The sequence below is a fragment of the Flavobacterium chungangense LMG 26729 genome (assembly GCF_000735715.2).
GTDB classification, from domain to species: Bacteria; Bacteroidota; Bacteroidia; order Flavobacteriales; family Flavobacteriaceae; genus Flavobacterium; species Flavobacterium chungangense.
In genome coordinates this window covers 57,672-115,342 of the sequence record NZ_JASY01000009.1, presented here as the reverse complement: position 1 = coordinate 115,342, position 57,671 = coordinate 57,672, and the positions used below count along the sequence as shown (strand labels likewise).

Below are 57,671 nucleotides of genomic sequence, written 5' to 3'. Positions count from 1 at the left end.
TCTGCCAAAGTGACTTCAAGCCACGGATTTCCATTATAGATGGATTGATATAAATTTGAAATTCTCTTGCTTTCTGACATAATAAATGGTTTTTTGCAATTCATAGCTAAGATACAAATTAGTATTTTACAACTCATCCCTAAAATTCTACAATTGGGTTATTATATATTTTTTAACAAGAATGATTGAAATACATTTGCTTCATCAAAATCAATCTTATGAAAACCAAATTACTTTTTACAATCAGTTTTTTATGTATTACGATTTTCACTTTTGCTCAAACGACTATTTCCGGAAAAGTAGTTGACCAAAAAGGAAAACCAGTGACAGGTGCCAACATTTATATCGACGGAACTTATGATGGAGCCACCAGTTCTGAAACAGGAGATTTTTCTTTTGAAACCACTTCTACAGGAAATCAATTTATAATCATAAGCTTTTTATTGTATGAAACATTCAAAAAAGAAATAGATGTTACTAATTTTAAAAATCAAACGGTTAAACTAAGAGAAAATGTAAATGCACTAGATGCAGTTGTCATCACTGCCGGAACTTTAGAATCCGGGGATAAAGCAAGAGTTTCTGTTTTAAAACCTTTAGATATTGTAACCACTGCTGGTTCTGCGGGAAATATTATTGCTGCGTTACAGACTTTGCCGGGAACACAAACGGTTGGTGAAGATGGACGTTTGTTTGTACGTGGAGGAGAAGCCAGCGAAACGCAGACTTTTGTTGACGGAATTCGAGTGGCTCAGCCGTACGGGGCAACAACCAATAATTTGCCAACCCGAGGAAGGTTTTCTCCTTTTTTATTCAGTGGAATTGCATTTTCAACTGGAGGTTATTCGGCCGAGTATGGCGAAGCTTTATCAAGTGTTTTATTGCTGAATACTCAGGATGAACCTGATATGAACAAAACCGAAATTGCTTTAATGACTGTTGGTTTAGGGTTAGGAAACACACAGAAATGGAAAAAAAGCTCGTTGAGTGTGAATACGGCTTACATTAATCTGGCACCTTATCAGGCAGTGATTCCACAGAATGTAGATTGGAATAGTCCTTATCAGTCCTTATCCGGAGAAACCGTTTACCGATATCATTTTACAAACGGAATTTTCAAATTATATGCTGCTTTCGATGCTTCTAAATTTGATCTGAATCAGAAAAACATCAATTTCGAAGACAAAATCAGAACCGATTTAAACAATAATAATTTCTATCTTAATGCGTCTTACAAAGGAACTTTTGGCACTGGCTGGCAATTAACATCAGGAATTAGTTATGGATACAGTGTAAACAAAATTAAATATGATGTAAATGATGTTGATAATGATGAGAATGCAGCTCAATTGAAACTAAAATTAAGAAAAAGTGTTTCAGATTATTTTAAATTATCCTTTGGAGCTGATTATTTCATTACCAAATTCAATGAAAATTTTGATAATAATGCCAATATCCAAACTTCAAATGGTTACGATTCAAATATTGCCGCTTTTTATACAGAAGGAGACATTTTATTTTCCAAAAATTTAGCTGCAAAAGTAGGTTTCAGACTTTCGAATAACAGTTTGCTTAATGAAACCAATATTGCACCGAGAGCATCTATTGCTTATAAAGTTTCAAAGAGCAGTCAGTTTTCTTTTGCTTACGGAGATTTTACACAAACACCGGTTGTCGATTACATCAAATATTCAAAATACCACCAATTTGAAAGTGAAAAGGCAAGACATTATATCTTAAACTATCAATTTACAAAACCCGGACAGACTTTTAGAGCCGAAGGGTATTACAAAGATTACAGTAATTTAGTTCAATATGATACGAGAGATATCGCTTATAATTCGGTTTTCAATAATAACGGATCAGGTTATGCTAAAGGATTGGATTTATTTTGGAGAGACAGCAATTTATACAAAAACTTAGAATATTGGATTTCTTATTCATACATCGATTCAGAAAGGCAGTATAAAAATTTTCCAACAATGGCCACTCCGGGTTTTATAGGGAATCATAGTTTGTCAATTGTAACGAAATATTTTATTACCGACTGGAAATCGCAAATTGGTTTTACAAACAGTTATAGTTCCGGACGTCCCTATAATGACCCAAACCAAACGCAGTTCATGAACGGAAAAACAAAATCATATAACAGTTTGAGTTTTAACTGGGCGTATTTATTAACAACACAAAAAATCCTGTATTTCTCTGTTTCAAATATATTAGGAAGCCAAAACGTTTTTGGTTACGATTACGCAAAGCTACCGGATGCAAATGGAGTTTACCAAAGACAGGCTGTTGTGCCAACTGCAGACCGCTTTTTCTTCTTAGGCTTCTTCTGGACCATTAGTAAGAATAAGAATGACAATCAGTTGAAGAATTTATAGGGATTAGGTTCTAAATATTTATTTTTAGATACTAAAAAAACAATTCAGTAGCCAAATTCGACAACTCAGTATCATTTAATTTTATAAGACTAAAAACCAGCATACTTTTGACGTATAAATTAATAATCAGAGTTTTAATCATCAATAAAAAACGTAGAGATTTAGATCTCAGAACATAAACACTAAAAATAACTTTAAAACAAAGAAATCATGACCAAAATTATTACAGCCTTTACATTATTTATCTGTAGTTTATTATCTGCACAAACACAATTTGAACAAGGAATGGGTAAAGCTTTCGGGCTTTGGAAAGAAGGGAAAAATGCTGAAGCTTCGGCAATGTTTGAAAGAATTGCAGCAGCAGACAAAACCAGCTATTTACCTAATTATTATGTTGCCTTAATTAATACAACAGCAGTTTTTACTGAAAAAGACAAAACAAAAATTGATTTGTTATTGACAAAAGCGCAAGATGCTTTAGATAAGGAAATAATAAAAGATCAAAACAATGCCGAGTTATATGTTTTGCAGGCTTTGATTTATACAGGATATGTTGTAGCTGATCCAATGACAAACGGAATGAAATATTCTGGTAAAGTAATGGAAGCTTACGCAAAAGCAAAAGCAATAGATCCAAATAATCCGAGAGCCGTTTTTGGAGAAGCAGATTATCAATTAGGCGGCGCAAAATGGACAGGTGTTGATACAAAACCACTGTGTGTACAAGTTGATAAAGCTATCGAACTTTTTGGTACTTTTAAACCTGAAACTCAATTTTCACCAAAATGGGGATTGGAAAGAGCTTTGGAGGCACAAAAAAACTGTAAAAAATAAAAAACTAATTTAAGCTGATTATAATGAAACACAATGGAAATACATATGCAGATCTAAAAAGCGGAACTATTGTTTCGTTTAAGATTTCTATGATTTTTACAGTAATATTTTCAGCTTGTTTAGGAGATGATTTAAACATTCAAAACGTTATTATAACTTTTTTCATAAGCTGCCTTTATTCTTTTGGAGTAGGTTTCGGAAATGGATTTCTTAACGTTCTTCTTGATAAAAAGTGGGATTGGCTGGAGCAGACCAATCTAAGGGTTTACTACGGAATTATGGTTACAATTTTGTATACTGTTCCAGTCGTTTTAGGAATAAATTATTACATTTTTGTTTACCTTCAAAATCTGCCTGTAGACAAATTCTTTAGTGAGAGAATGATCTGGATACATCTTTTTTACATCATTTTATCTTTAGCGGTTTCGACTTTCATGCAGGCCAGAAGTTTTATGGTAAAATGGAAACAGGCATCAAAATTTGAAATAACACAGCAAAAGATTATTGCCGGAACAGCAAATGCTAAATTCGAAAGTTTAAAAAATCAAATCGATCCGCATTTTCTTTTCAATAGCCTAAATGTATTAAGCTCTTTGATTGAAGAAAATCCGGATAATGCGCAGCGATTCACAACCTCTTTATCAAAAATTTATCGTTATGTTTTAGAGCAAAAAGATAAAGAACTGGTTTTGGTTGAAGATGAATTATCGTTCGCAAAAACCTACATGAATTTGCTAAAAATGCGCTTCGAAAATAGTTTGTTTTACGAGTTGCCGGCAACAGCGATTAATCCGGATGCAAAAGTGGTCCCGTTATCTTTGCAGCTTTTATTAGAAAATACTGTAAAGCATAATGTAGTAAGTGAACAAAAGCCATTGCATATTCGAATTTTCATTGATGGAAATTGTTTAGCTGTACAAAATGATTTTCAGAAGAAAGAAGTTTTGCAGGACAGGCAAGGCGTCGGATTGCAAAATATCGTAAATCGATATGCAATTATAACCAACAGAAAGGTATTAATTGAACAAAATGAACAAACATTCACCGTTAAGATTCCGATTTTAACGAAACAAATAGCAGTTATGGAAACAAATGCAGATTATAGCAATGAAAATAAAGCATATTTCAGAGCTAAAAAAAGAGTAGAAGAACTGAAAGGATTTTACGCAAATGTAATTTCGTATTGTTGCGTGGTACCCTTTTTAGTTTTTATAAATTTGAGGTTTTCTCCCGGATTTCAATGGTTTTGGTTCTCAGCGATAGGATGGGGATTTGGAGTTGTGATGCATGCTTTTAAAGTTTTTGGTTACAGCTCAGATTGGGAAGAAAGAAAAATCAGAGAAATTCTGGAAAAAGAAAATAAGAAACAAACCTGGAAATAGTATGGAATCAAATAATCCTGAAGCAGAACGTTATTATCAGGCTCAAAAAAAAGTAAAAGAAATTAGAGAGTTTTATCAACATTTAACTGTGTTCTTACTTTGTAATCCAATTGTAATTGCTGTAAACCTTATGACTTCGCCGGGTTATTTATATTTTTGGTATTCTTTGTTAGGCTGGGGAGTTGCAATTATTTTACATGGACTAAAGGCCTTTGATCGTTTCCCTTTTTTTGGTAAAGAGTGGGAAAAAAGAAAAATGGATGAAATTCTGGAAAAAGAGAATAATAAACAAAAATGGGATTAATCATGGAAATAAAGTATAGCGAAGAAGATAAGTATGATCAGGCTAAAAAGAAAGTCGAGGCTATAAAAGGGTTTTACAGTAATTTAACTTCTTATATAGGTGTTAATATAGTTTTGATTTTTGTCAATCTATACACTTCGCCAAATCATTTATGGTTTTATTGGCCACTAATTTGGTGGGGAATAGGAGTTGTATTTCACGGTTTAAAGGTTTTCGAAGTATTTCCGGTTTTAGGAAAAGGCTGGGAAGAAAAAAAGATCCGGGAAATCATGGATAAAGAAAAAGAGAAACAAAATAAATGGCAATAACTTTTAAATCAGAATAAGATGGGACGTTTTAGAAAACGCATATACGAGGAATATTCACAAGAGTTTAGCAATGACGAGCATTTTGAAATTGCATACAAAAAAGTAAAAAGAATAAAAGGTTTTTACTCGCATTTAAAGATTTATATAATCGTTAATGCAGTTATCATTATTTCCAATTTGAGCAGGGATTTTTCCGGGATAAGATTAAATGAAGGTGCTTTTTTTGAATGGCATACGTATTCAACAGCTGTTTTTTGGGGTATCGGTTTAGCCGCTCATGCATTATCTGTCTTTGGTCGCAATATTTTCTTTGGTGATGATTGGGAAAAAAGAAAGATTCAGGAATATATGAGTAAACAGTCCGCTAATAACAATAAATGGGAATAATTTTTTTTCAAATTTCAGACTTATAAATGACCACATTAATTATAGAAGACGAAAAACCTGCTGCAAGATTATTACAGCGAAAACTCGAAAAATTAGCTATTTCAGTAGAAACCATGCTGCATTCTGTAGAAGAATCTATTGACTGGTTTGCCAACAACGAACATCCGGATCTGATATTTTTGGATATTCAGCTGTCTGATGGTTTATCGTTTGAAATTTTTGAAAAAATAGATATCAAAAGCGCTATCATTTTTACAACAGCTTATGATGAATATGCTTTAAAAGCCTTTAAATTAAATAGTATCGATTATCTTTTAAAACCAATTGATGAAGATGATTTAGAAGTGGCGGTTGAAAAATATAAAACCAGAATTCCTAAACAAGATTCAGGCAATAAGAACCTGCAGCTTGATTTTGAGCAAATTAGAAAAATGCTGACCAATCCTTTTGAGAAGACTTATAAAAATAGATTTACAGTCAAAATAGGACAGCATTTAAAAGTCATTACTACAGAAGAAATTGAATGTATCTTTAGTGAGAATAAAGGAACTTACATTCACACTTTCGACAACAGAAACTATTTAATCGATTCTACTTTAGAGATTCTTGAACAGGAATTAGACATGAAGAATTTTTTTCGTGTAAGCAGAAAATTTATAGTGCCATTAAAAGCCATTAAAGAAATTCAGGTTTATACCAATTCACGGTTAAAAGTGATTTTACCAAGTTATAAAGATGATGAGGTAATTGTAAGCCGTGAAAAAGTTCAGGATTTTAAGAGTTGGTTAGGGTAAAACTTTACGGAAATATTCATTATTAGAAAAAGATAAATAAAAAAGAGCCGTAAATCGGCTCTTTTTGTGTTTTGTATAAATGCATCTTATTTGCTCACTCGATGCAAAGTATAAGTCATAGCACTCAAAAGAAAAAAGGCCATAACCTGGTGAATCAATCCTAAAGCTAAAGGAACGCTGTACAATAAAGTGAAAACTCCAAGGAGAAACTGAATAAATACAAAAAGGACCAGAATATTAATTCCGTTTGACTGAGTTCTGGTAAGTGCATATTTTTTGCTTTTGAAGAAAAGAAAAAGAATAATCGCAACAACTGCATACGCAAAAGTTCTGTGTACAAACTGAACCCCGCTTTTCCCTTCAATTAAATTCTTCACCAAAGAAGACTGCTCAATAAAAACCGATTCATGAATAAATTCTCCATCGCTCATTAACGGCCAGTGATTGTGAATTAACCCGGCATTCAATCCGGCTACAAATCCGCCGTAAATAATCTGGATTAATAAAGCTGCCAAAGCATATCTGGCGATAGTACGAAGCGGAATTATTCTGTTGATATTTCTTTCCGGATAAATCAAATCCAGTGCAACCCAAAGTGTATAAGCGAAAGTGATAAAAGCAAAAGTCAGGTGAAGTGAAAGTCTAAAATGACTTACATCCGGATTATCAATTAATCCGCTTCTTACCATAAACCATCCTAAGAATCCTTGGAAACCTCCCATTGCCAAAAGAACAATACATTTTTTGATAGTAGGAGTATCTAATTTCTTTTTGATTAAAAAGTAAACGAAAGGCACAAAGAAAACCAATCCGATAATGCGACCGATAAAACGGTGAAACCATTCCCAGAAATAAATGAATTTATAATCGGCTAATTGAAAATCGTTGTGAATATTGATTTTTTGGTACTCCGGAAATTTCTTGTATTGTTCAAAAGCTTCGTTCCATTTTGCTTCTGTCAAAGGCGGAAAAGTGTCCGTTACCAAATGCCAGTCGGTCATGGATAAACCTGAATTGGTTAAACGGGTGATACCGCCCACGACAACCATTAAAAATAATAAAACACAACCCGATAGTAACCAAATGATTACTGATTTATTCTCTTTTTTCATTCTGATCCGATTAATTCGATTTCGTTTTTGTTTTTTATTTTGGAAATTCTTTTTAAATATAATTTAGCAAAACATATGTTTACTAAGATGCTTGGGAGAAATATGATGCTTCCAACAATAATTCTTGTTGTTAAATTTTGAAGATCTAATTCTATATCAGTAAGATGATTAAACGCAGGACTTGTCATTACTAAAGCAATTAGAAAAATTATAGAACAAGGAGTAACAATAGATGCTAAAAAATAAAGTAAATTGTACTTGTAATGTTTTTTTTTACTGTTTTTTAGTCCTTTGAAAAAAATATAGTTTGGATAGATAATAACTACAGCAAGTAAAATTCTATAAATTACTTTGTAAATATCCATTATTTTTTAAGTGTTAAATTCAACTTTTCAGCTCTTTTAATCACAAAATCATAAGCCGCCTGGTATTCATTTGGAATATCACCTTCTAAAATAGCTTCTTTCACCGCTTCTTTTAACACCCCGATTTCACGAGAAGGCTTCAAATCAAACATTTCCATAATTTCTTCCCCGGTAATTGGCGGCTGGAAATTACGAACATGATCGCGTTCTTCTACTTCAACAATTTTCTTGCGGACAAGTTCAAAGTTCTTATGGTATTTTTTGAACTTTGCCGGATTCTTGGTTGTTATATCTGCTTCACATAAAGTCATTAGATTTTCTACATCTTCACCGGCATCAAAAACCAAACGGCGAACAGCGCTGTCAGTTACAATATCTTCCGCCAATACAATTGGACGCGAGCTCATAATGACCATTTTTTGCACAAATTTCATTTTATGATTCAATGGCATGTGCAAACGTTCAAAAATTTTCTTAGCCATTTTACCGCCAAGAAATTCATGCCCATGAAAAGTCCAGCCTTGTTTTTTATTGAAACGTTTTGTTGGTGCTTTTCCAATATCGTGTAATAAAGCAGACCAGCGAAGCCAAACATCATCTGTATTTGGACAGATATTGTCTACTACTTCAAGTGTGTGATAAAAGTTATTTTTATGTGTGTGTCCTTCAATTTCTTCAACCTGATTCAGTGCTGTTAATTCAGGTAAAATCAAATCTAAAAGCCCTGTTTCGTATAAAAGTAAAAATCCGGTTGAAGGTTTTGGAGTAGAAAGAATTTTGTTTAATTCATCTACAATTCTTTCGCCTGAGATAATTTTGATGCGATCTGCATTTTTCGTTATGGCTTCTAATGAATTTCTTTCTATAACAAAATTCAATTGTGTTGCAAAACGAATGGCACGAAGCATACGCAAAGGATCATCAGAATACGTAATATCCGGATCATCTAATGGTGTTTTGATTATTCCAAGTTTTAAATCCAATAAACCGTTAAAAGGGTCTAAAAGATCTCCAAAATTATTTTCGTTTAATGATAAAGCCAAAGCATTTATAGTAAAATCCCGACGGTTTTGATCATCCTGCAAAGTTCCGTTCTCCACAATCGGATTTCGGCTGTCACGATTATAGGATTCTTTTCGGGCACCAACAAATTCAATGTCCGTATCTTCAAAACGAAGCATTGCTGTTCCGTACGTTTTAAAAACCTGAACCTTTGGTTTGTTCGGAAGTAAATCAGAAACTTTAAGTGCTAATTCGATTCCGCTTCCAACTGCAACAACGTCGATATCTTTTTTTGAACCCCGGTTTAAAAGCAAATCACGAACAAATCCGCCGATTACGTATGAATCGACATTTAATTCTCGGGATGCTTTCGAAATGATTTCGAAGATTTTGTTTTGTAAAGCTGTTTTATAGTTTGTTTGTATAGTCACGAATTCGCTGATTTTTGAGTAAGTGCAATTTGAATTTCTGTCGAAATAAAATGCATGCAAATTTACAACATAGAAAATGCCTTTTATAATCTATGGTTGACTTTTTTGAATAATTTCACAATTTTTCAATTGAATTTTATTAAAATAATATGGTGAAGCTGAATTACACGAATTCATTGGAAGTTATACTCAAAGATTTTAAAAATAAATTCGTGAATTCGTGGCGAAAAAAACTACTCCACAATAAAACAAATCAATTATGATCTGTTTTTAGAAATGCAATTTGTATTTTTGAATCATACAAAAACGTACAAATGAAAATTGTTATATCTCCGGCGAAATCTTTGAATTTCGAAAAAGAATTACCAACATCTCAATATACTGAACCTTCATTTTTAAAAGAAGCAAAAATAGTTCACAAAGTTGTAAAGCAAAAAAAACCTGCTGAGCTATCAGAATTAATGTCAATCTCAGACAAATTAGCCGACTTGAACTGGAAAAGAAATCAGGATTGGAAAACACCTTTTACACCAGAAAATGCACGCCCGGCAGTTTATACATTCGATGGTGATGTGTATACTGGTTTAGACGCATATACAATTCCGTTACAGAAATTAGATGCGTTGCAGGATAAATTAAGAATCTTATCAGGACTTTACGGGCTTTTAAAACCATTGGATTTAATGCAGGCATACCGTTTGGAAATGGGAACTAAAATACCAGTTGCTGAATCTAAAAACCTGCACGAGTTTTGGAAACCAACGGTTACTAAAGCGTTAAACAAAGAATTAAAAAAGGACGAATTATTCGTGAATTTGGCGAGTAACGAATATTTCTCAGCTGTAGATGTGAAAGCTTTAAAAGTTCCTGTAATCACTCCGGATTTTAAAGATTATAAGGATGGGAAACTAAAAATGATTAGTTTCTTCGCAAAGAAGGCGAGAGGCATGATGGTGCGCTATATTATTGACACAAATGCTGAAACTATTGAGGATTTGAAAGGCTTTAATTATGAAGGATATCAGTTTGATGCGAATCTTTCAAAAGGAAATCATTTGGTTTTTACAAGATGATTTTTAAAGTTGCTAAGATTTTGAGAAGCTAAGTTTTAAGTTTTTTTCTTCAAAACATTTTTCTTCTTATAAGCACATTTTACAAAAAACTAAAAAATCCGTGTCACAGGAAACTGACACGGATTTTTCGTATTATAAATAATTACTAAATATTAATGCATCGCATCTGCGGGATTAATCTTGTTCTTTCCTCTTTTGATAAAAAAGATAATTGGAATGCAGCATAAAAACATAATTCCTAAATACATGAAAATATCCATATATGATAAAACGGTACTTTGTTTAAGTACAGAAAGATCAATAGCCTGATATGCTTTTTTCATCGCTTCATCTGCTGTAAATCCTTTAGCTATGAAAGATTTTTGCATTCCGGCAAGACGCTGCTGAACATCGTATTTTGCGGGATTTAAGTTTGTCAGTAAATTAACTCTGTGTTCCTGGCTTAATCTTGTAATAAATGTTGTAATGATGGCAATACCAAATGAACCTCCTAACTGACGCATCATTCCGGTAAAGGCGGCTCCTTCTCCAATTTGTTTTCCCTTTAATGTTGAAAGTGAAAGTGTGGTAATAGGCACAAACAATAATCCTAAACCAATCCCTCTTAAAATTAACGGCCAGAATAAATGTTCTGCTCCGGTATCAGGCGTCATTCGATTGTGCATTAAAAGCGTGAAGAAAAAGAAGACTAAAAATCCAACTCCAACCATATATCCCTGGGGCACGCCTTTCTGAATCATATTTCCAACAAATGGCATCATAATCGCCGTTGTGATCGAACCTGGAATTAAAAGTAATCCGGCATCCATCGCAGTCCACCCTAAGATCGACTGTGTGTAAATTGGTATAATTAATGTCGATCCATACAAACCAAAGCCAAGAATAAAACACATTACGGTTCCAATTCTTAAATTTCCATCTTTTAAAACACTTAAGTTTACAATTGGATGTTTATACGTCAGCTCTCTCCAAATAAACAATATTAAACCAAGAACTGTTACAACACTTAAAGTTATAATAAGAGAATCGTTAAACCAATCATCCTGTTGACCGTGCTCTAATACGAATTGTAATGACCCGATAAAAGACGTTAATAATATAATTCCCCACCAGTCTACCTGATTGGCTTTTAGCTTTTCTCCATATTTTGGACTTCTCACAAAGCTTATCGCCAGAATAGTAGCAATAATTCCCAGTGGAATATTAATGTAAAAAATGTAAGGCCAGGAATAGGTATCTACTAAATATCCACCTAATGGCGGACCTAAAGTGGGTCCAACAATTACACCCATTCCGTAAATGGCCTGTGCCATACCTCGTTTTGCAACCGGATAACTTTCGGTAATAATCGTTTGGGCTGTTACCAGTAATGCTCCTCCGCCCATACCCTGTACGAATCTAAAAGCTACAAGCTCCCATATATTGGTAGCGTTACCGCATAAAAAAGAACAGACGGTAAATATTATGATAGAGGCCACAAAATAATTACGACGTCCAAATTGCTGCGATAGCCAGCTCGTCATCGGAATTACAATAACATTCGCAATTGCGTATGCTGTAATTACCCACGCCACATCGGTCAGGGTAGCACCAAGGCTCCCTCGCATGTGCGTTAGTGCTACGTTTACAATTGTGGTATCTACAATTTCCAGCAGTGCACAAAGTACTGCGGTTATCGTAATGATCACACGTCTATAACCATATTCTACTAAATCATCATCTGATTGTACTGCTGCTGCCATTTATATTATTTCAAATGTACGTCTACATCAACATTCATTCCTGGTCTCAAAAGTTTTACTTTCTCAGGATCGTTTGAAGGATCTAAACTAATTTTTACCGGTAATCTTTGGATTGTCTTTACGAAATTTCCTGTAGCATTGTCTGGGGGCAATAAAGAAAAACGGGATCCTGTTGCCGGAGAGAAAGAAGTTAAAGTACCTTTAAACTCATAATTAGGATAAGCATCTACTTTTAAGCTTACTTTTTGTCCCACGACCATTTTATTTAATTGTGTTTCTTTAAAGTTAGCTACAACCCAGGCTTCATTATTATTGATAATATAAAATAAAGATTGTCCCGGCTGTACTAATTGTCCCGGCTGAATATCAACTTTAGACACCTGTCCGTCAATCGCAGCGGTAATTACTGTATAAGATAAATTCAAATGTGCTACATCCAGCATTGTTTTTGCTTTCTTAATGTTAGCAGCTGCAACTTCTGTTTGTTTATCAGAAACTTTAGATTTTGACTGGATTACTGATTTTTGAAAAGAGCTTGCTCTTTGTTGCTGCTCTAAAACGCGCACTTGATTTTCAGCTTCATCTTTTGCCGTTTGTGCCTGTTCAAATTGCTGTTTTGTAATGGTATGTGTTTTATATAGATTGTTGTAACGGTTAAAATCGTTTGTAGCTTGTCTTAATTTGATTTTGGCACTTTCGATAGAACTGCCAGCCGATTTCATTTGAGCATCAGAAACATTAATACTTGCATATGCGCTTCCAATATCAGCTTTTGCAGCTTCGTATTGACCTTCAGCTCCCAATAAAGCAGCTTGTGCTTCATCGATTTTTAGCTGATAATCTCTTTTGTCAATGGTAAACAAAGTATCTCCTTTTTTTACAAAATCATTATCCTTTACATAAACCTTGCTGATATATCCGGATACTCGAGGAATAATCGGATTCATTTTTTTCTCAATCTGCGCATCGTCTGTTTCTTCATGAGACTGAGAGTGTATGTATTTTGAAATCCCGTAAGTTCCCCCTACTAAAATCAAAACGGTTAGTATGATGATGAATTTTTTATTTGTCTTTTTCTTTTCCATGAGAGCTAGCGATTATATTTTAGAAAGATTGAATGATTGTGATAATTGTCCTGATACTGAAAGCAGTTCGTAATATTTTTGAATAATACTTGCTTTTGATAAAGCAGTATTTATTTTAGCGCTTAAATATTCAACGTCAGCTTCCACAAGGTCGTTAGTGTCTGATAAACCGTTGTCGAATTTATCTTTTACCAGTCTGTAATTTTCAGATGCCTGCTGCAATGCTTCATCATAAACCACACTTTGATTAATGGCTAAGTCATAATCTTCAATAGATTTTTGAACTTCAACTTTGATACGATCCGTTAAAAGTGCTTCAGAATTTTTTACTTCAAGCGCTTTACTTTCAGCCTCTCTTACGTGAGCATTGTTTTTTATAATTCCGGATAAATCATACGTCAAACCAACGCCAAAATTCATCGCATATTTTACAGTAATGAAATCTTTCAGATCAAAAGCTGTATAACCTCCTAATAAAGCTAAAGATGGGTAATAACCAGCTTTTGCTACTCTAATGTTTGATTCACTTGCTTTAGATTGTAAACGAACAGCTTCTAAATCCTTTCTGTTTTCCAATGCCAATGCATCAGATGTTGGGGCATTACTTGTTTTTAAATTAAAGAAATCCTGCTCATTAACCTCAATTTTAACAGAAGGCTCTAATTTAAGTAATGTCGTTAAATAGAAATTGATATTATTGATATTGTTATTCGTTTCTTCAATAGATAATTGCGTTTTAGAAACCATTAATTGTGCTTTCAATAAATCATTTCTCGGAATGATTCCGTTTTTCTCTAATTCCGTAAAATCAGTAACACGCTGTTTCGCCTGTTTCTGATTTTCGTTTAAAAGATCTAACGTTTTTTGCGCTTTATATAATGCAGTATAATAGGTAATAACGCGAAGTGCAACATCTTCTTTCGTTTTGACCGCATTTGCAGTTTCAGCTTCGTATAAACTTTCGTAAGTATCTATACTGCTCTGGATTTTAAATCCGGAGAAGATTGGCAGACTAAGATTCGCCATCCCTAACATAGCGCGATCCGGTGAAGCCATTGACTCAGAACTTGCTTCGTCATTATGCATGTCGATTGAAGCTTTTCCTAAGCGTTGGTATTGTCCCGAAATTTTCAGGTCCGGGTATTGGTTATTTTTAACCGACTGTAATTCGTATTTTTTTGTGTTTACCTTAGTGTTGGCAAGTGTAACTTCGTTACTCTTTTCCCAGGCCAGTTTAACGGCTTCATCTAAGGTTAAACTTGTTTTTTCTTGTGCTTCTGTTGAAGATATTCCGATAAAGAAAACTCCAAAGAGCATTAATTGACTAATTTTCATAAACAAGTAGTGCTTTTATAGTTTGTTGAATGTGCTTTTTAAGAGTGGTTTTTATGTAATTATCATACAATTCTTCGGTGTTTAAATTCAGTAATTCTACGAAGAAAGGTTTATTCATATGAAAATGAAAAAAAGTTCCGATTATTGTAGGTGTGATAAGCGGAATGATAACATCTTTTCTAAAAACGCCTTTTGCCTGACCTTGGGAAATAATACTTTCTACAGATTTTAAGTTACCCTTTTTTAGCTCTGTAAAGGCGGTCATGCTCTTTTCTCTTTCTTTTGAATTGAGCTCAAAATGCAAAACTCTGAAAATACCTTTATTGCAATTAATTCTGGTAATGTAAATTTCAATTAACTTATTGACTTTCTCGAGTGGCTCGATATTTTCCTGCAATAAATTTTCAAGTTTTAATTTTAAATCAGATGTTTTGTAGATAATCAGTGATTCCAATAGTAAGTCTTTTGAACCAAAATAATACGATATCATCGCAACATTAATTTTTGCAATCTTTGAGATATCCCGTATTGAGGTGCCTTCAAATCCCTTCTCAGAAAACAGCTTTTCAGCTACTTCCAGAATCTGAATTTTTTTATCATTAAATTCGATGTTTGACATGATAGTGTTTCTAATCGAGTACAAAATTAAACACTTGTTTAATTTAAACACTTGTTTAGTTTTTGTTTAACGTAATATTAACATAAAACGGTTTCGCATTTTTGGTATAAAAAAAGCTTAAACAGTTATCATTTCAGCTTTCTTAATTTTTTTTGTCATTCCAGCGAAAGAGAACTCATAAACTTTATTATAATGTAGTTTAATTTATCGAATCTCTTCAATAAACGCAGCAATTCTACACTTTTCATTTTCAGATAAAATGGTATATTTATTTATTTTATTGCTCTAAAATCCACTTTCCATCTTCTAATTTATAAACATATAAAGGACTTGCCAAACAGGTGAACATTGGTTTATAAAATAACGCTGCTTTTTTATTTTTTTCATCTATAATAGGTTTAGAAAAATATAGAAAAATGCCATCTGAACATTTTTTCGAGAGAATAACTTCTTTGTCTTTATTATTGTTAAAAACCAAATTTCGTTTGATGATTTTGATGTTTTTTTGTTTCAAAGAAATGGTATCTAATATGAATTTTTCGGAAACATTTTCTAAACTATCCAGTTGTTTTATATCCTTTAGATGAAGTTTTTTTAAAATAAACGACTTAATACTAACTTCAATATCTGGATTTTCATGAGTTCTTATTTTAATCATTGACTCTTGAGGCATTTCCAAAATGCATCCGCATGAATCATCTTTAGCAATTTGTTGAATCAATTCATTAGCTTTGGCATTATACGTTGATTGTGAAAAGGATTCGTCTTTTTGACATCCTGTAAAAAGTAAAAAAAGACAAGAAATTAAAAGAGATATATTAAGTTTCTTCATATAATTTTTTAAAATAAATTTCTTTATAAATATATAATAATCTATCGATGTAATTTGGTCAATAAAAAAACGGCATCTATAAATTTAGATGCCGTTTGAATTTTTGTAAGCAAAAAGAAAATCCTATCGAATTCCTCCAACAAATTCAGCAATTTTTCCACTTCCGCTTTCAGATAAATGTTTGATAAAAGCACTACCGATAATTGCTCCTTTTGCATATTTCGTAGCCTGATTGAAGGTTTCTTTGTTTGAAATTCCGAAACCTACGATTTGAGGATTTTTCAGGTTGAGGTTTGAAATTCTCTCAAAATAGGTTTCCTGAGTGTTTCCAAAACCTGCCTGAGAACCCGTAACACTTGCCGAACTTACCATATAAATGAATCCGTTTGAAACGCTGTCGATAAAACGGATACGCTCGTCTGAAGTTTGTGGTGTAATTAAAAATACATTGATTAAACCGTATTTTTCAAAAATAGCTTTGTATTGATCTGCGTAAACATCAACCGGAAGATCCGGAATAATTAAGCCGTCGATACCAATTTCGGCACATTTTTTACAAAAAGCTTCAACTCCATATTGTAACATCGGATTGAAATACCCCATAATAATCAACGGGATTTTTACGCTTTCGCGGATGTTACCCAGCTGGTCAAAAAGAATCTGAGTAGTCATTCCGTTATGAAGTGCCGTTGTTGAGCTCGCCTGAATTGTTGGTCCGTCTGCCAAAGGATCGCTGAAAGGAAGACCAATTTCGATTAAGTCTACACCATTTTTTTCTAAATCCTGAATGATTTGAACGGTATCATTTAAACTTGGATATCCCGCAGAAAAATAAATAGAAAGGATCTTTTTATCTTCTTGTAATTTTTGAGTTATTCTGTTCATTGTTTTATTTTTTGTTCCTGCAAGGTTTTGAAAACCTTGCAGGTATTGTCGTTTATTAATGTAAATCTATAAGGTTTTGAAAACCTTACAGGATAAAGATTAATCTGCTTTGATTAATTTTCAATATAAATCCATGCAACAGTTCCTGACTTCAGTGTTATTTCAACCCTTTTGTAGGCATTGGATTCGAATTGGTCCGCTTTTGCCAAATCAGCACTGGAAATATTGTAAACGATACCGTCTACAACATCCGATGGATTTTCGCTTGGCGTTGCCACAAAATAGTCTTCTATTCCAAATTCTTCTTCTATTTGAAGGTCTTTTAGTTTGTAACCCGTTAACTGGTCCGGTGTTCCGGTTAATAGTTTATTGAAAACCTGCATCTGAATTTCTTTCGACTGTAATGTTCCGTAAGAGAATATCTGTTCCATAAATCTTTATTTTCTCGTTATTTGTTTGCGTTAGGCATGGGAAGCGGTATCTCCCGATTTAGAAAAACAAGGCTTTTTAGCCGTAGTTTTTGTTAATCTGGAATTTAGCGGACAGCCCTCCCGATAACTATCGGGATTGGGAACGCCCAAATTACGATTTTTATTACAATTTAAAATAATCAATGTAATTATCCAAATCTTTATCGCCACGACCAGAAAGGCTGATTACGACAACATCTGTTGGTTTGAATTTCTTTTGATCTAAAACGGCAAAAGCGTGAGCACTTTCGATTGCCGGAATAATTCCTTCTAATTTCGTTAGCTGTAAACCTGCATTCATGGCATCATCATCAGTTACTGAGAAGAATTCTCCACGACCTGTCTGTGCCAAATGCGCGTGCATAGGGCCAACTCCCGGATAATCTAATCCTGCTGAAATTGAATACGGCTCTGTAATTTGTCCGTCTGCAGTCTGCATTAAAAGGGTTTTGCAACCGTGAATAACGCCTACTTTTCCCAGTTTGCTTGTTGCGGCACTGTGACCGCTGTCAACACCTTTTCCGGCAGCTTCAACAGCAATGATTCCAACCTCCAGTTGGTGTAAAAAGTGATAATACGTTCCTGCAGCATTACTTCCTCCGCCAATGCAAGCGACTACATAATCAGGATTTTCACGTCCTTCTTTTTCTTTTAACTGCCATTTGATTTCCTCAGAAATAATACTTTGAAAACGGGTTACCATATCCGGATAAGGATGAGGTCCAATCGCTGATCCGATAATATAATGGGTGTCAACCGGATTGTTGATCCAGTCACGGATAGCTTCGTTTGTAGCATCTTTTAAGGTTCTTGAACCAGAAAGTGCCGGCCGAACTTCTGCACCCAGCATTTTCATACGGGCTACGTTTGGTGCCTGACGTGCAATGTCTATTTCGCCCATATAAACGATACATTCCATTCCCATTAAAGCACAAACTGTCGCTGTTGCAACTCCATGCTGACCGGCACCGGTTTCGGCAATAATTCTTTTTTTGCCTAAACGTTTTGCCATTAAAATCTGTCCTATTGTATTGTTTACTTTGTGTGCTCCGGTATGATTTAAATCTTCTCTTTTCAAATAGATTTTGGTATTGTATTTTTCAGACAAACGTTTTGCAAAATACAGCGGACTAGGACGTCCTACATAATCTTTTAGTAATTGGTTGAATTCGACTTTAAAATCCGGTTCATCCATTATGCTTAGATATTTTTGGCGTAATTCTTCTACATTCGGATAGAGCATTTCAGGAATGTAAGCTCCTCCAAATTCTCCGTAATATCCTTTTTCGTCTACGTTAAAATTCATTTTGTTTAAAGTTTAAATGTTGATGATTTCAAATTTTCGTTTGAAATTGCTTAATAGATTTTTATTCTTAAGCCCTGGTTCGATTTCAAATTTACTGTTTATATCGACAGCATAAATAGGTAATTTACTATTTGAAATTTCTTCAATGGCTTTCAATTCCTTCATTCCGATTCCGCCGCTTAAAAAGAAAGGCTTTTTCGAATTGTATTTTTTCAAAATGCTCCAGTCGAAAGTTGTTCCGTTTCCACCAGGCAATTTTCCTTTCGTATCAAATAGAAAATAATCGCAGACACCTTCAAAAGGTTTAATGATTTCAAAATCAAAATTTTCATCAGCCGAAAATACTTTAATAATTTCGATTTTCTTTGGCAATTTGTTTTTTAATTCTGAGCAAAATTCAACGGATTCATTTCCGTGTAACTGAACCGCTTGTAAATTGTGTTTCTCAACCTTTTCCAGAATTTCTTCCTGACTTTGATTGACAAAAACACCCACTTTTTTGATTGTTCTTATAAGTTCCGGAATATTACCGTCACAATATCTTGCGGATTTTTCCCAGAAAATAAAGCCCATATAATCGGGAAGGAGTGAGCCTACTTCGAGAATGTTTTGAGGATATTTCATGCCGCATATTTTGAGTTTCATTTTTTTTAATACTTTAAGCTTTAAGCAATAAGCTGTAGGCTCTTTGCTTTGTGCTGATTTTTATTTGCTTTTTGCTAAAAGCTTATAGCTTATAGCGTACGGCTTACAGCTGATTAATAAATTCTGTTGCAGCTTGTCCGGCATCATCGGTTTTCATGAAGTTTTCCCCAATTAGGAAACCTTTATAGCCGTAAGGCTTGAGTTCCTGAATAGCTTCAACTGATGAAATTCCGCTTTCTGATACTTTAACAAAATCATTTGGAATCAGTGAAGCTAATTCTTTGCTGAAATCTAAACTTACTTCGAATGTTTTCAGGTTTCGGTTATTCACACCAATCATGTCTAAAGTTGGCATAATTGATTTTTGCAGTTCTTCCTGATTATGAACTTCTAATAAAACTTCTAAGCCTAAGTTTTTAGCAAATTCAGATAATGATTTGATTTCTTCACGCGTTAAAACCGCTGCGATTAACAGAATTAAATCGGCTCCGTGTGCTTTTGCTTCCAAAATCTGGTATTCTTCAACAATAAATTCTTTTCGCAAAAGCGGAATATTTACACTCGCTCTTGCTAAAAGTAAATCGTCTAAAGAACCTCCGAAATATTTTCCATCAGTAAGAACTGAAATTCCACAAGCGCCTGCATCTTGGTATCCTTTAACTACTTCTTCAACTGTGAAATTGTTGTTGATAATTGATTTTGAAGGCGAACGGCGTTTGTGTTCTGCGATAATTCCGGAGTTGCTTTCTCTTAATTTTTGACTTAGCGAAATAGTTTGTTTTCCAAAGAATACCGATGCTTCCAATTGAGAAACTGGTATAATTGATTTCTTAAGAATTACTTCTCTTTTTTTGTCTATTATGATTTTGTCTAAGATGTTCATTTATTATTATTTAAAGATTGAAAAATTTAAAGATTGAACGATGTTCTGTCTTTAAGTTATGATTCTATTTTGGTATTTAAATATTTTATAAAATTTGATAAGTTTTGTGATATTTCAATTGTTAAATCATAACCTTTTTGAATTTCTTGCTGATTACAAAAGCCTAATTCTCTGCTTAATATTAGCATACTCCTAACCTCTGCACAGCTTCCTTTTGAAATTTTTAGATATCGTATTAATTGCTTATTATTATTGTATTCTGATCCTTCAGCAATATTATTTGTAATTGACAATACAGCTCTTTTTATTTGATCTTTAAATCCAAATTCTCTTTCAAAAGGTTTATTATTCATCAATTCAAAAGTTAATTTGGCTAACTGAACTCCTTTTTTATAAACTTCAAATTCTTCAAAAGATTTAGTCATAATTTTTCAATTTTTAAATCATTAAATCTTTCAATTTATTTAATGCTTTCAATCCCTTTCCAGATAATAAACTTTCTTTTGCTAATTCAAATCCTTCAATTGGAGAACATTTTGTAACCGTTGCGATAGCCATGGCTGCGTTGGCACAAACAACATTATTTTGTGCTTCGGTTCCATTTCCTGAAATTATTTTTGCAAAAATTTCTGCCGATTCATCAACAGTTTCGCCCCCTTTGATGTCACTTTGTTTAATTAATTTAACACCAAAATCTTCTGGATTAAGCATACCTTCGGTACTATGTGTAATTATTTTGGTTGGTCCTGTCAAAGAGATTTCGTCATAACCATCTAAAGCGTGTACAATCGTAAAATTACTATCAGTATTTTGATAGAGATAGGCATACATTCTGGCTAACTCCAGATTGAAAACCCCTAATAATTGATTTTTTGGAAAAGAAGGATTAATTAGTGGTCCGAGAATGTTAAAAATGGTTCTGACTGCCAGTTCTTTACGAAGTGGTCCAACATGTTTCATAGCAGGATGGAACAGAGGAGCATGCAAAATACAAATACCGGCCTTGTCTACACATTTTTCAAGGAAACTAGGATCGTTACTAAATTTAACTCCTAAAGCTTCCATAACATTACTGGAACCTGTGATAGAAGAAACTCCGTAATTACCATGTTTTGTCACTTTTATTCCGGCTCCGGCTGTTACAAATGATGCCAAAGTCGAAATGTTAAAAGTGTCTTTTCCGTCACCTCCGGTACCTACCAAATCGATAGTATTATAATCGGATAAATCAATACGGATACACAATTCAGAAAGTGCTTCCCTGAAACCGATTAATTCTTCAATCGTTATGCTTCGCATCATAAATACGGTCAAAAAAGCCGAAATCTGGCTTGAATTGTATTGACCGCTTGAAATATTAATCAATACGTTTTTTGCTTCTTCTTTTGTAAGCACTTCATGATTGATTAATTTGTTTAATATAGTTTTCATTTTTTTAAGTCTTAAAGTCGAATGTCAAAAGTCTTAATGTCTTTTGCTTCTCATACTTATTTTAGTGTTGTGTTATTTATATTTTTTAGTTCGTATTTGACTTTATGACTTTCGGCATTCAGACTTTACGACTATACTTTTTAATGTTCATTTCCTTGGTAAATCCACATAGGTTCTGTTTTTCCCGCTCTTTCAAAACCATTTTTCTTGTAGAAATCAACTGCTCTTCCGTCTGCCGTTAGCATTTGCATGTGAAAGTGACTGTATTTCTCCTGCATTTTGTCCATAATCAACTTTCCTATTCCCTTTCCCTGATATTCCGGAAGCACTAATAAATGCGGATAATAAACAGTTAAGAATCCATCTGAAATTGCGTTACCTAATCCTACCAGCTTTTTTCCTTCCCAGGCAGTCACTAAAGTTTCAGAATTTAAAAGACCATTATACAATTCATTTGGTTTACTTGCTGAACTCCATTCATTGGCTTTGTATAAGACTAAAATGTCATCAATACTAATTTCTCTGGTTTCTAAAATTGTTATTTTCATTGATTTTGTTTTTTTGTTTCAAGTTTCAGGTTTCACGTTCCAACTAACTTGAAACTTTAAACCTGAAACAAAAAATTAATCTTTAATCCAGTTCTCTAAAATTCTTTTTCCGTTTGGTGTTAATACACTTTCAGGATGAAATTGTACTCCGCGTACATCGTATGTTTTATGGCGTAGTGACATTACCTGACCGTGCTCTTCAAATGAAGTGGCTTCCAGAACATCAGGTAAATCAGCATCAACAACCCATGAATGGTAGCGTCCTACTTCAAATTCATCTTCAAGGCCATCAAATAAAGATTCGTCTGTAACAGCTTTTTTTACATTTGTGGCAACACCATGGTATACTTTATCAAGATTTGAAAGTGTTCCTCCAAAAACTTCTCCAATTGCCTGTTGTCCTAAGCAAACACCTAAAATGCTTTTTGTTGGCGCATATTTGCGAATTACATCCTTTAGTAAACCAGCTTCATCAGGAATTCCGGGTCCTGGTGAAAGTAGTATTTTATCGAAAGAAGCAATTTCGTCAATATCAAATTCGTCATTTCTGTAAACGGTTACTTCGCAGTTTAAATCTTCAAGATAGTGTACTAAGTTGTAAGTAAAACTATCGTAATTGTCTATAACTAATATTTTTTTCATGTCTTTATTTTTTTGTTTTTATTGTTTCAGGTTTCAAGTTTCAGGTTTCAGGTTCGCACAACTTGAAACCTGAAACATAAGAAAACTTGAAACTAAATTTTTTCAGCCATTTCCAAAGCTGTGTTCAGAGCTCTTAATTTATTGTAAACTTCCTGCATTTCGCTTTCTTCGTCTGAACTTGCTACGATTCCGGCTCCAGCCTGACAGTGTAACTGATGATTTTTTGAAAGAAAAGTTCGAATCATAATCGCATGGTTGAAATTGCCTTCAAAATCCATGAAACCAATTGCGCCACCGTAGAAATTACGGTTTGTTTTTTCGTAATCCTCAATCAATTGCATCGCTCTGTGTTTTGGAGCTCCGCTTAAAGTTCCTGCCGGGAAAGTATCCGCTACAACCTGCATTGTTGTCGCTTTATCATGTAAATGTCCTGTAACTTTTGAAACCAGGTGAATCACATGTGAGAAAAACTGAACTTCTCTATATCTTTCTACATTTACATCATGACCGTTACGGCTTAAATCATTTCTAGCCAGATCGACCAGCATTACGTGTTCGCTGTTTTCTTTTTTATCTTCGGATAATTTTTTTGCCAGTTCAGCATCTTTTTCATCATTACCCGTTCTTCTGAAAGTTCCGGCAATGGGATGAATTTCGGCTTTTCTGTTTTTTACGATAATTTGTGCTTCGGGCGAAGACCCAAATATTTTGAAATCACCGTAATCAAAAAAGAATAAATAAGGAGAAGGGTTGATGCTTCGTAAAGCTCTGTAGACATTAAATTCGTCACCTTTAAAGCCCTGCGTAAAACGACGCGAAAGAACCAATTGAAAAACATCTCCGCGGAAACAATGCTTTTTAGCCAATGCAACATTGTGTTTGAACTCTTCATCAGTCAGGTTAGAAAAACCTTCGCCTTCTTTAGTGAATTTATAAGAAGCGATATTTCTGGATTGTAATAATTGTTCGATTTCAGAAATATTATTTCTTCCGTCTAAACTATGACAAAAAATATAGGCTTCATTTTTGAAGTGATTGATGGCAATGATATTTTGATAAACGGCATAAAAAACATCAGGAATCAAGGTCGCCGAATCTTTTTTGGCAATTTCTACTTTTTCGAAATAACGAACGGCATCATAAGAAATGTAACCAAACAAACCGTTATTGATGAATTTAAAATCGTTCTTCTCAGACTTAAACTGACCTGAAAATTGCTGAATTACTTCCGGAATATTGGTTGAAGCATCAATTGTATTTTGCTCTGATGATCCGTCAGGAAAAGTTTTGGTAATAGTTTCGTTTTCAATTTTAATCGTGGCAATCGGGTTGCAGCAGATGTACGAGAAACTATTGTCATTTCCGTGATAGTCACTACTTTCTAATAATAAACTATTTGGGAATTTATCTCTGATTTTAAAATAAATACTTACCGGCGTAATAGTGTCTGCCAGGATTTGTTTGTAATGGGTATTAAGAGTAAAATTTTTCATTTTGTTTGTTTTTCATTTTGTTTGTTTCGGTGGGCAGAGACGGGTTTTAAACCCGTCTGTACTTTATGAAATTCCTATTTTTTGAAAATAAAAAAAAGGCTTGTCGTGATGACAAGCCTTTTATATTTTATAGTTTACAATACCATAGGAAGCTTTGTTCACGACGTCTGACGTAAATTCTTCCACCACCAAGTGTTGTTCATTGTAATTTTCATAATCTTATTTTGATAAGGCAAATATATAAATGTAATTTGAATTAGAATGTACTAAAAGCAAAAAAAAACTTTTCTTAATTTATAAATTTGTTAAATATGTAAAAAAATAGATAATTTTAATTGCTTATTTTCCACTTGCAACTGCATTGTTTAATCTGACTCTAAAATCCGGATTTCCTTTAATATTAGGGGCTAAGAACAATTCGCTGCTTTTCATTTTTGTAAATTCTATTGCAAATTCAGGGTTTCCGTACCAGTTCTTAATTCCGGCATCATTGCTTGACGATTCGCTTGTAATTGCACCATTACAATTGTTGGCCATTACGTTTTTTATTGTAATTTTTGATAAATTATCATTATCATTTCCAATATTTCCATTTAAAAGGATGAAAGGAGTGAAGCCGGAAACGACACTATTGGTTAAGTTGAAAAAGGTATTTTCTCCAATATGAGCAGATTCACGAACTAATCCCTGATCGTTTTCTTCAAGATTTACCAATGTGATGTTGTTTGCATTTATTTTGGTCATTTTTTTAGTCATATTCGTGTTTTCAATTTTATCGTATGAATCTACTTCAAAACATCTTGACCCTGAAATATCAGATGAAAAAGGATGACGAATAGCGATACTGTTGCTGATATTGATTTGGGCTCCTTGTGTAAAATCAAAATCATCATCTGTTGTTCGGTACGAAATTAAGTTGTTCATATTCAGATCTCCGCCGTAGCATTCAAACGAATCATCATTTGAATAACTGATCTGAATGTTGCTTAAAACTGTTTTTCTGCCAACACCGGCTAATGAAAGTCCGTTAAGTTCTTTCAAAGCGCTTAATTTTCTTCCGGAATATTCAATACGTACATATTTTAGAATACCTGAGTTGTCTTCTGCATCCTGACCTCCGTAATGATTAAGCATTTCGTCTAAGTTAAAAGGCAAGGTTGCAATTCCGCCTAGTTTATTAATAGGCGCTTTCCCTAAAATAATGATACCACCCCAGTCTCCTGGTTTTCTTTCGGTTGTTTCTTTGTTAGAGGTAAAAATAATGGGATCTGTTTCTGACCCTTCTGCAATAATTTTAGAACCATTAGCAATAACTAATGTTCCGCAGGTTTTGTCATCTCCTCTAATAACAGTACCAGGCTCAATAGTAAGAATAGCGTTATTAGTTACATAAACAATTCCGACTAATTGATAGGTATTGCGTTTGCTTAGTTTCGTGTCTTTATCTATGGTACCAGCAATAATATTTGTAGCTTCGCCATACTCAACTGCTGCGGGCTTAAAATTGGTCCAGTTGTTCATCCAGTTTGATGCTCCTGTGATCCCTTTTTGTGGTTGTTGTGCATGAAGAAAAAAAGTACAGAAAAGTGTTATTAGGGCAATACGTATTTTAATTTTCATAACTATGATTTTTGATTTCCAGTTTTTGATTTTACTGTTTTTTTAACGAAGTCAAAATTAAAAGCCCAATGTTAATCAAAACGTCAGACCTTGTTATGAAAGGGTTATTTGAATATTAAGAACGTTATTTTTATGTTTTTATAAAAAAGAAACCCCAACAATTTGAGTTGTTGGGGTTTCCTGAAATAGTAAGCGAAAATTTAGAATTTTAAAGCTACTGTCAATTCGAAATCGTCGTTGATTGTTTTGTCTCCTAAACCTTCAAAGAAATTTCCTGAACCATATTTGATGTCATATTTAGTTCTGTCAACTTTAAATGCGGTTGTAGCTGTATTTCCTTTTACAGTGATGTCAAAAGTTACAGGTTTAGTGATTCCTTTGATAGTTAAATCAGCAGTAACTGTATAAATGTCAGTTGCTTTAGCTCCAATAGTTTTGAAAACTAATTTTGCAGTTGGGAATTTATCCGTTCCGAAGAAATCGTCAGCTTTTAAGTGTCCGTTTAATTTTCCTTGGTATTCTCCAGTTAAATCAGTTGCAGTTAATGAAGTCATATCAACTGTAAAGCTTCCTCCAGTTAATTTTTTTCCTTTGAAAACTACAGCCCCTTCTTTGAAGTTTACAGTTCCTGAGTGCTCCCCGGTTACTTTTTTACCTACCCATTTGATAGTAGATGCCTTAACGTCGATTTTCTTAGTTTGTGCGTTTACAGAGATACCAGCTGCTGCTACGAATAATGCTATTGCAATTGTTTTTAAATTTTTCATGTTGTAAAATTGATTTTGATTGTTATTAAATAATTATAGTGTGATAAATAATTCGTCCTGAGATTTTCTAACTTTTTTGTAATGCTGAGCATCGTCCTCATCATGTCTGTAACCTATAGTAGCTACAACTGCTGCATTTAGACCTAATTTGTCGAAACCTAAAATTTCATTGAATGCTGCAGGACTAAAACCTTCCATTGGCGTAGTGTCAATTTTTAATTCTGCTGCTGCACTTAATAATGTTCCTAAAGCGATGTAAGTTTGTTTAGATGTCCATACGTTTTTCGCATCATTTGATAAACTGGCAATCTGTCCTTTGATCATACCGGACAATCCATCTAAAGCTTCAACAGGAACACCTCTGGTTTCGCTGATGTTTTTTATATATTGATCTACAGAATTTGCATCAAGAGTTGTGTCATTTGCAAAAATAAACAGGTGAGAAGCATCTGTGATTTGAGTTTGTCCCCAGGCTTCAGCTTTTAATTTTTCTCTTAATTCCGGGTTTTCTACAATAACCACTTTAAATGGCTGTAATCCGTATGAAGAAGCGCTTAGTCTAACAGCTTCTTTTAATGTATTTAAATCTGCTTCGGAAATTTTTTTAGTCGCATCAAATTTTTTAGTTGCGTATCTCCAGTTTAAATTGTCTAATAGTGTACTCATAATGTTAATTTTGTTGGGTTCGGTATTTTTCTAATAACTGATTTAATAATTCTAATTCTTCAGGGCTTATATTCGCGGCAAATTCACGCTCGTGTGCATCTACCTTGGGGTCTAGTTCTTTTAAAACCTCTAATCCTTTTTGGGTGATTAAAACTTCAATTTTTCTTCTGTTTCCAGGGCAAACATTTCTGGTGACATATTCTTTTAATAATAGTTTGTCAACAAGTCTGGTTGTATTGCTGGTTTTCGCCAGCATGCGTTCCTGTATCACACACATATTGGCAGGGTTTCCTTTTTGTCCTCTTAATATGCGTAGTACATTGTATTGTTCTCCGGACAGATCATACGGTTTTATCAACTCGTTGAAATGATCCTGAATCACATTTTGCGTGTACATGATATTTAGAATAACTTTTTTCGCATTATCCATCTTAACAGTACTTTTTATAACCTCTTCAATTGTCATAGTTGTAAGTGTATAATTTGTATATACAAATGTATAAACTTTTAATTGTTGTATATACAAATGTCATGTTAATTTTTTGTTAATAAAATTAAACTGATTTTATTGTATACAAACCCTATGTATTTAGTATAAATGTAATGCAATTTTTTTAATATAAAATATTGATTAAAGATAATTAATAAATATTTTATATTGAGAGAGAGTATATACTCTGTAGATGCGTTGCCGGGTGCTTGTTATTGAAATTCAGATAAGAGGTAGTATTTGGAGATTTTTTTAAAATCTGAAATTTCTTTGGCAATCCATGCTTCATCATGTCCAAGTTCTTTTGCCATTAATCTTGCTGTTTTTTCAGAAGACTCAATTGCAGCTCTGGCGTCTAAGAATAATAAACGGACACGTCTTGCAAGGACATCATCAACAGTTCTCGCCATTTCATAGCGAACAGCCCAGACTACTTCTGCCATTGTAAATTCGTGATTGGGATGTAATTTTTCGTTTAATTCAGGTTCGCTTTTTTGTAATTCGGTTATTTTAGGAATATCAGAACCATAGATATAAAGGTGATTTTCCCGATCAGCAGTAGTGGTGGGTTTGTTTCCATGAACAGCAAGATGTTCAGTATTGCATTGTTTTTTTGGCAGTTTGCCGGTACTAATTGCCTTGTCTATAATATCTTCGGCAATTTTTCTGTAGGTTGTCCACTTTCCTCCGGTAATAGTGATTAAGCCGGTTTTAGAAACGAGAATTTTATGACTTCTTGAAACTTCTTTAGTACTTTTTCCTTCTTCTTTTGGCGCAGCAAGCGGACGTAAACCTGCAAAAACAGATAATACATCTGCTCTGGTTGGTTTTTTTGCTAAGAAGCGTTGCGCTGTTTCCAAAACAAATTGGATTTCACTTTCCAGTGCAACAGGCTCTAAGCTATGGCTTTTAATTAAGGTATCAGTTGTTCCCACCACCGCACGGTTATGCCACGGAACTGCAAATAAAACTCTTCCGTCTTTGGTTTTCGGAATCATCAGGGCGTGATCGCCGGGTAAAAACGATTTATCAAACACCAAATGGATTCCCTGACTTGGAACAATATATTTTTTGTACACTTTATCGTTGAGCTTCATTATGGCATTTGTAAAAACACCAGTAGCATTTATGATGGCTGATCCTTTTATGTCATATTTAGTTCCGGTTTCCTGATCGATTGCCTGTACGCCAACAACAGTTTCTTTGTCGTCTTTTAACAGATTGACAACTTTTATATAATTAATAACACAGGCTCCTTTTTCTACGGCAGTCTGGGCAAGGTTGATGGCCAAACGGGAATCATCAAATTGCCCGTCGTGATAAATAACACCGTTTGCCAAACCCTTTTCCTGTACATTCGGAAGCATTTCGATTGTTTTTTCTTTTGAGATATATTTTGAAGCGCCTAAACTTAAACTGCCTGCCAATAAATCATAAATTTTTAAGCCGATAGTATAGAAATAACCGCTCCAGCGATTGTAATTCGGAATAACAAACGATTGATTTTTAACCAAATGACCAGCGTTTTGAGCCAGTAAACCTCTTTCTTTTAATGCCTCCCTTACCAGATTCACATCGCCTTGTGCCAGATAGCGTACACCGCCATGAACTAATTTAGTACTTCTGCTTGAAGTTCCTTTTGCAAAATCGACTGCTTCCAGTAAGATTGTTTTATAACCTCTGCTGGCAGCATCAAGGGCAGTTCCAAGACCGCTTGCTCCTCCGCCAATGATTATAACGTCCCAATTTTGTGTGTTTTGTAGTTTTGATAGCTGTTCTGTGCGATTCATATTGTTTTAGGCGTTGTTTTTGGAGGAGTGCTCAGCAACAAACTTAACAAAATGAAACTAAAAACAGCTTGTAGAATTTATAATTGTATCTAAATTATTTTACACTATTAAATTTCTAAAGATCTTAGAGCCGAGATTATGCGTGAGGGATAGGAAGAAGCTACCGAAGTAGCCTGGATAGCCCGACAGCATCCCGATAAAAAGGGGAGTAAGTGCAAAGAAGATTACCCTTTTTATCGGGATGGTGGCACGTCCAGATATTAATGAGGTAATTTATCTTTAATCAAACCGTAAACCCACGTTCCGGCAATGGCACTTACTAAAGTTACAACAATTACAGTTGCACCAGTACCAATTTGAGCGAACAATGGACCCGGACATGCGCCGGTAATCGCCCAGCCGAAACCGAATAATAATCCTCCGTAGATTTGTCCTTTGTTGAACGTTTTGGGTTGGATTTCGATTTTTTCGCCCTGAAGTGTTTTGATATTGAATTTTTTAATCAATTGCACTGATAGTAATCCGATAGCAACGGCACTTCCAATTACGCCATACATGTGAAATGACTCCAGATGGAACATTTCCTGAATGCGGAACCAGCTGATGATTTCGGCTTTTACGAATACAATGCCGAAAAAGATACCAACGATTAAATATTTTAAATTTCCGAATGCCGATTCTTTTTGCTGACTTGCATTGATTCCTTCTCCGTCTGTATTTTTATTTTCTAAATTCATTTTTGAAATTTTAAAGTGAAAGAATATAAGGCAGAATTAAAAGTGACATGATAAAACCGCCAATCATAAAACAGATTGTGGCTACCAGAGAAGGCCATTGCAGGTTTGATAATCCCATAATCGCATGTCCGCTTGTGCATCCGCCTGCGTAACGGGTTCCGAAACCTACTAAAAAACCGCCCACAACAATCATGATGAATCCGCGAAGTGTTAGTAAACTTTCCCAGGAAAATAATTGTGCGGGAACCAAACCTGTGTAGTCTGTGATTCCGTAAGTAGCTAATTTCTCTGATAATTCAGGGGTAATTACAACTGCATTTGGATTTGACAGGAAGTACGCACCAATAACGCCGCCAAGAAAAATTCCGAGTACGAAAAATAAATTCCAGCTTTCTTTTTTCCAGTCGTATTTAAAAAACGGAATATTAGCCGGAATACACATTGCACAAATATGACGCAATGATGAACTAATTCCGAAAGATTTATTTCCGATAATTAATAAAATTGGAACAGTTAATCCAATCAGCGGACCTGCTACGTACCAAGGCCAAGGTTCTTTTATAATTTCTAATATACTCATAACTTAAAATTAAGTGCTTTTTGTTTTTTAACCATTAAGATATTAAGTAAATCTAACTTAATGAAACTTTTAAAAGAAGGTTAAGAAAAATTAAGCATTCCAACTTAATTAACTTAATATCTTAATGGTGAAAAAATTATGATTTTAAAACTTTACTTTGGCAGACAAAATCTGATTTTGGAATATTTGTTTTGGCGATCGCTCCAAATCCGCCCTCAATTTCGGTAAAATTTCTGAAACCGCGTGCCTGTAAAATCGAAGCAGCAATCATGCTTCTGTAACCTCCTGCACAATGCAGATAAAAATGCTCATTCGGGTTAATATCTTTTACCCAGTCATTAATATAGGCCAGAGGTTTGCTGTACGCATTTTCGATATGTTCAGCTTCGTATTCGGTTTCTTTGCGAATATCGATTATTTTGTCCTTTTGAATGTTTACTTCGCCTGCAAATTGTTCAGATGAAATTCGGTTTACAGAATCTGTTTCAAAACCCGCTTTTTGCCATGCTTCAAAACCACCGTTCAAATGGCCGATGATTGTATCAAAACCTACACGGCTTAAACGGGTTACGGTTTCTTCTTCCATACCAACTTCGGTAACCAATACAATAGGTTGTTTTACATTGGCAATTAAAGTGCCAACCCATGGCGCAAAATCACCGTTGATTCCGATATTAATAGATTGCGGAATATAGGCTTTACTAAACTCCGCAGCACTTCTTGTGTCCAGAATTAAAGCATTGGTTTCTTCTGCGACGGCTTCAAAATCTTCTGCTTTGATTTCCTTCATTCCATTGTTTAAAACCGTTTCGAAGCTTTCATAACCCTTTTTATTCATGGCTACATTCATACTGAAATAGGCTGGAGGAGGCAATAAACCATCCGTAACTTCTTTGATGAATTCGGCTTCAGTCATATTGCCGCGTAAGGCATAATTAGTTTCCTTTTGATTTCCAATTGTCGAAACAGTTTCTTTACTCATGTTTTTTCCGCAGGCGCTTCCGGCACCGTGAGCAGGATAAACGATTACATCATCGGCCAGTGTCATTATTTTATTTCGTAAAGAATGATATAAAATTCCGGCGAGTTCGTCCTGTGTCATATTGGCTGCTTTTTGAGCCAGATCCGGACGGCCTACATCGCCGATGAATAAAGTATCTCCTGAGAAAATCGCATGATCTTTTCCGTTTCCATCAATTAACAGATATGTTGTACTTTCCATGGTATGCCCCGGAGTATGCAGGGCTTTTATAGTAATATCACCAATTTTAAATCCCTGTCCGTCTGTGGCAACGATACATTCAAATTCAGGTTTAGCATTTGGTCCATATACGATTGGAGCCTGAGTTTCTTTGCTTAAATCGAGATGTCCTGAAACAAAATCAGCGTGGAAATGCGTTTCAAAAATATACTTCAATTTTACATTATCGCGTTGCAGACGATCCAGATAAGGCTGAATTTCCCTAAGTGGATCAATAATCGCAGCTTCTCCGTTTGAGGTAATATAGTAAGCACCTTGTGCGAGGCATCCGGTGTAAATTTGTTCAATTTTCATGATAAAGTAATAAATAATGGGATAACAAAGGTAGTTTTGTTTTTTCTTAAAATAGGTGACTAATGTTACAGAAATTTGAATTTTGGGTAAAAAAGTGCAGATTTTGCCATACGATTTGAGATAAATTTATTTAAAGTTCAGCAATTACGCTTTAAGCATTAATTTTGCATATGACGAATGCCATTTCAAACAGAAATAAAATGAACACACAAGATTTATTAGATCAGATTGCTTTTATAAAAGAAATTGATAAGGTAAAATACATCCAGCGCAAAACAAAGCTGTTTAACAGTGACCGATGCGAAAATGACGCTGAACACAGCTGGCATCTGGCTTTGATGGCAATTATCCTGGCAGAACATTCCAATGAATCAATAGATGTTTTGAAAGTCGTAAAAATGGTTCTGATACATGATATTGTAGAGATTGATGCCGGAGATGTCTTTATTTATGACACCGCAAAAAATTATTCGAATACTGATGAAGAACGATTGGCTGCAAATCGAATTTTTGGCTTACTTCCAAAAAACCAGGCCGAAGAACTAATCGCAATCTGGGAAGAATTTGAAGCAGGAGAAACCGATGAAGCTAAATTTGCAAAATCGATGGACAGACTGGAACCTTTATTGCAGAATACTTCTAACGATGGCGGAACCTGGAAAGAGTTTGGAGTGAATTATGATAAGGTTTACGAAAAAAAGAGTGTGATACAAGAAGGCTCAAAATCAATATGGAATTACGCTGAAGGTTTGATAGACGAAAGCGTTGAAAAAGGGATTCTGAAAAAGGAGTGATTTTATTTATAATCTTGTCATTTCGACCGGAGGGAGAAATCACATCCAATATTCGACAAAGATTGGCGATTTTGATTATGGAATTTCTCGTGTGATTTCTCCTTCGTCGAAATGACAAACTTAGAGCAAATTTCCAAAAATTAAGTTTGAATTTTACTTTTTTATAATTGTTGAAAAGTTTCACAAAAATCAAGCGATAAACTTTTTTTACAGGACAGCAATTCGGGTTATAATCGGTAAATTTGTGGAACTTCATAAACAAATTACCTTATGGAAGAAATGCTCTTTTATGACCGAATGCAATTCGCCTTCACCATTACTTTTCACTATCTTTTTCCACAGCTTACAATGGGTCTTTCGCTCATTATCGTTTACTTTAAGTGGAAATATTTAAAAACTAATAACGAACACTACAACCACGCCACACATTTCTGGATGAAAATCTTCGCCCTGAATTTTGCAATGGGCGTTGTAACCGGAATTCCGATGGAGTTTCAGTTTGGGACCAACTGGGCTAAGTTCTCCGAATTAACCGGAGGAATCATAGGTCAGACGCTGGCTATGGAAGGAATGTTTTCGTTCTTTCTCGAATCTTCCTTTCTAGGAATCTTTTTATTTGGAGAAAAACTTCTCGGACATAAATGGCATTTTGTAACCGGAGTATTAATTATGATTGGTTCCTGGGCAAGTGGTTACTTAATTATCGGCACACATTCGTGGATGCAGAATCCCGTGGGTTATGAAATTTTGGAAAACGGAAAATTTGTACTGACGAATTTTAAAGCATTGTTCTTAAATCCGTGGTTGTGGCCTTCTTATTTACACAATCAGGCGGCTTCTCTGGTAACGAGCTCATTTGTAGTGGCGGGAATTGGTGCTTTTTATATTTTAAGCAGAAAGAATGTTTCTTTCGGTAAACTGTTTCTGAAAACAGGAGTCATATTCGGATTGATTTCGAGTCTTGTTGTGGCAGTTCCAACGGGAGATTTACTGGCTAAAAATGTTGTAAAATATCAGCCTGTGACTTTTGCAGCGATGGAAGGAATTTTCCACACAGAAAAAAAAGGTTCTGAAATTGTTTTGATCGGGCAGCCTGATGTAAAAGATAAAAAACTGGACAATAAAATCGCCGTTCCAAATATCCTGAGTTTCCTGACGTATGGAAATTGGAATCAGGAAATCCAAGGCTTGGATCAGTTTGAAGAAGACCTGCATCCAACCAATATCTCAGGATTATATTATGCGTATCATATTATGGTAGGACTTGGCACCGTATTTATCGGTTTGATGGTCCTTTCACTTTTTCAGCTAATCAGGGGCAAATTGTTTGAAACCAAATGGATTTTATGGTCGCTTATGTTTATGATGCCGTTTCCGTATATTGCTAATACGACTGGTTGGTATACTGCCGAATTAGGTAGGCAGCCATGGTTGGTTTATAATTTGATGCGAACAGCTTCGGGTGCATCGCCAACGGTTTCTTCCGGAAATACCTTATTTACCTTATTGGGTTTTATCGGATTGTATCTGTTACTCGGAATGCTGTTTTTGCTTTTGGTTGGAAAAATTATCAATAAAGGGCCACATCATGTGGAACTTTCAACAGAAAAAATATAAGTATGGAATTTTTTTGGTACGTAGTTTTAATGGGAATCCTGGCTGTCTATCTGGTATTGGACGGTTACGATTTTGGAGCAGGAATTATTCATTTGTTTTTTGCGAAAGAAGAAAAAGATAAAAAAGCAATTACAAGCGCTATTGGACCTTTTTGGGATGCCAATGAGGTTTGGCTGATTGCAGCGGGAGGTGTTTTGTTTTTCGCTTTTCCAACTTTGTACGCCTCATCATTCAGCGGATTTTACCTGCCTTTGATTATGATTTTATGGCTGTTGATTTTTCGTGCCATAGGATTGGAAATGCGCGGGCAGGTACACAATCATATGTGGGAAGCGATTTGGGACAAAGCTTTCGGAATTGCGAGTTTGCTTTTAGCGCTGTTTTTCGGAATGGCTTTAGGGAATATCGTTCGCGGTGTTAATCTCGGAATGGTTCAAAATGGCGTTTCAACTCAGGAAGCGCATTATTTCTTTCTGCCTCTCTGGAATCCGACTTTTAGCCCACAGGCAAATGAATTGGGAATTATCGACTGGTTTACACTTTTCTTAGGAATTGTGAGTGTTGTAGCTTTGACCATTCACGGTGCCAACTGGATTATTTACAAAACCAATTCTTCTTTGAATCCGAAGCTTAAAAATGTAGTTTTTAAACTGAACATTGTTTTGCTGGTTTTGGTTTTTATTTCGCTGCAGGTTTGGCATTTTATTGAACCTAAACCTTTTCATAATTTTGTAGAAAATCCGATTTTGTGGTTTTTTCCGCTATTGACTTTTGTTGGGATTTTAGGGTTATTTAAAGTTCGTTCCTTTAAAAAAGACGGTTACGGATTTCTGTTCTCTACTTTGTTTTTAGTGGGAGGATTTGCCTCAACAGCGGTTTCGATTTTTCCGAATGTCCTGCCATCAACGAATAAAGTAAATCCTTCATTAACAATTTACAATACTGCCGCCGGAGAATACGGTTTAAATGCCGGTTTGAACTGGTTTTTTATTGCGCTGTTTTTAGTAATTGTTTATTTTATCATTCAGTATCGTGTTTTTAGCGGGAAGATGGATGATATTGGGTATGGGGAGCATTGATTTTATTTAAGATTGTACTCAAAAAAACAGCGTATAAATTATCAAAGTTTAGCTTAAATAAAAAGCTTTATTTGTCCTAAATCAGTCTATTTTTTGTAGTAATGATATCAATATTAGAATCAAATTGTTGAAAATCTTTGCTATTAGTAACAATCTTAAACTTATTTAAAATTGCTGAAGTAATTAGACTGTATTTACTTCTAACTATTAAATCATCATGATAGGAATTATTAAAATCAATAATTTTGAAGTTGTTTAAAATAGCATCTTTATCGATTGGATTAAATACATCTTCAAGAATTACTAAATTAGGCAATTGATATATTTTATTTATCGATGCAGTAATAGTGGCAACGGAATTTTCATATTCTTTACTGCCAACAAAATCTTTTTTAAACTTTTTATTAATTAAATTATTGTTGGACTTCCATTGTTTAAAATCTCTTTTGAGCAGTATACTTGCAAATTCATAAGTAATCATTGAGGTGATGTAAATGGGAGAATTTTGAGCTATTATTTTTTCAAATAAGATTGCATATTGATTTTTATCATTAGCTTGAGATTCTTTAACAGTTCCGAATAATAAAATCCAGATATTGGTATCAAAAAAGAATTGATCTGTAAATCCAATTTCATACTCATTTAACTTAATTGTTTGCCATACATTACATCATTTAATTTTTTCAAAGGATTTTAGTTCTGTGAATAGTAGATCTTAAAAGAGTTTTTTTATTCGCTTCTATATTTTTAAGTTTTTAATATTCATCACAACTATCCTATATTACTTTATAAGTAAGAGTCAACTGAATTGCTAGATATTTTATATTTGAATTTTCACTATTCAAAATTACGTTATAAAAAATATTTTTTTTGGGTTTTCAACTCTTGTTTAAGAATTTAATAATGAATCAATGTTAAAAGACTAAAAAATCTAATTTACCCAATTATGCGTTAGGGATAGGAGCCAATGTCATTAAGTTAAGAGATTTTAGATTGAGGATTAACGATTTTTGATTTCAGATTTGGTTTGGCTAAATATTAGATTGTTGATTCTAGAAGGTTTTTATATCTGAAATCAAAAATCGTTAATCAAAAATCAGCAATCATTTTATCCTTAACTTAATGACATTTGGATAGAAGCGGTATCCTTTTTCCTGCAGCTGCCAGCAGGGAAAAGATACAAGTGGATAGCCTCCCGATAGCTATCGGGATAGGTAACGCCCAAAAGAATATTCTCTTTAGTAAATAAAATAAAAAAGTAAAGGCATTTTGCGTAGTATTTTTCTAAGGATTTAATTACAACTATTAGTTATATTCTATAATTTGTGTTGTAAGAAAAAAAAGAAGTTAATGCTTAATATTGCGTATCTAAGAATTTTTATAAAGATTCCGAAAGATTTTACACAAACCTTTATTTTTTTATTTACTTATTATTATGTTCATAACTATTTTTACCGACACGATTAAATTTCACTACAAATCTAAAAACTGGCAGTATGATTTTGATGAAATTAAAGAACTGGGACTGCTAAAAAAAAAGAAAAAGTATTTTCTTGAAAATGGTGCTTTTATAGCCGTAACCGCCGTAGCGTATTATTGTATGATTTTCTCAGACCTGATGGATCTATACTATATTATTCCGACACTTTTATGCTACGTTTTTATTATAATCGCAAGATTTGATAACACTTCAGAATTTGTGTATTTCGTATTTGTAAAAGATATTTACAGAAAAGAAATAAAGATTAAAATTGCCGCAAAGGACCGACCTCTGATAGGCGAACAGATAGATCATTTTCTGGATCTTCAGTTTGAAAGAAGTATAAAAAAGACTGCTTAAATAAAAAATCAAAGATGTATTTATTTGGAATTTCCCATTATGATTTAGTTTTCATAATGGCAGCTTTGATGTATGGTTATTTTATTACCAGCAGAAAAAAATAATGAACTACTGTGTTACTATTCCTGACAATATGAAGTTTTAGAGTACCCTAAATAAGATATAGTTATGCTGTTAAAAAGTTTAATGGCGGGCTGTTTTAGCTATACCTGACCCCAAATTAAAAAAATATGGCCACAACAATTAAAAACAAAATCAAAAACATTAGAGAGTTAAAAAATTACACTCAGGAATATATGGCAGAAAAATTAGGTGTAACTCAGGCCGGTTATAGTAAAATTGAAAAAGGAAAAACTTCTTTGAGTTATGAAAAACTGGTCGAAATAGGAAGAATTCTTGATGTAAGTGTTGAAGATATCATCAGTTTTGATTACGATCGGTACTTTAATAGTTTTAATAAAATCACCGGAAATAATAATGGGAGTATTTTGATTAACACAGAAAATACTTCTACGATCAAAGAACTATATGAAGACAAAATTCAGCTATTAGAAAAGCTTTTAAACAGGACAGAAATTGAGCTTGGACGTTATAAACAAAAATTTGGGGAAATTTGAAGTAACTCCAATTGAAATGCGTTCTGTTTTGGCCCAAAATTCATTTTTTGGGCTAAATTTTTTTAGGAACAAGAGAATATGATTTAACCGGGTGCTATAGATTGGTATGGATAGCCCGATATAAAGAACGTCAAAAAAATATAAATTCTTAATCGAAAAAAACTTTCAAATCGCCATAGATTCCCCAATTTTCAATAATAATTGATCTTTCGTATGGTCTCTCTATTAGTATGGGGCCAAAAAGAGCATTTTTGTTTGTAGATAAAATTTGGTCATTGTTATCTACAATTACAGTGTTTCCATGAAAATCTTTTTTTTGTTTTGCTAGTATCCGGTCGTGTTTGTCTACAATTTTGATATCACCAAATATATCTTTTACTTCTTTGGCTATGATTTCGTCTTTTCCATTTTTAATCATAACATTGTTGAAAATATCTTTAACCTGTTTGGCTATAATTTTTTCGAATGGGTCTGTAATGATAATATTACCAAAGATATCTTTCTTTAAAATTACGAGTGTTCTTCCATATGCATCTTCAATAATGGTGTTGCCAAATAAGTCGGTTTTGTAATTTACTTCCAATTTGTAATCAGTTTGGATGACAGTTTGATTTAAAGAATTTGTTCTGTAAATGATATTCTGGCTGTAAGTAAAGTTACAAAAGTAAAAAAAGAGAGAAACGAGAGTAATTTTATTCATTAGGCGGATTGTTTTCGCGAATAAACACAAACTTAATGCCAAAAAGAATTGATTGATTTAAAGGTTCTAAAGCTGTTTTGGTAAGAATTACAACTAATTTTAGGTTTAGTTTCATCTTTGTCAAAATTAAGAATCCTGACAAAGACTACTCTACAAGTGAAACTAAATTCAAAATATTTAAGAATTGCGTGAAAGCCTTAAAACAAAACTTCTTTTGTAATAATATAAACTCCCATTACGAGAACAAACCAGCCAAAAAGAGGTTTTAGTTTTGCTCCGTCAATCTTTTTAGAAAGTTGGCTTCCAATTAGCATTCCCAGGAGTGCCATGGCAGAAACGCTTAATAAAAAGGGATAATCTATGGGTGTTCCGATATATAAATCGCCTCCAAAACCTATTATTGAATTGATTGTAATGATTAATAATGATGTTCCAACGGCTTGCTTCATGGGTAAATTGGCAAAAAATAATAAGGCCGGAATAATTAAAAAACCGCCACCGGCACCCAGAAATCCGGTTACGATTCCGACCACAAAACCGATTAAGCTTAATTGCGGGTAATTGGTTTCGGCATTTTTTATTTCGGGCTGGTCTTTTTTAATCATTGAAATTGCTGCAGTAATCATCAATATTGAAAAGACAATCATAATCAGAAAGTCTTTTGAAACCGAATAAGAGGCTATGCAGAATAACGTGGCTGCGATTTGCGGAAAAATAACTTCACGTATGATTAAAATTGAAACCACAGACGGAAAAGCAAAGTAAAACGCCGATTTGAGTTTGAGGTTGCCCATTTTGTAATGGCTGTAACTTCCGGACATAGCTGTAAGCCCAACAATAAATAAAGAGTACGAAGTGGCCTGGTCCGGACTTACCTTAAACAAATAAACAAGAATCGGAATAGTCAATATCGATCCGCCGCCGCCAATTAAGCCCAGCGAAATTCCGATAATGATAGAGGCAAAATAACCCAGATATTCCATTGCATTTGTTTTGATGCAAAGGTGGTTTGTAAATTGGAAACCTACAGTAACATTTATCACAGAAGGTGATTTTGTAATAGATTAAAATATCAAATGGATTTTTATGTTACTTATAATGTCAGTTCGAGCGGAGTTGAGAACCCGAAAAGCATGTAGACTTCGCTCAATGTGACAGAATAGATTTAGTGCTAATTCGTGAAATTAGTTTTTAATAATTCAATTTGGTTTCTGTTGAGCTTTACCAATCCTCTTTGTTCCATTTTTTTGAGCAATCTTGAAACGACTTCTCTTGAGGTATTCAGTTCGGTTGCAATTTCCTGATGAGAAAGTTTGACTTCAGAGCAACCACAGGAGTCAGAATGTCTTTTCAGGTAAAATTCCAAACGTTCATCCATGGATCGGAAAGCGATATTATCAATAACTTCAAGGACTTCTTCAAAACGACTTCGATAGGTTTCAATGACAAATTCGTACCAGGATCTGTGTTCCATCATCCATTTGTCCATCATCTGCAGGGGAATCATCATGACAGAAACATCTTCGACTACTTTGGCCATAATTTGACTTTTTTCGCTTTTTGCGGTACAAATCATAGAAATGGCGCAGGCCTGTCCCGGCTGTAAATAATACATTAAAAACTCACCGCCATCTTCGCCTTCGCGATAGATTTTGATCTTTCCTTTGGTAATTAAAACGGTATTTTTAATATACTGTCCGGTTCGCATTAAGATTGTTCCGGATTTAAAATCTTGTGGGCTCCCGGTTTCTTCAATAACAGCAATCAGTTCATTGGAGAAATTTGGAAAGAGGGTTTTTAATGAAGGCTGCATGGGTGAAATTTAAAAATAAACGATACTGTTCTAATCCTTAATTTTTTGTCTTGTCTTCCCGTTAAAAATAAAATCTTAATGTTTTGTTATTACAGATTTTATCAAAAACAAACTAAAACTTATAATTGTTTGCAAAGATAATAGATTGAATTGTTATAAATTGTCAGAAAACTATTTTTAAGACCAGAATTACTAAAATGAAAAAATCCTATTTTCTATTAACATTCCAGTATGTTTTTTTGAAAATAGTGAGTAAATTTGTAAAACGCTGACAATTTTACGTTCTCTAAAACGTTTTCTCTGAATAATAATCGAAAACGTATTTTGAACGTATTTTATGTAGTAAAAACTTTTAATTTTACAAAAAACACAATACTATGAATTTATCACAAGAAGATTGGGTTGCACAATTAGAGTCTGATGAAAATGCAGTTATACTTGACGTAAGAACTGAAGACGAATTTAACGACGGCTATATTGAAAATGCTGTAAATATTGACATCAATAAAGGTCAGGCTTTTATTTATGACATAGAAGAACTGGATAAAAATAAAAATTATTACGTGTATTGCCGTTCAGGAGCGAGAAGTGCAAAAGCATGTCAGATTATGAATGAATTAGGTTTTGAGAATGCCTATAATCTGCTTGGTGGAATCCTGGATTGGGAAGGCGAAACCGTAACCCCATAAAAAGACTAAGAGAGGCAAAAAAACGCCTCTTTTTTCTTTTAAAAAATATTAAATAACCAAAACTAAAATTACCAGATTATGAGTTTTATACCCGAAGAGTATCAAATTAAAGACCTTCTGAATCAGGATACTTATCTTGTAAACGGAGAATTAAAAAAGTGGACAGGTCAGACAACACCTGTGTTTTCTACCATTTCGTCTACAGAAAAATATACGCCTACATTATTAGGTTCTATTCCGTTTATGGCAGAGAAAGAAGCTGCTGAGGTAGTGGAAGCCGCTACTGCTGCTTACGATAAAGGTCAGGGATTATGGCCAACCATGAAAGTGATTGACCGTATTAAATGTATGGAAAATTTCGTGAGACAAATGAAGGAAACCCGTGAAGATGTGGTGAAACTTTTGATGTGGGAAATTGGAAAAAACCTTGGAGATTCACAAAAAGAATTTGACAGAACGGTAGAATATATTCAGGATACTATTGACAGTTACAAGGAATTAAACGGGCGCAGTTCTAAATTCTCAAAAGTTCAGGGCGTAAATGCAATGATTCGTCGTGGGCCTCTTGGAGTGGTTTTGTGTCTTGGACCTTATAATTACCCTCTTAACGAAACGTTCTCATTATTGATTCCTGCATTAATTATGGGTAATGCCGTGATTTTTAAACCTGCAAAATATGGTGTTTTATGTATTTCGCCATTATTGGAAGCTTTCAGAAGCAGTTTTCCAAAAGGGGTTATCAATATTGTATACGGAAGAGGTCGTGAAGTGGCTTCTCCAATCATGAAATCAGGAAAAATTGATGTTTTGGCATTGATTGGAAACAGTAAGTCTGCGATTGCTTTACAAGATCAGCATCCAAACAAAAACAGACTTCGTTTGATTTTAGGTCTGGAAGCTAAAAATCCAGCGATTATTTTACCGGATGCCGACTTAGATTTGGCTATCCAGGAGTGTATCACAGGATCATTGTCTTTCAACGGTCAGCGTTGTACGGCTTTGAAGGTTTTGTATGTTCATGAGTCTATCGCTGAGGAATTTAACAGACGTTTTTCTGAAAAAGTAGATGCTTTGGTATTTGGAAATCCATGGGAAAAAGGAGCTTCTTTAACTCCGCTTCCGGAAGAAGATAAACCAGCTTACATTCAGGGACTAATTGACGATGCTACAAGTAAAGGAGCGAAAATATTAAATGAAAAAGGAGGAAAACATTCTGAAAATTATATTTTTCCGGCCGTTTTATATCCTGTAAATAAAGACATGAGAGTGTATCACGAAGAGCAATTTGGACCAGTTGTGCCAATTATCTCTTTCAAAGATATCAATGAACCACTAGACGATATGGCCGAATCAAATTACGGACAGCAGGTAAGTTTGTTCGGAAAAGATATCAAAACTCTGGCTCCGCTTATCGATGCTTTGGTAAACTTAGTGTGCAGGGTAAACCTGAACAGTTCTTGCCAGAGAGGTCCCGATGCGTTCCCGTTTACAGGACGTAAAGATTCTGCAGTAGGTACATTGAGTATTCCGGATGCATTGCGTTCGTTCTCTATTCGTACGTTTGTGGCTTCAAAAGACATTGCTTATAACAATGAAATCCTTCAGGAATTATTAAACAGTAAAGAATCCAATTTCATCAATACTGATTATATTTTATAATTTTCAGGTTATATATTAATTTCAAAACCGCCTTATTCTTTTGAATTTGGCGGTTTTTCTTTGCGTTTTGTTTTCTTCCTAAAATGGATTGTACACACTAAAAGTTGTGTAAAATAGGTAAGAATGGGTAAAATTTACACACTGATTTTTGCTTGTATTAAGCTAATTTGCTCATTATCTGAATAAAACCTTATTGGCATGGCGCTTGTAAAATGAAATAGAACAACGTTTAGATAAACGTCATCGGAAATTAATACAAGCATAATATGGAAAGCGAAACAATTACTTCAGAACAATTTTATTCAACAGATAAAACAAATAAAAAAGAACACATTTTACAAAGTTCTATTTTTAAAATTAATCAGGAATCTTCAAAAATCAGCATAGATAAAACTTCGAATCCACTACCGATTTTTGTTCTCATCGGTACTTTTGCCGTACTATTTGCAGGGGCTTTTTTAGTTTATAAATTCCAGTCAGATTTTGAGCAGTTTCAACTGGAAAGAATAGAATCTATGATAGGTTTTCCATTTTTGATTCTGGCCACTATTTTATCTCTTTTTAAAGCCGGAGTTTTTCTGTACAAGTCATTTCTTTATTTCAAATACAAGCCTATAGAATCTGTTTCAGATGATTTACTGCCTACCTGTACAGTTATAGTTCCGGCTTATAATGAAGGAAAATTGGTTTGGGATACTTTGCTAAGTTTGGCAGACAGTGATTATCCGCAGGAAAAAATGCAGCTTTTGGCTATTGACGACGGAAGCAAAGATGATACCTGGTACTGGATTCAACAGGCTAAAATAAAACTTGGTGACCGATTGTCAATCTATCAGCAGCCACAAAATAAAGGAAAACGTCACGCACTTTACAGAGGATTCAAACTGGGAACAGGCGAAATTTTTGTAACAGTAGACAGTGATTCGATTGTGAAAAAGGATACTTTAAGAAATCTCGTAAGCCCTTTCGTAAACAATGAAAAATGCGGAGCTGTTGCAGGAAATGTTCATGTGCTAAACAATAAAAAAGCGATGCTTCCTAAAATGTTGAATGTGAGTTTTGTAATGAGTTTTGAATTTGTACGATCTGCAGAAAGTGTGTTGGGATCTGTAATGTGTACTCCCGGAGCTCTGGCAGCATATCGCAATACTTCGGTTTTTGCCTGCCTTGAAGAATGGATCAACCAGACTTTTATGGGAGAACCTTCGGATATTGGTGAAGATCGTGCCATGACTAATATGATTTTGAAACAGGGTTACAAGGTATTATTTCAAAGAAATTCGGTTGTATTGACCAATGTTCCTGAAGAATATACGGGATTATATAAAATGTTTATCAGATGGGGAAGAAGCAATGTTCGCGAAAACCTGATGATGGCAAAATATGTTTTCAAAAACTTCAGAACCGAATCAAAATTAGGAACCAGAATTTTGTATTTGGATCAGACTGCGAAAATTATAATGTCTTTTCCATTCTTAATTTTCATGTTCTTCTTTATTGCAACACATCCGCTGTTATTTTTTAGTTCAACACTTTTAAGTATATTGATTATATCCAGTTTTTCAGCTTTCTTTTATGGTAAAAAATATGGTTTTTCTGAATCAATTTGGGCGTATTCCTATAGTGTTTTTTATACCTTCAGTCTGTTTTGGATTACTCCGTATGCGATTGTTACAGCTCATAAAAAAGGATGGCTCACACGTGGCTTGTCTGAAAAGAAAATAGAAGAATATGTTACTCTGGAACAATACAGCCAGATAGCCAAATAAAATAAAAAATTAAAGTATTTTAGAACCGTCTTTTCCTTTGAGGATTAAGACGGTTTTTATTTTTATATGATGATGATAAAATCAATCAAAGCTTTGGATACATGGAAAATCAGGCATGAAGTAATGTGGCCCGATCAGCCTTTGGAATTTGTTCAGTTGGAAGAAGATGAATTCGGCTTGCATTTTGGCGTTTTTATAGATGAAAAACTGATTTCAATTGTATCCTGTTTTATTTCAGATGATGAAATGCAGTTTAGAAAACTCGCAACTTTACCCGAATATCAGGGTCAGGGAATCGCATCTGAACTTTTAAAACATATTTTTGAATTGGCCGGCAAAAAGAATTTAAAGAGAATTTGGTGCAATGCCAGATCCGGTAAAAAATCGTTTTATGAAAAACTCGGGATGAAAGATACTATTCAAACGTTTAGCAAAGCAGGTCAGGAATTTACAATCATGGAGATTTGTTTTTGATTTTGAAATGTGAAAAAAATCCTAATTGAGCCTGATTTATAGAAAACTTCAATTAATTATCTTAATTTAACCACAGACAAATTAATACTTTAGTTTACCATGGAGAATTCAAAAATTAAGGCTTTTATACCACTTTTATACCTTGTTTGGTCAGACGATCTTTTAACGCAAAAGGAGTTTACTACGCTGCAGGAATTCATTACTTCTTTAACAATGCTTTCACCGGAAGAGCAACAATATTTGCTTTCGAAAGTGGATATTTCGAATCCGCCTTCGCGAAATGAACTTACAGAATGGAAATCGGATATTGAAAAAAGTATTAAAGATAAATCGTCTATAAAGTCCATTTTTGATATCGCTGTAGCACTTTCTGATAAAGATTTGAATATTTCAGGATTAGAATTAAAATTCACAAAACTGGAAAATGATCTTGGGGTTTTAGGCGAAGAATTGATTCAGAACTTTAAAACCAAGGCAGATTCTTTTACAGCCAGTTCCCAAACCAATACTAATTTCGATGTACAGAAAATTACAGAAATTTTGGATGGTACAGAAGCCGCAATTATCAAAAAAGTAAAATCGGTTATTTCCAGACCTGAATTTGCTTATGAAACTTCTACTGATATTAATGTCTATCGCCAGACGGTTTACAATTGGTGCAAAATTTTAGCCGATGAAAACCTCGGAAATATGGCGTATCCAAAACAATACGGAGGTGGAGAAAACATAGCAGATTATTTTGCTATTATGGAAATACTGAGTTATCATGATTTAAGTCTGGTGATTAAATTTGGAGTACAGTTCGGGCTTTGGGGAATGAGCGTTCAGTCATTGGGAACCGAGAAACATTATGCAAAATATTTAAAAGATATTGGTTCATTAAAAATTCCGGGTTGTTTTGCGATGACCGAAACACATCATGGTTCAAATGTAAAAGGACTTGAAACCACAGCAACTTACAATCATAACGATCAGACTTTTACCATTCATACCCCTCACGAAAAAGCACAAAAAGAATATATTGGCAATGCCGCTGTTCACGGACAAATGGCGACCGTTTTTGCCAAACTGATTATTGACGGTCACGATCATGGCGTAAATGCTTTTGTAGTACCGTTGCGTGATACCAATGGAAATGTTTTAAACGGAATTACAATAGGAGATTGCGGTCATAAAATGGGACTTAACGGAGTAGATAACGGAACAATCCGTTTTGACAATGTTGTGATTCCGAAAGAAAATATGCTCGACCGCTTTGCTTCTGTAACTGATAAAGGCGAATTCGAAAGTCCGATTCCGAGTGATAACAGACGTTTTTTTACGATGTTAGGAACTTTGGTTGGAGGCCGAATCGGGATTCCGCGTTCTGCTTTGGCTGCTGCGAAATCCGGTCTTACGATTGCCATTCGTTACAGCGATCAAAGAAGACAGTTCGGACCCGAAGGTGGTTCAGAAGTTCCGATTTTAAATTACAGAATGCATCAGCGCAGATTACTTCCACATTTGGCAAAAACCTACGCGGTGCATTTTGGACTGCAATATCTCACCAGTCGTTTTTTAAACAGAACAGAATCTGAAATGCAGGATATCGAAGCTTTGGCAGCTGGTATGAAATCGTATTCGACCTGGAGCACCAGAGATATTTTACAGGAATGCCGTGAAGCTTGTGGAGGAAAAGGGTATTTGTCTGAAAACAGAATAAACGCCTTAAAAAACGATACAGAAATTTATACCACTTTTGAAGGTGATAATACCGTTTTGATGCAATTGGTTGCCAAAAACCGTCTGGCTGAATTCAGAAAGTCATTTGGCGAAATGGGATCTTTTGGCATTATCAACTATGTATATGAAAATGCCCGAACCGCAATCGCAGAAAAAAATCCAATCATAACCCGCAAAACTGATGATGAACATTTGCTGGATAATCAGTTTCATCTGCAGGCTTTTGTACACAGAGAAAAAACAATTTTAGCATCGGCAGCAAGACGTATCAAAAAACTCATTGATGAAGGTTTAGAAGCGTATGATGCTTTTAATGTGGTTCAACACCAAATGATTGATGTTGCTGAAGCGTATTTGGAAAGAGTGGTTTTGGAGCAATTTCAAATTACAATAGAAAAAGTTGAAGATGTAAAAACTAAAGAAATATTGCTGAAATTAAATCAACTGTATGCCCTTTCACAAATAGAAAAAAACAAAGGTTGGTATTTAGAAGACGGTTATATGGAAGCGGTCAAAACCAAAGCGATTCGTAAAATGGTCAATCAGCTTTGTTGGGATATCAGGCCGGATGCGGTTTCTCTGGTAAATGCTTTTGATATTCCGGAGAGTTGCCTTGCGGCTCCAATTGCGGTGTAATTATAAATCTTATTTTTTATCACTTGAAAAATTATTTTCTGTTTTTTATAACTCTTTTGGTTTCCTTTTTTGGTTATTCATCGAATAGTACAGATACTATTTTGGATAAGCTAAACGATGCCGTGAAAAATAAACAGTATTATGTCCGGCTAAAAGAAGAACGCATTTTAAATTTCAAAAAAATAAAATCAGAAGATCTGTCAAAAGAACAAGAGTATAATTATAATCAGGCTTTATATGAAGAATATCAGAAATTCAAATCAGATTCGGCCATTTTTTATATAAAGAAAAACCTGAAAATTGCTGACGAACTTCATAAAAAAGAGTTGCTGAATCTGGCACAATTGCAATTGGCAAACCTATATTCATCAACAGGAAAATACCGGGAATCAGAAGCTATTATAAAAAGCATCAATAAAAAGGAATTAGAAAAATCATTACTGCCTAATTATTATGTTACCTATCGCGAATTTTATGAGCATTATAATGCAAACAGTCCTAATTGGGGATTTATTGAGCAAATAGGGAAATATCGTGATTCGTTGCTGGGCGTTTTAAACTCTAATTCTTTAGAGTATAAAATCAATAAAATTCAGAAGGATATTTACCATAAGAAATTTGATGTTGCTGAAAAAGAATTACTAAGTCTGTTGAAAGGAATGAAAGACGATAATCCGCAATTTGCAATGATTACCTATCTTTTGGGGAACATTTCAGAAAAGACCAATAAGATCAATTTAGTAAAAAAATATTATGCTCTTTCGGCAACTTCAGATATTAAACAAGCCATAAAAGATAATGCTTCACAACAGGAACTGGCTATGGTTTTTTATGAATTGGGAGATGTTGATATGGCATATAAACTCACACAATCTGCTATTGAAGACGCATTATATTGCAACGTGCAATTTCGAACACTTCTGATGTCACAACTTTATTCGATTATCAATACGGCTTATTTAGAACGTGAAGCCCAGCGAAAAACAGAACTTCAGGTTTATCTTTTGTGTATTAGTTTGTTATCGTTGTTTTTAATTGTCGCTGTAATTTACGTTTATAAGCAGATGAAAAAAGTATCCAGAATTCGTGGAGAACTTTATGAAACCAGTCAGAAATTAGCGGAATTAAACAAAGATATCACAGAGGCAAATAATCAGCTTCAGGAACGTAATGCCCAATTATCAGAATCCAATCATATTAAGGAGGAATATATTGCAAATTTCTTTAGTCTGTGTTCAGCCTACATCAATAAGCTCGAAAATTATCGCGTTATCTTAAACAAAAAGGCAACAGCCAAACAGTTTGATGAAATTTACAAAATGTTGAAATCAACTACTTTGGTTGATAATGAACTGGAAGAATTATACAGAAATTTTGATACTATCTTTTTAAGTCTGTATCCTACTTTCGTAAAAGACTTCAATGCTTTGCTTATCCCCGAAGAACAAATTATAGTAAAACATGGAGAACTGCTCAATACAGAACTTCGAATTTTTGCACTTATCAGACTTGGAATAACGGATAGCGTAAAAATTGCTGCTTTTCTTCGCTACTCTTTAAGCACTATTTATAATTATCGTACCAGAGGAAGAAATAAGGCTATTGTTTCCCGAAATGACTTCGAGGAAATGGTTATGAAAATTGGTTTACTTTCTCAAAAAGCCTAATTCTTTATTTTAAAATCACTACTTTTTTTAAGGTTCTTTTTTGTTTAAGGTTTTGATTTTTAGTTGTTTGTTTTTTAAAATTACTACTTTTTTTTATTCGGAATTTTTACGAAGACGATATCGTTATAGCTTTACCATATTATTTAGAAAGCATTTTAAAGGGCAGATCTAAAATAGTATAGTAATGATTAATAAATAAAAAGGTATGTTTAAAAACGTTAAAGTAATAGTTGTTTTACTGTTACTGAATTCATTTGGAATTAATGCACAAAATAAAATTCCAATTTATCTTGATGATAAAAAGCCTCTTAATGATCGTGTCGAAGATGCGCTTTCGCGAATGACAACTGATGAAAAAATTGCCATGATTCATGCGCAGTCCAAATTTAGTTCACCGGGTGTACCGCGTTTAGGAATCCCTGAAAACTGGATGACCGATGGACCACACGGAATCCGTACCGAAGTAAAGTGGGACGAATGGGATCAGGCAGGCTGGACAAATGATTCCTGTATTGCATTTCCGGCACTTACCGCCTTATCTGCGACATGGAACAAAGAATTAGCCTCATTATATGGTAAATCATTGGGAGAAGAAGCACGTTATCGTAATAAAAATGTACTCTTAGGACCTGGTGTAAATATTTACAGAAGCCCATTAAATGGACGTAACTTTGAATATATGGGAGAAGATCCCTTTCTAACCTCTAAAATGGTTGTTCCTTATATTAAAGGAGTTCAGTCAATTGGTGTGGCTGCCTGTGTAAAACATTTTGCATTGAACAATCAGGAAACTAATCGTAATTCGGTAAATGTAATTGTTGATGATCGTGCCTTGTACGAAATCTATTTGCCGGCCTTTAAAGCTGCTGTTCAGGAAGGTGATGCGTGGGCCATTATGGGGTCTTACAATAAATATAAAGGACAACAATGCTGTCATAATGAGTTTTTGCTAAATGACATTCTTCGTGGTGAATGGGGTTTCAAGGGAGTTGTTGTTTCAGATTGGGGAGGAGTTCATGACACAAAACAATCAATTTTCAATGGGTTGGATATGGAGTTTGGTTCCTGGACCAACGGTCTTTCATGGGGAACTAGTAACGCGTATGATAATTATTATCTGGCAAAACCATATTCAGAAATGATTAAAAAAGGTGAAGTAGGTACTAAAGAATTAGACGAAAAAGTGCGTCGTATTCTGCGTTTGTCTTTCCTTACTAATATGAATAAAGACAGACCTTTTGGATCATTTGGAACAGAAGAACATGCAAAAGCTGGTTTGAAAATTGCAGAAGAAGGAATTGTATTGCTTCAAAACAACAACAATATTTTGCCAATCAATCTTTCTAAAACTAAAAAAATCGCTGTTATTGGTGAAAATGCCATCAAAATGATGACAGTTGGAGGAGGAAGTTCATCATTAAAAGCAAGATATGAAATTACTCCGCTGGAAGGTCTGAAGAAAAGAATCGGTAATCAGGCTGAGATTGTTTACGCACGCGGATATGTTGGAGATCCGACAAGTAATTATAATGGTGTAATAGCAAAAGTGAGTTTAGAAGACAAACGTTCATCTGCTGAATTGACTGCCGAAGCTTTGAGGGTAGCCAAAGACGCTGATGTGGTCCTTTTTATTGGAGGATTAAACAAAAGTGATAATCAGGATGCCGAAGGAGCAGACCGTAAAGATTTAGGACTTCCATACAATCAGGATAAATTAATCAGTGAGTTAGTTAAGGTAAATAAAAATATTGTTTACGTAAATATTTCAGGAAATGCTGTAGCAATGCCATGGGTAAAAGAAGTTCCGGGAATTGTGCAGGGATGGTTTTTAGGTACAGAAGCAGGAAATGCACTGGCAAATGTTTTGGTTGGTGATGTGAATCCATCGGGAAAATTAACCTTTACTTTTCCTGTAAAATTATCTGATAACGGAGCACATGCATTAGGCGAATTTCCGGGTGGTGATGAGGTTAAATATAATGAAAGCATTTTTGTAGGTTATCGTTGGGCAGATAAACAAAAAGCAAAACCATTATTTTCTTTTGGCCACGGATTAAGTTACACCTCTTTTGAATACGGAAAAGTAACTGCTGATAAAAAACAAATGTCTGCCAATGATCAGATTACATTTTCTGTAAAAGTAAAAAACACAGGAAGCCGGGAAGGATCAGAAATTGTTCAGTTATATATCAGCGATTTAAAATCTTCATTGCCTCGTCCAATAAAAGAATTAAAAGGTTTTGAAAAAATTTCGCTTAAAGCGGGAGAAGAAAAAACAGTAACTTTTACAATTGATAAAACGGCTTTAAGCTTTTTTGACGATAAAAAACACGACTGGATTGCAGAACCGGGAGCTTTTGAAGCGATTGTTGGTGCATCTTCAACCGATATAAAATCTAAAGTGATTTTTTCGCTTCAATAATTTCATTAATTTTCTAAATTGGTTGGTTGAAAAGCTGTAATCGTAAAAAGTTACAGCTTTGCTTTTTGAAAAATAGTCAGATATAAAATGTTTAACTTTTATAAAAAAAAATAATTATGAAACGAATAGCTTTATTTGCAGCAGTATTCTTTTTAGTACAAAACCTTTCGGCGCAAAGCCTGAACAAAATGCAATGGTTTAATGAACCTGAAAAGTGGGAAATTAAAAACAATGCCTTAATTATGAACGTGACCGCTGGTAGTGATTATTGGCGTATTTCGCATTACGGTTTTACGGTTGATGATGCCCCTTTTTATTATGCAACTTATGGAGGTGAGTTTGAAGCCAAAGTAAAATTAACCGGAAATTATATTGCACGTTTTGATCAAATGGGTCTGATGATTCGAATTGATGAAAAAAACTATATTAAAACAGGAGTTGAATTTGTTGATGGAAAATTCAACATAAGTACTGTTGTAACACATGATAAAAGTGACTGGAGCGTAACAACGCTTGAAAAAGCGCCGCCATTTATATGGATAAAAGTGGTAAGAAGATTAGATGCTGTTGAGGTATTTTACTCTTTCGATGACAAAAAATATATAATGACAAGAAACGCACCATTGCAGGATAATACACCGGTGATGGTAGGTCTGATGGCCGCTTCACCTGACGGAAAAGGGTTTGAAGCTAAATTCGAGAATTTCAAAGTAACTCATTTACCGGATCAGCGCAGGTTAGAATGGTTAAAGAATCACCAATAACTGGCAAAATTATCAATTGTAAATATGGAAATTGAATGATATCACAATTAATTTTATATTTACAAAAACCTAATTAAAACTAACAGTAACCCATTGACCATTTTATGACCGACATTAAACCCAAAAAACATTATGAAATTTTAGACGGTTTACGTGGAGTAGCTGCAATTATAGTAGTCGCTTTTCATATTTTTGAAGCCTTTACTGGCGGAAACCGTTTTAAGCAAATTATCAATCACGGTTATCTTGCCGTAGATTTCTTTTTTCTTTTATCAGGATTTGTTGTAGCCTATGCTTATGATGATCGTTGGGCGAAAATGACACAATGGGAATTTTACAAACGTCGTTTGATTCGCCTGCAGCCCATGGTCATTATGGGAATGATTATTGGCGCCATATTCTATTACTTTCAGGCTTCGGATATTTTGTTTCCAATGATTGCCGGGATGGAGGCTTGGAAGGTAATTTTAACCATGATTATTGGTTTTACATTGCTTCCGGTTCCGCCATCAATGGAGATTAGGGGATGGGGTGAAATGCATCCGCTTGACGGACCTGCCTGGTCGCTTTTTTTCGAATATATAGCGAATATTCTTTACGCTTTAATCTTTCGAAAATTTTCTAATAAAGTTTTAGGAATCTTTGTGTTGCTGTTTGCAGGCATGTTGATTAATTATACAGTTTTTGGTCCAAAAGGAGACGTTATTGGAGGATGGTCACTGAATCTGGAACAAATGAATGTTGGATTTACACGTTTACTGTATCCTTTTTTCGCCGGAATTTTGCTTTCCCGATTAGGAAAATTAATTCATATAAAAGGTGCTTTCTGGGTATGCAGTTTATTGATAGCAATTGTGCTGATGATGCCAAGAATTGGAGATAAAAACAGTCTTTGGATGAACGGATTATATGAATCGTTTTGTATTATCCTGATATTTCCTTTGATAGTGTCAATTGGAGCAGGAGGTGAAATAAAAAATCCGTTTTCACTTAAAATCTGCAAAGTTTTAGGTGATATTTCGTACCCGATTTATATCACGCATTATCCGTTGATCTATTGGTACACAGCCTGGGTTGTAGATAATAAAATTTCTTTAGAGGACGGATACATAGTAGGAATTGGAGTTTTAGTTGCCAGTATTGTACTCGCTTATTTATGTCTGAAATTGTATGATGAACCCGTTCGTAACTGGCTGCAGAGTAAATTTCAAAAGCGCAAAGTTGTTGCTGCTGAATAATTTTTGAGGATAAAAATAATTTAAAAAGGGATGAACTGTTTAAAAGTTCATCCCTTTCTATTTGATCGTTGAGATGCATTTTACATCTGAATTTAAGACATAAATTGTCATTGTAAAACCAATTCTGCTAAAGCTTCTTTACTGAAACCTTTTAATTGATCCGTTTTTCCTGCTTTAATTTTTGCAACCCAATTCGGATCTGATAATAAAGGCCTTCCAACGGCAGCCAAATCAAAATCGCCTCTGTCGAAACGTCTGTTTAATTCTTCCAAAGAAGTTGGCTCAGAACTTTCTCCTGCAAAAGCTCCGAAGAAATCACTTGATAATCCGATTGAACCTACTGTTATTGTTGGTGCTCCGGTAACTTTTTTAGCCCAGCCGGCAAAGTTCAGATCCGAATCTTCAAATTCAGGTTCCCAGAATCTTCTTTGTGAGCAATGTAAAATATCTACTCCTGCATCAACAAGTGGAGTAAGCCAGGCTTCTAATTCCTGAGGGTTTTTAGCCAGTTTGTAATTGTAATCAGAAGGCTTGAATTGAGAGAATCGCATAATTACAGCAAAATCTTCACCAACTTGTTTTCTGATTTCTTTTACAACTTCAATAGCAAAACGGTTACGTTCCGGAAGTGTTTTTCCTCCATAAATATCGTCACGGAGATTGGTTTCGGCTCTAAAAAACTGATCAATTAAATATCCATGCGCACCGTGAATTTCGATAGTATCGAAACCTAATCTTTTTGCATCAGCAGCCGCTTTTCCAAAAGCTAAAATAGTGTTTTCAATATCTTTTTCAGACATGGCAATACCATTTCTAAAATCAGGACGATTAAACCCGGAAGGTCCTTCAAAAGGAACAGGAGGTACCCATCCCGAGTGATGATTGTCCATGATTCCCATATGCCAGATTTGCGGTCCCATCTGACCTCCGGCTGCATGAACTTCATCAATGACTTTTTTCCATCCTTTTAAAGCCTCATTGCCATAAAAATGCGGTACATTGGCATCGTTTGATGAGGAGGGTCTGTCAATAACAGTTCCTTCAGATAATATAAGTCCCACTTCACCTTCAGCTCTTTTTTGATAGTATGAAGCAACATGTTCGGTTGGAGTTCCGTTTGGAGAAAAGGATCGCGTCATTGGCGCCATCACAATTCTGTTTTTAAGATGTAGTGTTTTCAGATCGAATGGAGAAAACAAACTGTTTGTACTCATAATAATTTACAAATTAGATTCAATTAATTTACTGAGCGCTTCAAAGGCACTTTCGTTGCGTTTGTAGTATGTCCATTGTCCAACTCGCGTAGATTCTATAAAACCTGCACGTTGTAAAATCGACAAATATTCAGAAACTGTAGATTGAGTAAGGCCTGCTTTGGCTTGTATCTGACCAACACAAACGCCATGTTCAAATCCTGCAGTGATTTGATCCGGGAAGTTGAGTTCGGGTTCTTTTAGCCATTCCAGCATTTGTAATCTTGACTTATTAGACAATGCCTTAAAAATTTCTACTTGTTCCATACTGCAAATATATCGACTTTTCCCGATATGTAAATTAATTAAAAATAATTTTAGATAAATTTTATGATAAGCGATTAGTTTTTAGAAAATATAATGATTGATTTTGAGCCATTCTTTACAGTCATTGCTCCAAAACTGACTGGTGTCTTTTACTCCTAAGCCAAATCCATGACCGCCTTTTTCGTAAATATGCAATTCGGCTGAAATATTGTTTTTCTTTAATGCTAAATAATAATTAATGCTATTTTCAGGTCTCACAGCACCATCATCTGAAGCATGCACTAAAAATGTCGGAGGCGTTTGTGAAGTGACTTTTTTTTCATTAGAAAAATTATCAATAAGAAGCTGAGATGGATTTTGACCTAATAAGCTCGTCTGTGAACCTTTATGTGTAATACCGTTTTCCATAGATATCACCGGGTAAATTAAAATTGAAAAGTCTGGCCGGGCACTCATGTTAAATTTTGATTCATATACTTTATCATCAAAATGTGTTGCTAGTGTTGATGCTAAATGCCCTCCGGCGGAAAAGCCTATCGTGCCAATTTTATTCGGATCAATATTCCATTTGGATGCATTGGATCTAACATAACGAATTGCTTCCTGAGCATCTTGCAAAGGTCCAACGGATTTATTTTTCATAATTAAATCGCTGGGTAATCGATATTTTAAAACAAAAGCCACAATTCCTAAGCTATTTAGCCACTCTGCTACTTTAGTTCCTTCCTTATCCATTGATAAATGCGAATATCCGCCACCCGGAAAAATAACAACTGCAGTTTGATCAGGCTTTGTTTCTTTAGGAATGAACACACTTAATGTTGTGACACTAACTAAGCTTGTACTTTGGATTTTGCCTTCTTTTAAAACTTCTTTTTCTTTGTAATCGGGAGCATTTATTTCATCCGGTATTTTGTTCCAAAGAGATAAAATTTCAATTTGAGAATGTAAATTAGGGATGATTCCAAATAAAAAAAGGAATAAATAAAATGTTTCTTTGAAATTAGTTGCTGTAAATGTTTTCAAATTTTAAACGAATTAGATTTAAATACTTAGTACTCTACGAGTATTATGTTATTGGTTGGTAAATAATTTAAAGGACAGATTGTTTAATGAGAAATCAATAATAAAACTTTATAAAAACAAGTTTTATTTGGTATTATATCAATGTTTTATGTATTGTTTGATTTAACAAAAGTATTATTTATTATGTAATTTTACATCTGTTTTTTTACTATATATGTTTAATTTGTTGGATGAAATAATTTTATAAGTAATTTATTTGGAATATAAGTATTTAAACTTATATTTGTGCAATCGATTACATTTTTAGGTTTCTATTATAATTAATTATACTTTTGAAACTTTATAAATAATCAACGAAATCGATTTACATAAAATTGAAAATATCAGTTTTTAAAATTAATTTAAAGGTTTTATAACCAAAACAAACATAGTTACTATGAGTCAAACCAACAAATCTATTGGAAATTATCGCTGGAGTATATGCGCATTGTTGTTTTTTGCAACAACCATTAATTATTTAGACAGACAAGTTCTTTCGTTAACATGGAGTGATTTTATTGCACCGGAATTTCATTGGACCAACAATGATTATGGTAACATTACTGCGTTGTTTTCTATTTTTTATGCTGTCTCTTTATTGTTCGCAGGTAGATTTGTAGACTGGTTAGATACAAAAAAAGGATTTTTATGGGCTATTGGAATTTGGTCTTTGGGAGCTTGTTTGCATGCTTTTTGCGGTATAGCGACATCTGGAATTATTACAGGAGACTGGTTTGTAGGTTTTGAAGGAGCAAAAGACGCTATTCATACAGTTAACGATACTGCATTGGTAATTAATGTGAGTGTTACCTTGTTTATTTTTGCCCGTTTTGTCCTGGCAGTTGGTGAAGCCGGAAACTTTCCTGCGGCAATCAAAACAACAGCAGAATATTTTCCTAAAAAAGACAGAGCATTTTCAACCAGTATTTTTAATGCCGGGGCAACCGTTGGGGCTTTAGCTGCACCGATTACTATTCCGTTTATTGCTAAGGCTTTCGGATGGGAAATGGCATTTATTATCATTGGGGCCTTAGGTTTTGTATGGATGGGTTTCTGGGTTTTTATGTATGATAAACCAGAAAAACACCC

57 protein-coding genes (2 of these 57 cut by a window edge) are annotated in these 57,671 nt (G+C 34.3%); 23 read left to right on the top strand and 34 right to left on the bottom strand.

Features of this window, described 5'->3' with window-relative positions; translation table 11 throughout:
• Positions 1-80, bottom strand: partial view of a DinB family protein gene (locus JE46_RS16370; RefSeq protein WP_031456360.1) — the beginning only. 379 nt of this gene lie to the left of the window's left edge; only the first 80 of its 459 coding nucleotides appear in the window; its start codon is at positions 78-80; the stop codon falls past the left edge of the window.
• A 138-nt stretch (positions 81-218) separates the two neighbouring features.
• On the opposite strand from JE46_RS16370, the gene JE46_RS16365 reads away from it, so the two are divergent.
• The 7 genes from JE46_RS16365 (at position 219) to JE46_RS16335 (ending at position 6,393) form a co-directional block, all read left to right on the top strand.
• Complete coding sequence (locus JE46_RS16365) at positions 219-2,384, top strand: TonB-dependent receptor (protein ID WP_031456359.1); 2,166 nt, start codon at positions 219-221, stop codon at positions 2,382-2,384.
• A 210-nt stretch (positions 2,385-2,594) separates the two neighbouring features.
• Positions 2,595-3,218 carry a tetratricopeptide repeat protein gene (locus tag JE46_RS16360; RefSeq protein ID WP_031456358.1) on the top strand — a complete coding sequence of 208 codons (624 nt, stop codon included), beginning with the start codon at positions 2,595-2,597 and terminating at the stop codon, positions 3,216-3,218.
• 23 nt (positions 3,219-3,241) lie between these two features.
• Positions 3,242-4,600 carry a 2TM domain-containing protein gene (locus tag JE46_RS16355; protein ID WP_031456357.1) on the top strand — a complete coding sequence of 453 codons (1,359 nt, stop codon included), beginning with the start codon at positions 3,242-3,244 and terminating at the stop codon, positions 4,598-4,600.
• A 1-nt stretch (position 4,601) separates the two neighbouring features.
• Positions 4,602-4,904: a 2TM domain-containing protein gene (locus tag JE46_RS16350; RefSeq protein ID WP_031456356.1), complete on the top strand. Its 303-nt coding sequence runs from the start codon at positions 4,602-4,604 to the stop codon at positions 4,902-4,904.
• Between the two features lie 2 nt (positions 4,905-4,906).
• Positions 4,907-5,212 (top strand): 2TM domain-containing protein, encoded by a 306-nt coding sequence (locus tag JE46_RS16345; RefSeq protein ID WP_236010776.1) that lies wholly within the window; start codon positions 4,907-4,909, stop codon positions 5,210-5,212.
• Between the two features lie 18 nt (positions 5,213-5,230).
• Positions 5,231-5,599, top strand: a complete 369-nt coding sequence (locus tag JE46_RS16340; RefSeq protein ID WP_031456354.1) for a 2TM domain-containing protein — start codon at positions 5,231-5,233, stop codon at positions 5,597-5,599.
• A gap of 26 nt (positions 5,600-5,625) precedes the next feature.
• The gene (locus tag JE46_RS16335) at positions 5,626-6,393 is read left to right on the top strand and encodes a LytR/AlgR family response regulator transcription factor (RefSeq protein ID WP_031456353.1); all 768 of its coding nucleotides are present in this window, start codon (positions 5,626-5,628) and stop codon (positions 6,391-6,393) included.
• Between the two features lie 86 nt (positions 6,394-6,479).
• Here the strand turns inward: JE46_RS16335 and JE46_RS16330 are convergent, their stop codons facing one another.
• Both JE46_RS16330 and JE46_RS16320 read right to left on the bottom strand, forming a co-directional pair.
• Positions 6,480-7,505, bottom strand: a complete 1,026-nt coding sequence (locus JE46_RS16330) for a COX15/CtaA family protein (RefSeq protein ID WP_031456352.1) — start codon at positions 7,503-7,505, stop codon at positions 6,480-6,482.
• A 364-nt stretch (positions 7,506-7,869) separates the two neighbouring features.
• Positions 7,870-9,303 carry a CCA tRNA nucleotidyltransferase gene (locus tag JE46_RS16320; RefSeq protein WP_031456350.1) on the bottom strand — a complete coding sequence of 478 codons (1,434 nt, stop codon included), beginning with the start codon at positions 9,301-9,303 and terminating at the stop codon, positions 7,870-7,872.
• A 314-nt stretch (positions 9,304-9,617) separates the two neighbouring features.
• On the opposite strand from JE46_RS16320, the gene yaaA reads away from it, so the two are divergent.
• Complete coding sequence (yaaA, locus tag JE46_RS16315) at positions 9,618-10,376, top strand: peroxide stress protein YaaA (protein ID WP_031456349.1); 759 nt, start codon at positions 9,618-9,620, stop codon at positions 10,374-10,376.
• 152 nt (positions 10,377-10,528) lie between these two features.
• On the opposite strand, the gene JE46_RS16310 is transcribed toward yaaA, so the two are convergent.
• The 23 genes from JE46_RS16310 to JE46_RS16200 form a co-directional block, all read right to left on the bottom strand.
• Positions 10,529-12,118: a DHA2 family efflux MFS transporter permease subunit gene (locus JE46_RS16310; RefSeq protein ID WP_031456348.1), complete on the bottom strand. Its 1,590-nt coding sequence runs from the start codon at positions 12,116-12,118 to the stop codon at positions 10,529-10,531.
• Between the two features lie 5 nt (positions 12,119-12,123).
• Positions 12,124-13,203: an HlyD family secretion protein gene (locus JE46_RS16305; protein WP_031456347.1), complete on the bottom strand. Its 1,080-nt coding sequence runs from the start codon at positions 13,201-13,203 to the stop codon at positions 12,124-12,126.
• 12 nt (positions 13,204-13,215) lie between these two features.
• The gene (locus JE46_RS16300) at positions 13,216-14,538 is read right to left on the bottom strand and encodes a TolC family protein (RefSeq protein WP_031456346.1); all 1,323 of its coding nucleotides are present in this window, start codon (positions 14,536-14,538) and stop codon (positions 13,216-13,218) included.
• The gene (locus JE46_RS16295; protein ID WP_031456345.1) at positions 14,528-15,157 is read right to left on the bottom strand and encodes a TetR/AcrR family transcriptional regulator; all 630 of its coding nucleotides are present in this window, start codon (positions 15,155-15,157) and stop codon (positions 14,528-14,530) included. The genes JE46_RS16300 and JE46_RS16295 overlap by 11 nt, the downstream gene beginning before the upstream one ends.
• Positions 15,158-15,434: 277 nt before the next feature.
• Complete coding sequence (locus JE46_RS16290) at positions 15,435-15,989, bottom strand: hypothetical protein (RefSeq protein ID WP_031456344.1); 555 nt, start codon at positions 15,987-15,989, stop codon at positions 15,435-15,437.
• A gap of 123 nt (positions 15,990-16,112) precedes the next feature.
• A complete protein-coding gene (trpA, locus tag JE46_RS16285; RefSeq protein WP_031456343.1) occupies positions 16,113-16,874 on the bottom strand; it encodes a tryptophan synthase subunit alpha in 762 nt (253 codons plus the stop codon).
• Positions 16,875-16,987: 113 nt separating this feature from the next.
• The gene (locus JE46_RS16280; protein WP_031456342.1) at positions 16,988-17,305 is read right to left on the bottom strand and encodes a gamma-glutamylcyclotransferase family protein; all 318 of its coding nucleotides are present in this window, start codon (positions 17,303-17,305) and stop codon (positions 16,988-16,990) included.
• Positions 17,306-17,468: 163 nt separating this feature from the next.
• On the bottom strand, positions 17,469-18,650 hold the full coding sequence (gene trpB, locus JE46_RS16275; protein ID WP_031456341.1) for a tryptophan synthase subunit beta: 1,182 nt from the start codon (positions 18,648-18,650) through the stop codon (positions 17,469-17,471).
• A gap of 12 nt (positions 18,651-18,662) precedes the next feature.
• Positions 18,663-19,295, bottom strand: coding sequence for a phosphoribosylanthranilate isomerase (locus JE46_RS16270; RefSeq protein WP_031456340.1), 633 nt, complete (start codon positions 19,293-19,295; stop codon positions 18,663-18,665).
• A gap of 103 nt (positions 19,296-19,398) precedes the next feature.
• Positions 19,399-20,178, bottom strand: coding sequence for an indole-3-glycerol phosphate synthase TrpC (gene trpC, locus JE46_RS16265; protein ID WP_031456339.1), 780 nt, complete (start codon positions 20,176-20,178; stop codon positions 19,399-19,401).
• 56 nt (positions 20,179-20,234) lie between these two features.
• Positions 20,235-20,603, bottom strand: a complete 369-nt coding sequence (locus JE46_RS16260; protein ID WP_031456338.1) for a four helix bundle protein — start codon at positions 20,601-20,603, stop codon at positions 20,235-20,237.
• Positions 20,604-20,616: 13 nt separating this feature from the next.
• On the bottom strand, positions 20,617-21,609 hold the full coding sequence (trpD, locus tag JE46_RS16255) for an anthranilate phosphoribosyltransferase (RefSeq protein WP_031456337.1): 993 nt from the start codon (positions 21,607-21,609) through the stop codon (positions 20,617-20,619).
• A gap of 140 nt (positions 21,610-21,749) precedes the next feature.
• Positions 21,750-22,157 (bottom strand): GNAT family N-acetyltransferase, encoded by a 408-nt coding sequence (locus JE46_RS16250; RefSeq protein ID WP_031456336.1) that lies wholly within the window; start codon positions 22,155-22,157, stop codon positions 21,750-21,752.
• Between the two features lie 75 nt (positions 22,158-22,232).
• Positions 22,233-22,799, bottom strand: a complete 567-nt coding sequence (locus tag JE46_RS16245) for an anthranilate synthase component II (protein WP_031456335.1) — start codon at positions 22,797-22,799, stop codon at positions 22,233-22,235.
• A gap of 92 nt (positions 22,800-22,891) precedes the next feature.
• Complete coding sequence (locus JE46_RS16240; RefSeq protein WP_031456334.1) at positions 22,892-24,292, bottom strand: anthranilate synthase component I family protein; 1,401 nt, start codon at positions 24,290-24,292, stop codon at positions 22,892-22,894.
• A 339-nt stretch (positions 24,293-24,631) separates the two neighbouring features.
• Positions 24,632-25,912 (bottom strand): hypothetical protein, encoded by a 1,281-nt coding sequence (locus JE46_RS16235; protein WP_031456333.1) that lies wholly within the window; start codon positions 25,910-25,912, stop codon positions 24,632-24,634.
• A gap of 200 nt (positions 25,913-26,112) precedes the next feature.
• Entirely contained in the window at positions 26,113-26,679 is a 567-nt protein-coding gene (locus JE46_RS16230) for a YceI family protein (protein ID WP_031456332.1), read from the bottom strand.
• 33 nt (positions 26,680-26,712) lie between these two features.
• Positions 26,713-27,345 (bottom strand): NAD(P)H-dependent oxidoreductase, encoded by a 633-nt coding sequence (locus tag JE46_RS16225; RefSeq protein ID WP_031456331.1) that lies wholly within the window; start codon positions 27,343-27,345, stop codon positions 26,713-26,715.
• A gap of 4 nt (positions 27,346-27,349) precedes the next feature.
• Positions 27,350-27,811 carry a MarR family winged helix-turn-helix transcriptional regulator gene (locus JE46_RS16220; RefSeq protein ID WP_031456330.1) on the bottom strand — a complete coding sequence of 154 codons (462 nt, stop codon included), beginning with the start codon at positions 27,809-27,811 and terminating at the stop codon, positions 27,350-27,352.
• Between the two features lie 236 nt (positions 27,812-28,047).
• Entirely contained in the window at positions 28,048-29,625 is a 1,578-nt protein-coding gene (locus tag JE46_RS16215) for a glycerol-3-phosphate dehydrogenase/oxidase (protein ID WP_031456329.1), read from the bottom strand.
• Between the two features lie 260 nt (positions 29,626-29,885).
• Positions 29,886-30,362 (bottom strand): DUF6691 family protein, encoded by a 477-nt coding sequence (locus tag JE46_RS16210; protein ID WP_031456328.1) that lies wholly within the window; start codon positions 30,360-30,362, stop codon positions 29,886-29,888.
• A gap of 10 nt (positions 30,363-30,372) precedes the next feature.
• Positions 30,373-30,936 carry a YeeE/YedE family protein gene (locus JE46_RS16205; RefSeq protein ID WP_031456327.1) on the bottom strand — a complete coding sequence of 188 codons (564 nt, stop codon included), beginning with the start codon at positions 30,934-30,936 and terminating at the stop codon, positions 30,373-30,375.
• Positions 30,937-31,078: 142 nt separating this feature from the next.
• The gene (locus JE46_RS16200) at positions 31,079-32,497 is read right to left on the bottom strand and encodes an MBL fold metallo-hydrolase (RefSeq protein ID WP_031456326.1); all 1,419 of its coding nucleotides are present in this window, start codon (positions 32,495-32,497) and stop codon (positions 31,079-31,081) included.
• A gap of 200 nt (positions 32,498-32,697) precedes the next feature.
• On the opposite strand from JE46_RS16200, the gene JE46_RS16195 reads away from it, so the two are divergent.
• The 3 genes from JE46_RS16195 to cydB all read left to right on the top strand — a co-directional run bounded on the left by JE46_RS16195 (position 32,698) and on the right by cydB (position 35,987).
• Positions 32,698-33,291 (top strand): HD domain-containing protein, encoded by a 594-nt coding sequence (locus JE46_RS16195; RefSeq protein ID WP_031456325.1) that lies wholly within the window; start codon positions 32,698-32,700, stop codon positions 33,289-33,291.
• A gap of 270 nt (positions 33,292-33,561) precedes the next feature.
• Positions 33,562-34,908: a cytochrome ubiquinol oxidase subunit I gene (locus JE46_RS16190; protein ID WP_031456324.1), complete on the top strand. Its 1,347-nt coding sequence runs from the start codon at positions 33,562-33,564 to the stop codon at positions 34,906-34,908.
• A gap of 2 nt (positions 34,909-34,910) precedes the next feature.
• On the top strand, positions 34,911-35,987 hold the full coding sequence (cydB, locus tag JE46_RS16185; protein ID WP_031456323.1) for a cytochrome d ubiquinol oxidase subunit II: 1,077 nt from the start codon (positions 34,911-34,913) through the stop codon (positions 35,985-35,987).
• Positions 35,988-36,063: 76 nt separating this feature from the next.
• On the opposite strand, the gene JE46_RS16180 is transcribed toward cydB, so the two are convergent.
• Positions 36,064-36,468 carry a hypothetical protein gene (locus JE46_RS16180; protein WP_031456322.1) on the bottom strand — a complete coding sequence of 135 codons (405 nt, stop codon included), beginning with the start codon at positions 36,466-36,468 and terminating at the stop codon, positions 36,064-36,066.
• 954 nt (positions 36,469-37,422) lie between these two features.
• On the opposite strand from JE46_RS16180, the gene JE46_RS16175 reads away from it, so the two are divergent.
• Together JE46_RS16175 and JE46_RS16170 are read left to right on the top strand one after the other, a co-directional pair.
• Positions 37,423-37,827 carry a hypothetical protein gene (locus JE46_RS16175; protein WP_031456321.1) on the top strand — a complete coding sequence of 135 codons (405 nt, stop codon included), beginning with the start codon at positions 37,423-37,425 and terminating at the stop codon, positions 37,825-37,827.
• Between the two features lie 230 nt (positions 37,828-38,057).
• Positions 38,058-38,444 carry a helix-turn-helix transcriptional regulator gene (locus JE46_RS16170; RefSeq protein WP_031456320.1) on the top strand — a complete coding sequence of 129 codons (387 nt, stop codon included), beginning with the start codon at positions 38,058-38,060 and terminating at the stop codon, positions 38,442-38,444.
• A gap of 148 nt (positions 38,445-38,592) precedes the next feature.
• Here JE46_RS16170 and JE46_RS16165 read toward each other — a convergent pair whose 3' ends face one another.
• The 4 genes from JE46_RS16165 to JE46_RS16155 form a co-directional block, all read right to left on the bottom strand.
• Complete coding sequence (locus JE46_RS16165) at positions 38,593-39,144, bottom strand: hypothetical protein (RefSeq protein ID WP_051872904.1); 552 nt, start codon at positions 39,142-39,144, stop codon at positions 38,593-38,595.
• Positions 39,137-39,259, bottom strand: a complete 123-nt coding sequence (locus JE46_RS24635) for a hypothetical protein (protein WP_262494102.1) — start codon at positions 39,257-39,259, stop codon at positions 39,137-39,139. The genes JE46_RS16165 and JE46_RS24635 overlap by 8 nt, the downstream gene beginning before the upstream one ends.
• Before the next feature lie 82 nt (positions 39,260-39,341).
• The gene (locus JE46_RS16160) at positions 39,342-40,127 is read right to left on the bottom strand and encodes a sulfite exporter TauE/SafE family protein (protein ID WP_031456318.1); all 786 of its coding nucleotides are present in this window, start codon (positions 40,125-40,127) and stop codon (positions 39,342-39,344) included.
• A gap of 188 nt (positions 40,128-40,315) precedes the next feature.
• The gene (locus JE46_RS16155) at positions 40,316-40,957 is read right to left on the bottom strand and encodes a Crp/Fnr family transcriptional regulator (protein WP_031456317.1); all 642 of its coding nucleotides are present in this window, start codon (positions 40,955-40,957) and stop codon (positions 40,316-40,318) included.
• Positions 40,958-41,334: 377 nt separating this feature from the next.
• On the opposite strand from JE46_RS16155, the gene JE46_RS16150 reads away from it, so the two are divergent.
• The 9 genes from JE46_RS16150 to JE46_RS16110 all read left to right on the top strand — a co-directional run bounded on the left by JE46_RS16150 (position 41,335) and on the right by JE46_RS16110 (position 53,997).
• Complete coding sequence (locus tag JE46_RS16150; RefSeq protein WP_031456316.1) at positions 41,335-41,646, top strand: rhodanese-like domain-containing protein; 312 nt, start codon at positions 41,335-41,337, stop codon at positions 41,644-41,646.
• Positions 41,647-41,724: 78 nt separating this feature from the next.
• Positions 41,725-43,305 (top strand): NADP-dependent glyceraldehyde-3-phosphate dehydrogenase, encoded by a 1,581-nt coding sequence (locus JE46_RS16145; RefSeq protein WP_031456315.1) that lies wholly within the window; start codon positions 41,725-41,727, stop codon positions 43,303-43,305.
• A 266-nt stretch (positions 43,306-43,571) separates the two neighbouring features.
• Positions 43,572-45,074, top strand: a complete 1,503-nt coding sequence (locus JE46_RS16140; protein WP_035136701.1) for a glycosyltransferase — start codon at positions 43,572-43,574, stop codon at positions 45,072-45,074.
• Positions 45,075-45,140: 66 nt separating this feature from the next.
• Positions 45,141-45,548, top strand: coding sequence for a GNAT family N-acetyltransferase (locus JE46_RS16135; protein WP_244881889.1), 408 nt, complete (start codon positions 45,141-45,143; stop codon positions 45,546-45,548).
• A 99-nt stretch (positions 45,549-45,647) separates the two neighbouring features.
• Positions 45,648-47,906 carry an acyl-CoA dehydrogenase family protein gene (locus JE46_RS16130; protein WP_031456312.1) on the top strand — a complete coding sequence of 753 codons (2,259 nt, stop codon included), beginning with the start codon at positions 45,648-45,650 and terminating at the stop codon, positions 47,904-47,906.
• Positions 47,907-47,929: 23 nt separating this feature from the next.
• Positions 47,930-49,573: a DUF6377 domain-containing protein gene (locus JE46_RS16125; RefSeq protein ID WP_031456311.1), complete on the top strand. Its 1,644-nt coding sequence runs from the start codon at positions 47,930-47,932 to the stop codon at positions 49,571-49,573.
• 205 nt (positions 49,574-49,778) lie between these two features.
• Positions 49,779-51,995, top strand: a complete 2,217-nt coding sequence (locus JE46_RS16120) for a glycoside hydrolase family 3 C-terminal domain-containing protein (RefSeq protein ID WP_031456310.1) — start codon at positions 49,779-49,781, stop codon at positions 51,993-51,995.
• A 116-nt stretch (positions 51,996-52,111) separates the two neighbouring features.
• On the top strand, positions 52,112-52,759 hold the full coding sequence (locus JE46_RS16115; RefSeq protein ID WP_031456309.1) for a DUF1349 domain-containing protein: 648 nt from the start codon (positions 52,112-52,114) through the stop codon (positions 52,757-52,759).
• Positions 52,760-52,863: 104 nt separating this feature from the next.
• Positions 52,864-53,997 (top strand): acyltransferase family protein, encoded by a 1,134-nt coding sequence (locus JE46_RS16110; protein WP_031456308.1) that lies wholly within the window; start codon positions 52,864-52,866, stop codon positions 53,995-53,997.
• Between the two features lie 107 nt (positions 53,998-54,104).
• On the opposite strand, the gene JE46_RS16105 is transcribed toward JE46_RS16110, so the two are convergent.
• The 3 genes from JE46_RS16105 to JE46_RS16095 all read right to left on the bottom strand — a co-directional run bounded on the left by JE46_RS16105 (position 54,105) and on the right by JE46_RS16095 (position 56,543).
• On the bottom strand, positions 54,105-55,211 hold the full coding sequence (locus JE46_RS16105; RefSeq protein ID WP_031456307.1) for an NADH:flavin oxidoreductase: 1,107 nt from the start codon (positions 55,209-55,211) through the stop codon (positions 54,105-54,107).
• A gap of 6 nt (positions 55,212-55,217) precedes the next feature.
• On the bottom strand, positions 55,218-55,517 hold the full coding sequence (locus JE46_RS16100) for an ArsR/SmtB family transcription factor (RefSeq protein WP_031456306.1): 300 nt from the start codon (positions 55,515-55,517) through the stop codon (positions 55,218-55,220).
• An 81-nt stretch (positions 55,518-55,598) separates the two neighbouring features.
• The gene (locus tag JE46_RS16095; RefSeq protein ID WP_031456305.1) at positions 55,599-56,543 is read right to left on the bottom strand and encodes an alpha/beta hydrolase; all 945 of its coding nucleotides are present in this window, start codon (positions 56,541-56,543) and stop codon (positions 55,599-55,601) included.
• 436 nt (positions 56,544-56,979) lie between these two features.
• Between JE46_RS16095 and JE46_RS16090 the strand changes: the two genes are divergently transcribed.
• A protein-coding gene (locus tag JE46_RS16090) for an MFS transporter (RefSeq protein WP_031456304.1) crosses the window boundary here: on the top strand, positions 56,980-57,671 show its 5' portion. It continues 754 nt past the right edge of the window; only the first 692 of its 1,446 coding nucleotides appear in the window; its start codon is at positions 56,980-56,982; its stop codon lies off the right edge, out of view.

Excerpts from the sequence above, each read along its gene's own strand:
- JE46_RS16365 (WP_031456359.1), top strand. The coding sequence starts at position 219 with ATGAAAACCAAATTACTTTTTACAATCAGTTTTTTATGTATTACGATT.
- JE46_RS16360 (WP_031456358.1), top strand. The coding sequence starts at position 2,595 with ATGACCAAAATTATTACAGCCTTTACATTATTTATCTGTAGTTTATTA.
- JE46_RS16355 (WP_031456357.1), top strand. The coding sequence starts at position 3,242 with ATGAAACACAATGGAAATACATATGCAGATCTAAAAAGCGGAACTATT.
- JE46_RS16350 (WP_031456356.1), top strand. The coding sequence starts at position 4,602 with ATGGAATCAAATAATCCTGAAGCAGAACGTTATTATCAGGCTCAAAAA.
- JE46_RS16345 (WP_236010776.1), top strand. The coding sequence starts at position 4,907 with ATGGAAATAAAGTATAGCGAAGAAGATAAGTATGATCAGGCTAAAAAG.
- JE46_RS16340 (WP_031456354.1), top strand. The coding sequence starts at position 5,231 with ATGGGACGTTTTAGAAAACGCATATACGAGGAATATTCACAAGAGTTT.
- JE46_RS16335 (WP_031456353.1), top strand. The coding sequence starts at position 5,626 with ATGACCACATTAATTATAGAAGACGAAAAACCTGCTGCAAGATTATTA.
- JE46_RS16330 (WP_031456352.1), bottom strand. The coding sequence starts at position 7,505 with ATGAAAAAAGAGAATAAATCAGTAATCATTTGGTTACTATCGGGTTGT.
- yaaA (WP_031456349.1), top strand. The coding sequence starts at position 9,618 with ATGAAAATTGTTATATCTCCGGCGAAATCTTTGAATTTCGAAAAAGAA.
- JE46_RS16310 (WP_031456348.1), bottom strand. The coding sequence starts at position 12,118 with ATGGCAGCAGCAGTACAATCAGATGATGATTTAGTAGAATATGGTTAT.
- JE46_RS16305 (WP_031456347.1), bottom strand. The coding sequence starts at position 13,203 with ATGGAAAAGAAAAAGACAAATAAAAAATTCATCATCATACTAACCGTT.
- JE46_RS16300 (WP_031456346.1), bottom strand. The coding sequence starts at position 14,538 with ATGAAAATTAGTCAATTAATGCTCTTTGGAGTTTTCTTTATCGGAATA.
- JE46_RS16295 (WP_031456345.1), bottom strand. The coding sequence starts at position 15,157 with ATGTCAAACATCGAATTTAATGATAAAAAAATTCAGATTCTGGAAGTA.
- JE46_RS16290 (WP_031456344.1), bottom strand. The coding sequence starts at position 15,989 with ATGAAGAAACTTAATATATCTCTTTTAATTTCTTGTCTTTTTTTACTT.
- trpA (WP_031456343.1), bottom strand. The coding sequence starts at position 16,874 with ATGAACAGAATAACTCAAAAATTACAAGAAGATAAAAAGATCCTTTCT.
- JE46_RS16280 (WP_031456342.1), bottom strand. The coding sequence starts at position 17,305 with ATGGAACAGATATTCTCTTACGGAACATTACAGTCGAAAGAAATTCAG.
- trpB (WP_031456341.1), bottom strand. The coding sequence starts at position 18,650 with ATGAATTTTAACGTAGACGAAAAAGGATATTACGGAGAATTTGGAGGA.
- JE46_RS16270 (WP_031456340.1), bottom strand. The coding sequence starts at position 19,295 with ATGAAACTCAAAATATGCGGCATGAAATATCCTCAAAACATTCTCGAA.
- trpC (WP_031456339.1), bottom strand. The coding sequence starts at position 20,178 with ATGAACATCTTAGACAAAATCATAATAGACAAAAAAAGAGAAGTAATT.
- JE46_RS16260 (WP_031456338.1), bottom strand. The coding sequence starts at position 20,603 with ATGACTAAATCTTTTGAAGAATTTGAAGTTTATAAAAAAGGAGTTCAG.
- trpD (WP_031456337.1), bottom strand. The coding sequence starts at position 21,609 with ATGAAAACTATATTAAACAAATTAATCAATCATGAAGTGCTTACAAAA.
- JE46_RS16250 (WP_031456336.1), bottom strand. The coding sequence starts at position 22,157 with ATGAAAATAACAATTTTAGAAACCAGAGAAATTAGTATTGATGACATT.
- JE46_RS16245 (WP_031456335.1), bottom strand. The coding sequence starts at position 22,799 with ATGAAAAAAATATTAGTTATAGACAATTACGATAGTTTTACTTACAAC.
- JE46_RS16240 (WP_031456334.1), bottom strand. The coding sequence starts at position 24,292 with ATGAAAAATTTTACTCTTAATACCCATTACAAACAAATCCTGGCAGAC.
- JE46_RS16235 (WP_031456333.1), bottom strand. The coding sequence starts at position 25,912 with ATGAAAATTAAAATACGTATTGCCCTAATAACACTTTTCTGTACTTTT.
- JE46_RS16230 (WP_031456332.1), bottom strand. The coding sequence starts at position 26,679 with ATGAAAAATTTAAAAACAATTGCAATAGCATTATTCGTAGCAGCAGCT.
- JE46_RS16225 (WP_031456331.1), bottom strand. The coding sequence starts at position 27,345 with ATGAGTACACTATTAGACAATTTAAACTGGAGATACGCAACTAAAAAA.
- JE46_RS16220 (WP_031456330.1), bottom strand. The coding sequence starts at position 27,811 with ATGACAATTGAAGAGGTTATAAAAAGTACTGTTAAGATGGATAATGCG.
- JE46_RS16215 (WP_031456329.1), bottom strand. The coding sequence starts at position 29,625 with ATGAATCGCACAGAACAGCTATCAAAACTACAAAACACACAAAATTGG.
- JE46_RS16210 (WP_031456328.1), bottom strand. The coding sequence starts at position 30,362 with ATGAATTTAGAAAATAAAAATACAGACGGAGAAGGAATCAATGCAAGT.
- JE46_RS16200 (WP_031456326.1), bottom strand. The coding sequence starts at position 32,497 with ATGAAAATTGAACAAATTTACACCGGATGCCTCGCACAAGGTGCTTAC.
- JE46_RS16195 (WP_031456325.1), top strand. The coding sequence starts at position 32,698 with ATGAACACACAAGATTTATTAGATCAGATTGCTTTTATAAAAGAAATT.
- JE46_RS16190 (WP_031456324.1), top strand. The coding sequence starts at position 33,562 with ATGGAAGAAATGCTCTTTTATGACCGAATGCAATTCGCCTTCACCATT.
- cydB (WP_031456323.1), top strand. The coding sequence starts at position 34,911 with ATGGAATTTTTTTGGTACGTAGTTTTAATGGGAATCCTGGCTGTCTAT.
- JE46_RS16180 (WP_031456322.1), bottom strand. The coding sequence starts at position 36,468 with ATGATTACTTATGAATTTGCAAGTATACTGCTCAAAAGAGATTTTAAA.
- JE46_RS16175 (WP_031456321.1), top strand. The coding sequence starts at position 37,423 with ATGTTCATAACTATTTTTACCGACACGATTAAATTTCACTACAAATCT.
- JE46_RS16170 (WP_031456320.1), top strand. The coding sequence starts at position 38,058 with ATGGCCACAACAATTAAAAACAAAATCAAAAACATTAGAGAGTTAAAA.
- JE46_RS16165 (WP_051872904.1), bottom strand. The coding sequence starts at position 39,144 with ATGAATAAAATTACTCTCGTTTCTCTCTTTTTTTACTTTTGTAACTTT.
- JE46_RS24635 (WP_262494102.1), bottom strand. The coding sequence starts at position 39,259 with ATGAAACTAAACCTAAAATTAGTTGTAATTCTTACCAAAACAGCTTTA.
- JE46_RS16160 (WP_031456318.1), bottom strand. The coding sequence starts at position 40,127 with ATGGAATATCTGGGTTATTTTGCCTCTATCATTATCGGAATTTCGCTG.
- JE46_RS16155 (WP_031456317.1), bottom strand. The coding sequence starts at position 40,957 with ATGCAGCCTTCATTAAAAACCCTCTTTCCAAATTTCTCCAATGAACTG.
- JE46_RS16150 (WP_031456316.1), top strand. The coding sequence starts at position 41,335 with ATGAATTTATCACAAGAAGATTGGGTTGCACAATTAGAGTCTGATGAA.
- JE46_RS16145 (WP_031456315.1), top strand. The coding sequence starts at position 41,725 with ATGAGTTTTATACCCGAAGAGTATCAAATTAAAGACCTTCTGAATCAG.
- JE46_RS16140 (WP_035136701.1), top strand. The coding sequence starts at position 43,572 with ATGGAAAGCGAAACAATTACTTCAGAACAATTTTATTCAACAGATAAA.
- JE46_RS16135 (WP_244881889.1), top strand. The coding sequence starts at position 45,141 with ATGATGATGATAAAATCAATCAAAGCTTTGGATACATGGAAAATCAGG.
- JE46_RS16130 (WP_031456312.1), top strand. The coding sequence starts at position 45,648 with ATGGAGAATTCAAAAATTAAGGCTTTTATACCACTTTTATACCTTGTT.
- JE46_RS16120 (WP_031456310.1), top strand. The coding sequence starts at position 49,779 with ATGTTTAAAAACGTTAAAGTAATAGTTGTTTTACTGTTACTGAATTCA.
- JE46_RS16115 (WP_031456309.1), top strand. The coding sequence starts at position 52,112 with ATGAAACGAATAGCTTTATTTGCAGCAGTATTCTTTTTAGTACAAAAC.
- JE46_RS16110 (WP_031456308.1), top strand. The coding sequence starts at position 52,864 with ATGACCGACATTAAACCCAAAAAACATTATGAAATTTTAGACGGTTTA.
- JE46_RS16105 (WP_031456307.1), bottom strand. The coding sequence starts at position 55,211 with ATGAGTACAAACAGTTTGTTTTCTCCATTCGATCTGAAAACACTACAT.
- JE46_RS16100 (WP_031456306.1), bottom strand. The coding sequence starts at position 55,517 with ATGGAACAAGTAGAAATTTTTAAGGCATTGTCTAATAAGTCAAGATTA.